This window comes from Actinomadura luzonensis, assembly GCF_022664455.2.
GTDB lineage: Bacteria > Actinomycetota > Actinomycetes > Streptosporangiales > Streptosporangiaceae > Nonomuraea > Nonomuraea luzonensis.
Window position 1 is genome coordinate 3,395,683 of sequence record NZ_JAKRKC020000001.1, and the last position, 55,349, is coordinate 3,451,031.

The window sequence follows — 55,349 nt, forward strand, 5'->3', positions numbered from 1 at the left end:
CGTCCTCGCTCCCGCCGGCCGCCCCGCCGCAGGCGGCGCCTCTCCCGCGGTCTCTCCCGGGGACGGCCCCGCTCGCCGAGGCGCCGTTCGTCGGCCGCGAGCCGCAACTGTCCGCGCTGGTCACGGCCGCCGGCGAGGCCGCCGCCGACGGGGCCCGCGTCGCCCTCGTCACCGGCGAGGCCGGGCTCGGCAAGTCGACGCTGCTGGACCACCTCGGCCGGCGGCTCGGACGTGACGGGTGGCTGGTCGCCGCCGGCCGCTGCCCCGAGATCGACAGCGCGCCGCCCGCGTGGGCCTGGACCGAGGCGCTGGGCGCCGTCGCCGCGTCCACGCCGCCGGGCGCGTTCGCGGGCGACCTCGCGCCGCTGCTCACCGACGCCGGGCCGGTGGACGCCGACGCCACCGCCGGACGGTTCCGGCTGCGCCGGGCCGTGTGGCAGTGGCTCGCGGCGGTCGCCGCGGACCGCCCGGTCGCCGTCGTGCTGGACGACCTGCACTGGGCCGACGCCACCACGCTGGAGCTGCTCGGCGGCGTCGTCGGCGTGCGGGCCCCGATCCTGGTCGTCGCCGCCTACCGCGCGGACGAGAGCGGGCACCTCACCGAGACGCTGGCCGCGCTCGCCCGCGCCACGCCGCTCCGCCTGGCGCTGCCGGGGCTGGACGCCGAGGCCGTCGCGCAGCTCGTCCGGGCCGAGTGCGAGACCGACGAGGAGACCATCGCGGGGATCGCCGAGCGCACCGGCGGCAACCCGTTCTACGTGCGCGAGAGCGCCCGGCTGCTGAACGGCGAAGGCGCGCTGGTCGCCCTGTCGGAGGTTCCCGAAGGCGTACGGGACGTGCTGCGCCGCAGGCTCGCCCGGCTGCCCGAGGGCGGCGTGCCCGTGCTGCGGCTGGCCGCGGTCGCGGGCCGGGAGAGCTCGGTGGACGTCCTGGTCAGGGCCGCCGGCACCGACGAGGACCGGGTGCTGGACGCCCTGGACGCGGGCGTCGTCGCCGGGCTGCTCGACGAGCCCGGCCCGGGCCGCGTGCGTTTCGTCCACGCCCTCGTCAGGGACACGCTGCTCGCCGACGTCAGCAGGGTGCGCGCGACCCGGATGCACGCCAGGATCGCCGCCGCGCTCGAAGGCTCCGGCGACGTCGCGGCGCTGGCCTACCACTACACGCGCGCCGGCTCGCCGAAGGCCGTGGGCTACTGCGTCCAGGCCGCCGACCTGGCCGAGGCCCGCTACGCCCACGACGTGGCGGCCTGCCTCCTCGCCGACGCCGTGACCAACGCGACCGGGCCGGACGAGCGCGTCGACCTGCTCGGCCGGCTGCTGCGCGCGCAGATCCGCTCGGGGGCCGTCGCGGCCGCCCGGGAGACCCGCCGCGAAGCCGTGGAGTACGCCGAGTCCCTGGGCCGCGACGACCTGATGATCGCCGCCTTCACCGCGTGGACGGAGCCGACCCCCTGGCAGGCCCGTACGTACGGCACGGTGGACCGGCCCGTCGTCGAGCGCCTGAGCCGGCTGCTGAAGCGCGAGCTGCCCGCTCCGGTGCGGTCCCGGCTGCTGACGGCGTACGCGTACGAACTGGTCGGCGAGGACGACCCGACCGTCGTCGAGGCGGCGCAGGAGGCGCTGGACCTCGCCACCGAGCCCCGGCTGCGGGCCGCGGCGCTCGGCATCCTGGCGGAGGTGCACGGCGACGCCGAGCTGTGCCGGGAGCTGGTGCGGATCGGCATCGAGCACGACCTGCCGGTGTACCGGGTGACCGGGCTGCTCGACCATGCCGCCGTCGCCGCCGCCGCCAACGACCCGGTGACCATGCGGGAGATGGTCACCGAGGCCCTGGAGCTCGCCCGCGCCTACCGGATGCGCGAGGCGATCGCGGTCTGCGAGATCACGCTGGCGGGCCTGGCGGTCGTCGAGGGCCGGTACGCCGACGCCGAGCTTCTCTACGCCAGGGCGGGCGAGGGCATGCGGCGCATCGGGTCGGTGCACGCGACGGGCTTCCTGCAGCTCGCCCTGGCCACGATCTGGCTGAACGAGGGCACGCTCGGCGCGCACCTGGACGACGTGCGCGCCCTCCACGCCGTGCTCGGCCCCCTGACCGCCGACCTGTTCGCGCTCGCCCTCCACGCCAACGGCCTGGACGCCGAGGCCCGGGAGGTCCGCGCGTCAGCCGGCCCGATCCGTTCCGACTTCTTCTTCACCTTCCTGACGACGGTGCGCGCGATGGCCGTCGTCGCCCTGGACGACCGCGAGGCCGCCGAGGAGGTCTACGCGGCGCTGCTGCCGCACCGCGACGGCCCTCCGGCGGGCGCCGAGAGCCTGTCGGTGGCGTTGCGCCCGGTCGCTCACACTCTCGGCGAGCTGGCCGTCTTCCTGGGCCGCCCCGAGGCGGCCGCCGGCCATTTCGCCCGGGCCGCCGCCGTCGCCGACCGGTGGAACGCTCCTCACTGGGCCGCCGGGGCGCGGGCGCGGACCGCTTCCTAGCTCAGGGGTGGCCGAGGAGGCCGAGGATCCGGTCGGCGACCAGCCGGGGCTGCTCGGCCTGGATGAAGTGGCCGGTGTCCGCCTCCTCGAACCGCCCGTCGGGCAGGCCGGCCGCGAGGCGGCGCTGGTGCTCGGCGAGCCCGGTCTCCTGCCGCCGGCGGGCCACCGCGGGCCCGGCCGCCGCCAGCACGACGACCGGGCATTTCGGGTCCTGGGGCGGCCGCCGCCGGAAGTCGGTGATCGCGGCGGCGACGGCCCGCATCTCCTTGCGGGTCTGGGCGATGCCGGCGGGCGTGAAGTCCTCGGCGAGCATCGTCTCGTAGGTGTCGCGGGGGTAGAGGCGCCGCATGCCGCCGCTGAGCAGCCGCGCCAGCGGGCGGAGCGCCGCCAGCGCCTGGGTGAGGGCCATCGTGCGGTCGATCCTGCCGGTCGTGCGGTCCCAGGTGTCGTAGACCGGTGCGGTCTCGGCCAGGGGGTCCACCAGCAGCAGCCCCCGCAGCCGGGGGGCCAGGCTCTCGGCGGCGCGCCGCGCGACCAGGCCGCCCATGCTGTGCGCGACGAGCACGAACCGGCCGGGGACCACGGCCTCGGTCATCGCGACGAGGTCGGCGGCCAGGTCGTCGATGCCGGGCGTCCCGGTGGTCCGGCCGCTGCGGCCGAACCCGGCGCGGTCGTAGGCGACCAGCCGCGCCCGGCCGGCCAGCAGGGGCAGCACCGGGTCCCAGCAGGTGCGCCCGCAGCCCGCGCCCGCCTCGAACACCACCTGGTCCGGCCCGTCGCCGGACTCCTCGACGTAGACGTGCCGGCCGTTCACCGGCACCTTCCGCCCCGGTCTGTCGCGCATGCGCCCGCTCCCGCCACCGTTATCACTATGGATAACGGTATCGTATATGGAAACGGTCGGTCGTGCGCGAGGGTCACGCGGGCTTGACGTTGTGGTTGCCGGTGAAGAGGTTGGCGGGGTCGTAGCGGCGCTTCACCGCCGCCAGCCGCTCGTACGTGCCCGCCGGGTAGACCGCCGCGACGTCCTCGTCCGTGGCCGAGGCCAGGAAGTTCGCATAGGCGCCCGCGACGTGCGGCGCGAGCCGCGCCCAGACCGCCTCCAGCCCGGGACGGGCGGCCTCGACGACCGGCGCGGGGCCGCCGATCGTGGTCGCGACCATCAGCTCGGCCTGCCGGTGGGCGTACGCGGTGGCGTCGCCCGGCACCCGCGAGACCGCGCCGCCGACGCTGCGGATCGCGATGATCGGCGTCCCCGCCGACGTCCCGATCTCGGCCAGGACGCGCAGCAGCTCTGACGCCGACTCCCGTCCGGCGAACGCGCTGCGGGTCACCAGCGCGAAGCCGGGCGGCGGGCTCATGCCCTCCACCAGCGTCTCCGCGTACGGCTTGAGCGCCACGGTGTCGCTCACCACCGTGCCGAGCCAGCGGATCGGGTCGATCGCCTCGGCCGCGAGCCGCGGGTCGTCGCCGTCGAAGACGACCTGGATCTCGACCGGCGCCTCGGGCCCGCCGGCCAGCGGGCTGGCCAGCCCGGCGATGGAGGTCAGCTCCTCGGGCGCGGTGCGCAGGTGCTCGGCCCAGCCCTGGAGCACGGCCGCCGCCTCCGCGGCCGGGAAGGCGATCACGCCGTGGAAGACGTCCGTCGTCGGGTGGGCCGTGAACTCGAAGGCGGTCACGATCCCGAGGTTGCCGCCGCCGCCGCGAAGCGCCCAGAACAGCTCCGGGTGCTCCGCCGCGCCGGCCCGCACGACCTGGCCGTCCGCGGTGACCACCTCGGCGGCGACCAGGCTGTCCAGGGCGAGGCCGTACTTCCTGACCTTCCAGCCGATGCCGCCGGACAGCGTCAGCCCGCCGACGCCGACGCTCCTGGTGTCGCCGGAGGAGATGGCCAGGCCGTGCGGGGCCAGGGCCGCCGCGACCTGGCCCCAGGTGGCGCCGCCGCCGATGCGCACGAGGTGCCGGTCGGGGTCCACGACCTCCACGTCCGCCAGGTTGGCGAGGTCGATCACGATGCCGCCGTCGTTGGTGCCGAAGCCCGCGAAGGCGTGGCCGCCGCCGCGCACGGACAGCGCCAGCCCGGTCCCGGCGGCGAAGCGCACGGCGGCCCGCACGTCCTCGACGCTCTTGGGCCGCAGGACGAGCGCCGGTTCGCCGGACACGAGCATGGTGCGGGCGGCCGCGGCGTAGTCGGCGTCGCCCGGGGTCACGAGGTCGCCGCCGAAGTCGCGGCGCAGGTCGTCAAGCGTGGCCGCGTCGAAGGCGGCCGTCGAGTCGGAGGTCATGTTCGTCCTTATGGGTCGTATCGTCATTCGCGCTGGACGAACACAAGATGCCGACCGGCCGCCCCCTGTGACAGGCCGCCGGAGTGACGTGCGTCACAGGGACCCCTGGTGGAAGGTCACCTCCGGCTCGCGCGGCGACGGGCCGTCCAGGAGGGGCCGCTCGAGCCCCTTCAGGTGCCGGTCGAGGAAGGCGGCCACGTACGCGCGGGTCAGCTCGGCCGCGCGCGCCGCCGGCAGCGTGCCCGGGACCGGCTTGATGCCGAGGGCGCCGGCCAGCAGCGGCGCGTCGGTGAAGGACTGGTGCTCGGCGCCCTTCAGCACGATCCAGCGTCTCCACCCGGTGAGCAGCTTCCAGTCGCGCTCCCACGAGGCGTCCCGGCCCCCGGGGACGTGCTCAGGCGACCCCACGAACAGGACCGGCCGGGACAGACCGCCCTTGGGGAAGCGGGCGTAGGTGGTGCCGTCGAGGTCGATCCCGGCCCGGACGCGGCGGTCGTGCGCCAGCGCCGCCAGGGCGCTCGCCCCGCCGATCGACTGGCCCGCCATCGCGACCCTGGAGAAGTCGACCACCCGGCTGCCGTCCCACGCGGACGGCAGCCGGTCCAGCACGAACGACACGTCCGCCGCCCGGCCCCGCACGAGGCCGGCGCCGAAGCCGGGGTCGCTGTCGCTGTCGCAGGCCAGGCACGCGGCGACGCGGCCGCCGGGCAGGGTGGTGGCGTAGCTCTCGTAGGGGTGGTCGAGGCCGGCCACCACGTACCCGTGGCTGGCCAGGTCCTCGGCGAGGGAGGTGAGGGTGCTGACCGGCTTGGTGAAGCCGGGGGAGAGCAGCACCAGCGGCAGCTTCCGGCCCGCCGGCTCGGCGTCCTCGACGGCGTTCGTGCGGGTCCTGCTCAGGGTGTCGTAGGGCGCGCTCGCGATCCGCGCGCCCTTCAGCAGCAGCTCCGACTCCTTGGCCGTCATGTACGGGGCGCGCTCGCCGTCGCGCCGCCCGGCCGGGTACCACAGGGTGACCTTGAGCTCCCGCGCGGCGGCGTCCAGGTTCCAGGGGTCGGGCCGGGAGGTGTCCTTCAGGTACAGCACCGTCGTGCCGACGGGCCGGTCCCCGGTGGGCGCGGGCAGCACCGCGGGCCCGGCCGGCGTGGGTGACGGCGCGGCCTCGGAGCGGGGCGGCGCGGGCGCCGCGCAGGCGGACACGGCGAGCAGGACCGCGGCGACGGCCGCGAGCTGTCTCATGGGCGCTTCCTTCACTCGTGCAGCGAGGCCAGGGCCTCGGCCAGGACGGGGTCGCGCCCGGCCGCGGCGTCGCGCGGCGTGGTGGGCACGTAGCGGTCGGGCGGCACGCCGATGCCGTCGATCACCTCGCGGCCGGGCCCGAGGTGGTGGCGGGCGGGGAAGCTCAGGACCGTGTTGTCGGCCAGCAGGTACGGCTGCGCCGGCCCCGACACGACGCCGGCCGTCCTGGTGCCGACCAGCCGGCCGAGGCGCAGGTCCTTGACCGCCGAGCTGAAGTGCTCGCACGCCGAGGCGCAGCTCCGGTCGGTGAGCACCGCCAGCGGCAGGCCGACCAGCGGCACGGTGTCGTCGGTGCGCGAGTCCTGGCAGGTGCCGTCCGCGGCGCACTGGTAGGCGGTGACCTTGCCGTGCGCGAACGCGCTCAGCAGCCGGATCGCCTCCGTGGGGCTGCCGCCGCCGTTGCCGCGCAGGTCCAGCACGACGCCGGTGAGGGTCGCGGCGGCGCGCCGCCGGGCGATCGCCTTCAGCACCCGGTCCGCCGAGTCGGGGGCGAAGCCGGTCATCCGGACGTAGGCGACGCTCCGGTCCAGCAGCTTCGACGTCACGACCTGCAACGAGGCGAGGTCGCGCGGGTAGAGGCCGGGTTCGAGCGTGACGTCCCAGCGGCGGCCGGTGCTCTGCCGCAGCAGCCGCAGCCGGACCGGGCGCGCCTCCGGGTAACGCGGGTAGAGCGCGGCGATCGCCCGGGTGGGCTCGCCGTCGATGAACGGGGCGGAGCCGTTGACCGCCTCGATGACGTCGCCGGGGCGCAGCCCGGCCGCCCGGGCCGCGCCGCCCTGCACGGCCGTGACGAACAGCGGCGGCACGGCGGCGTCCGGGTTGCCGTCCACCTGGGCGCCGTTGACGTTCGCCTGGAGGCCCAGGCCGTAGCCGTCGCCGTCGTAGTAGCCGGGAGGCCGCTCCGTGCCGCGCCCCCACGAGGCGTGATCGTCGCCGAGCGCCGCCACGACCGCCTCCAGGGTGCTCGCGGCGAGCTGGTCGCGCAGGTCGGGCACCTGGCCGGCGGTCCTGCGCCAGACGGTCTCGAAGGCGGCCCAGTCGGCCTTCCTGTCGCCGGTCAGCGCGGGCATGACCGCGTCGGGCACGTCCCGCCCGCGCCGGTTCAGCTCGCGGGTGAGCGCGGCGAACCCGGCGGTCAGCAACGCGCGGGCGTCCAGGGTGCGGCCCGCGTAGTAGTTGCCGAGGATGCAGAAGTACGCCTGCTCGACGACGTCGATCGTGGTGGGCCGCACCGGTCCCGGCGGGCTCTGCGGCGGCGCGCAGACCGTGTCGTCGGCGGTGCTCGCCTGGCCGCGCGGCGGCGACGGGGCGGTGCAGGCCGCCGCGAGGAGCAGGGCGAGCCCGGCGGCGGCGGCCCTGAGCGCGCTCATGACAGGCGCCGCCGGATCCACCAGAAGCAGAACCCGGTCAGGCCGAGCGTGAGCAGGGCGTAGAGGCCGGTCTCCAGCCACTGGAACGGCCAGAAGCGGCCGAGCGGGTGGTATTCGGCCTGCTGCCGGTAGCCGAGCCGGTTGATCTCGGCCAGGCAGGCGCCGCCGCCGGCCGCGCTCTGCGGCGCGCAGGGCCCCGAGGTGGTGGACACCGGGATGAGGCCGTGGCCGTCCTCGCCGCCGCCCGGCATCACGCGCCCGGACGGGTCGAGCAGGCGGCTGGCCAGGACCCAGGCGCCCGCCTGGCCGGGCACGGCCGACTCCAGCCGCACCTCGGGAGGGCCGCCGCCGTCCCCGCGGATGCCGAGGTGGTCCACGTTGCCCTGGCCGAGCTGGGACGTCGCGGTGACCGGGGTCATCAGGTGCGGCCGCACCAGCAGCGGCACGGCGAGCTGCAACGCGGTGAAGACGGCCAGGGTCAGCGCCATGGCGGGCAGCGTGCGGCGTACCAGCATGCCGACGCTCACGCCCAGGACGAAGGCGAAGGCCGCGTACCCCATGGGGGCGATGCCGCGCGCGCTGAAGATGAGCGGGTCCATCACCGCGAAGCCGGCCGGCGCGGACCTGTCCAGCGGGCCGGACCACCAGGTCACCGCGAGGCCGCACACTCCGGCGGCGGCGACGGCCGCCAGGCCGGTGAGCCCCAGCTTGACCGCCAGCCAGCGGCCCCGGGTGACGCTCTGGTTCCACACCAGCAGGTGGGTGCCCGCCTCCAGCTCGCGGGTGATCAGTGGCGCCCCCCAGAAGAGCCCGACCAGCGCGGGCAGCAGCAGCACGAGGAGGGTGACGGCCAGGAAGGGAAGCTGGTAGGTGTCGAAGAAGGCGTCGAAGAAGCGGTCGCAGGCGCCCTCGCGGGTGCAGGCGGCCAGCCCGGCCGAGTAGCCGGCGGCCAGGCGGGGCCCGGTCAGGACGAGCACGGCGGCGAGGACGCCGAGCACGGCGGCGGTCAGCGCGGCCGAGCCGCGGAACTGCCGCCAGGTCAGCCAGATCATCGCGGCACCTCCAGCAGGACGCGCCGCTCGCCGGCGACGTCGCGGTCCAGGTAGGCGAGGACCAGGTCCTCCAGGCCGAGCCGGCTGACGTTCCAGGCGGGGTCGAGGACGGGCTCGCCGGTGCGCACGATGAACGTGCTCTGCCGTTCGGTGTGCCGCGCGGAGACCACCTGCTGGCCGGCGGGCAGCCGGCCGGGGTCGCGGCGCGGGCCGGTGAGCCGGTGGTGGGTGGCCAGCAACTCCTCCACCTCCCCGGCGACCTGGACGCGGGAGCCGACGAGCACGATCAGGAAGTCGCAGACCCGTTCCAGGTCGGACACCAGATGGGAGGAGAGCACGACGCTGAGCTGGTGCTCGGCCGTGGCCTCCATCAGCCCTTGCAGGAACTCGCGGCGGGCCAGGGGGTCGAGCGAGGCCACCGGCTCGTCCAGCAGCAGCAGCTCGGGCCGCTTGGCCAGGCCGAGGGTGAGGGCGAGCTGGGCGCGCTGCCCGCCGGACAGCCGGCCCGCCTTGTGCGAGGGGTCGAGGCCGAGCCGTTCGGCGCGCTCGCGGGCCAGGGCGTCGTCCCAGCGGCGGTTCAGCCGGGCGCCCAGCCGCAGGTGGTCGGCGACGGTCAGCCCCGCGTAGACGGGGGTGTCCTGGGCGACGAAGCCGACCCTCGCCAGCTGCGCGGGCCCGGCCGCGGGCCGGCCGCCGAGCACGGTGATCTCGCCCGCGCTCGGTTCGAGCTGGCCCGCGGCCAGCTTCAGCAGCGTCGTCTTGCCGGCGCCGTTGGGGCCGACCAGGCCGACGACGTGGCCGGCCGGGATGTCGACGGTGCACTCGCGAAGCGCCCAGCGTCTGCCGTATCTCTTGCCCAGTGCCTGGGCGCGCAGGACCGAGGTCACGCTATGTCCTCCTGAGCAGTGCTGCGGAAGGTGGTCGTGAACAGGGCCTCGATGCTCTCGTCGTCGAGGCCGGCCCGGCGGGCCTTGGCCAGCCAGCGCCGCAGTTCGAGCCGCAGGGGGCCGTGCGCGGCCAGCGAGGCGCCGGTGAGCGTCGCCGTCACGAACGTGCCCACGCCTGGGCGGGCGGCGACCAGGCCCTCGTGTTCGAGCTCCCGGTAGGCCTTGAGGACGGTGTTGGGGTTGATCGCGAGCTGCGCCACGACCTCCTTGACCGTCGGGAGCTGGTCGCCCTCGCGCAGCAGGCCGAGGCGCAGCGCGTGGCGTACCTGCTGGACGAGCTGCTGGTACGGCGAGAGGCCGGACTTCGCCTCGAGGTGGAACTCGATCACCGTTGCTCCAAATATCTAGTGTGCTAGCACATTAGATATTTGCATGTATGGAGACGGTAAGGAACGCCCCGGGACGGGCTCAGTCGAGCCTGATGTGCCGCAGGCTGACCCCGGTCCGCCGCAGCCAGCCGCGCAGCCGGCCGTCCGCGCCGGGCGTCAGCCGCAGCCCGGCGGCGTCGGCGATCCGCTCGGCGACCTGCGGCACCGTCAGCCCGTCGGTGTCGACCTGCTCGGCGAACTCGGGACGGCGCAGCCGCTCCAGGCACTCCTCCAGCCGCGCCACCGCGAACGCCTCCCGCTTCAGCGACCGGCTCAGGCTGCGGCCGCGCAGCCGCCTCAGCACCGTCTCCCGGCCGGCGAGCAGCGCGAAGTGCCGCACCTCGTGGCCGGCCTGGCGCAGGCGGGTCAGGATCTCGTCGTAGTAGGCGGGCTCGACCAGCGTCATCGGCGCGATGACCACGCCGTCGTGCCGGGTCAGCGCGAGGTCGAGCACCTCGCGGACGCCCTGGCGCCAGGCGGGCAGGCGCTGGAAGTCGGTGCGCAGCGCGGGCGGCGTCATCCGGTGCAGGCCGAAGCCCACGTGCTCGGGGTCGCAGACGACGCTGCCGGGCAGCCGCCTGTTGAGCTCGTACGCCGTCTGCGTCTTGCCGCCGCCGAAGGGGCCGTTGATCCACACCAGCATGCCGGCCACCCTGCCGCATGCCGCCGCCCGGCTCAAGTCACAGCAGGCGGCTCACAGGAGACGGCGCTGCACCACGTCGGCGATGACCGCGTCGACCACCCCGGCCAGCGTCCCGGGGGCCGGCGGGCCGGCCTCGCGGTCGGCGAACAGCAGGTGGGCGGCGCCGATGAGGGCGAGCGCGAGCGCGTCCACGTCGGCGTCGGCGGCGAGGCGCCCCATCGCGCGCTCGTCGCGCAGGTAGGCGCTGAGCACGCTGGCCGCCTGGGTCAGCAGCGGGATGCCGGGGGCGGGGTGGGCCCGGCGCAGGCGGGCGCGCAGCTCGTCGCGGAAGACGACGAGGCCGACGATCGACACGGTGACCGGGTCGAACAGGTGGATGAGCGCCGCGGTGAGGCGGTCGGCGACGGCGCCGGTGCCCGCCCCGGCGCGCAGGTCCGCGGCGGGGCCGTCGAGCGCGGCGATGCGCTCGCTCACCAGCTCGGCGAGGAAGTCGTCGAAGTCGTCGAAGTGCCGGTGCAGCACGCCCTTGGCGACGCCCGCCTCCTCGGTGACGGCGCGGCTGGTCAGGCCGCTCGCCCCGTCGCGGAACAGCACCCGGCCGGCGGCCTCGAACAACTGCCGGCGCACGTCGCGCAGGGCCACTCCCGTCGGCATCGCCCGTTCTCCCCTTGCCTCGGTTCTTCGCTCGACGCGAAACGCTATCGGGTTGTTGAGTGGGCGCGTGCCCACTATGGTGGGCGCATGCCCACTCTACCTCGGGACGACTCCCGTCCCTCCCCGGAAGCCCCCCATCAGGCCAGGCAGATCGCCGAGTCGTTCGGCGTCGACGCCGCCCGCTACGACCGGGCCCGGCCCGCCTACCCCGACGCGCTGATCCGGCGGATCGCCGACGCCGCGCGCGACCTCGCCGACGTCGGCTGCGGCACCGGCATCGAGGCCCGCCAGTTCCTCGCGGCCGGCTGCACGGTGCTGGGGATCGAGCCGGACGCGCGCATGGCCGAGTTCGCCCGCGGCACCGGCGTCGAGGTGGAGGTCGCCACGTTCGAGGACTGGGACCCCGCCGGCCGCACCTTCGACGCGGTCGTCGCCGGGCAGTCGTGGCACTGGGTTGACCCGGTCGCCGGCGCGGCCAAGGCCGCCCAGGTGCTGCGCCCCGGCGGCCTGCTGGCGGTGTTCGCGCACGTCTACGACCCGCCCGCGCCGATCGCCGAGGCGCTGAACGCCGCGCTGCGGCGCGTGGCGCCCGACTCGCCCTTCGCCGCCGGCTCGCCGCCGCCGGCCCAGGAGATCTACCGGCGGATGTTCGACACGTTCGCCGACGGCATCCGCGACTCGGGCGCGTTCGGCGAGCCGGAGCAGTGGCGCTTCGACACCGAGCGGCACTACACCCGCGAGGAATGGCTCGACCTGCTGCCCACGACGGGCAGCCTCACCCGGCTCCCGGCCGGGGATCTGGCCGAGGTGCTGGGCTCCGTCGGGGCCGCCATCGACGCGGCCGGGGGCGCCTTCACCACGACCTGGACGACCACGGCGGTGGTCGCCCACCGCGGGTGAACACCGTCCGCCACCGGTCCCGCGACGTGGTGAGTCGCGGGACCGGCCCAGGTGAGCGCGCCGTCAGTCGGGCAGGCGGTCGAGGAGCCAGGTGGCGGCCTCTTCGGTGATCTCGGTGTGGCCGTGGTTGGTGCCGGCGCACAGGAAGTCGTCGAAGTCGCTCTCGTCCGGGTCGAGCGCGTCGATGTCGAGGTGCAGGTCGGCCTCGGTGAGGTCGCGTACCGAGACGGCACTGATCGACGGCACGAAGCAGTGCGCGGGATCAGGGTTGTCGACGTCCAGGCCGAGCCCGGTCGCCTCGGCGATGGCGTTGAGCGCGTCGGCGAGGATCGCGAAGCCCGGCAGGGTGCCGCCGGGGGCGCCGTCCACGGGCGGCACGCCCGGCGCCTGCACCTCGGCGACGTCGGGGGTCAGGACGCGGAGCTTGGCGACGAGGGTGTCGGGCGCGATGGGCTGGGTGCGCAGCTCGGTGCCGGCGATGAGGTCGCCGGTGCCGAGCAGCGCGGCCTCGCCGGCCTCGACGCCGTTGCCCGAGCCGTCGCCGGTCCCGTCGGCAACGGCGAGCAGCCGCGGCAGGCGCGGCCAGCCGCCGACGGACTCCAGCGCCTGCAGGAACCGGGTGCGCAGCGGGTCCACGCCGGGCACGCCGGTCCAGTCGGACAGGTGCCAGGACAGCAGCTCGCGGGCGGCCGGGCTGTTGAACTGGTCGGAGAACCGGGCGTCGTAGGCCCGCAGGTAGTGCGCGAACGCCTGCAGCGAGATCGGCACGTAGGCGCCGCGGTGCGGGCTGTCCCAGGAGAAGTACACGCCGACCTGGTGGTCGACGCGCTGCTGCTCCATCCGGGCGAGGGCGTAACGGGTGACCAGGCCGCCCATGCTGAACCCGCCGGCCAGCAGGCGCGCGCCGCCCAGCCGCTCGGCCGCCGCGCGGTGGATCGCGGCGGTGGCGGTGTGGGCGTTGTCGAGGATGGAGGCGCCGCGGTCGTCGTAGCCGATGACGACGACGTCGCGGCCGCGCCGGCGCAGCGCGCTGACCAGCGGGAACGCGTGCCGCTCCAGCCCGTCGTACAGCTCGTCGATGTCGCTGGCGCCGGCCCCGAAGCCGTCGGCCAGGAGCACCGGCCGGGTCAGGCCCTGGTTGCCCTGGCCGTAGTACACCCAGGCGGTGCCGCCGGGCAGCGGCCAGCAGTCGCTCCACGGGTCGGCGGGCGGGACGGCGGCGGTGGCCTCGGTCCTGCCGCCGGCGCTGGCGCTGGAGGACAGGAGGATCGGTGACACGGCGCTCAGGGCGCTCGTGAGCTGCTGTTCGTTGATCACATCCGGTAGTTACCTTGCCGGGCTTCACGGCTACCTCAAGCGACGCTGCTGTCTTGGTGCTGATCACAGCCCGTCCTCCAGCGGTCGCGCGGCTCACCCGCTCGCGGCGGGGGCGGGCAGCAGGCCGCGTTCGGCGAAGACCTGCTTGGCGATCGAGGTGGCGACCAGCGCCCGCGGCATCCCGCAGTAGACGGCCGCCTGCAGCAGCGCCTCGGTGATCTGCTCCGGGGTCAGCCCCGTGTTGAGCGCGATCCGCAGGTGCATCTTGAGCTGCGGCTCGCAGCTCCCCAGCGTGGTGAGGATGCCCAGGATGACGAGCTGCCGGTCGCGCGGCGGCAGCGCGGGCCGGTCGTAGATCTCGCCGAACGCCCAGGAGATCACCTGGTCGGCCAGGTCGGGGGAGACGTCGTCGAGGGCGGCGGTGACGTGGGCGCGGGCGGTGCCGTCCAGGCGGTCCAGGACGTTCTCGCCGTGTTTGCGGCGGTTCTGATCGGTCGTCATGTCATCCTCACCAGCGGACGTGGAGGCTGTCGGGGTGCCGGTAACGCCAGCCGTGGTAGGCGGGCGGCCGGTCGGGGTCGGGGCGCAGGCCGGGCAGGCGCTCCAGCAGCACCTCCAGGCTGATGCGGACGATCTCCGGCACGAAGTCGATGGCCAGGCACCGGTGCCGGGCGTAGCCGAGCGAGACGTGCGGGTGCGGCGTCCGGTACAGGTCGAAGCGGTCAGGGTCGTCGAACACGGTCTCGTCCCGGTTGGCGGAGGCGACGATGGCGGCGACCGGCGCGCCCTCCGGGATCGTCACGCCGGCCAGCGTGACCTGGTGGGGCGCCGAGCGCATGAGCGCGCCCACGGGCGAGATCCACCGCAGCGCCTCGTGCACGGCGGCCGGCAGCAGCGACAGGTCCGCCTTGACCGCCGCGTACTGCTCGGGACGACCGAACAGGCCGAGCAGCGCGTAGCAGGCCGCGACCGACGGCTCCTCGATGGCGCTCATGACCAGCCGCAGCGTCGGCAGCACCTCCTCCAGCGTGCGCGGGTTCCCGGGGGGCCGGCCGGCGTGGATGAGGTTGGACAGCGTGGACTGGTTGGGGTTCTTGGTGTAGCGCTCGACGGTGGGGGTCAGGGCGCGGTTGATCTCGGCGGCGGTGTCCTCGCCGAGCCGCTGCTTGGCGGGGTCGTGCTCGAAGTTGGTGATGCCGGTGTTGAGGCCGCGTGACCAGCGCAGGAAGATCTCCGGGTCCACCTGGTCCAGCCCGAGCACCTTGGCCTCGGACAGGACGGCGATGGGGCCGAGGTAGTCGCGCTTCAGCTCGGCCTCGCCGCGGCCGGCGATGGTCTCGGCGTACTTCTCCGACAGCCGGCGGACGTCGTCGGCGAAGAAGCGGTGCACGGTCTCGGTCGAGTAGTCCACGTCCACGCAGGCGCGCAGCTCGGCGTGGGCGTCGCCCTCGGTGCCGAGCATGTTGCCCGGCCCGCACACCTGGGCCACCAGGGACTGCGGGAAGTGAGTGGTGAACGACTGCGGGCGGCTGACCACGGCCACGACGTCGTCCCAGCGGGTCACCATCCACTGGTCGATCGCGGGCAGGAAGGCGACCGGCTCCTCCTTGCGCAGCCGGGCGTAGATCGGGTACGGATCCTCGTTGAGCTGGTCGAGCGTGATGCTCTCGGCGAAAGTGCTCATGGCGGCAGGTCCTCTCCGTGTGGGCGGGGTCAACGCGTCAGCGCGGTGAGCGGCTGCCGGGACGCGGGGCGGCCCGGGCCGCGCACCTCGCGCAGCGTGTCGCGCAGGTCGGCGAGCAGCCGGTCGGCGATGTCGAAGCTGAACCCGTTGCGGACGACGAAGCGCAGCACCGGGATCTCCTCCAGCGCGGGCGGCAGGTGGTAGGCGGGCACCTGCCAGCCCCGCCGGCGCAGCCGGTCGGACAGCTCGTGCGCGGTGCAGCCGAGGTCGGCGGCCGTCCTGACGGCGAACGCCGGCAGCTCGCCGCCGTCGGTCAGAGGTTCCAGGCCGCCGAGCCCGGCGATGCCGGCCGCCAGGTGGCGGGCGACGTCCTGGCAGGTCCGCTGGACGGCGCGGTAGCCGTCGAAGCCGAGCCGCAGGAAGTTGTAGTACTGCGCCGCGATGGGCGCGCCGGACCGGGAGAAGTTGAGGGTGAACGTCTCCTGCGGGCCGCCCAGCACGTCGGTGTGCAGCACCAGGTCGCCGGGCAGGTCGGCGGCGTCCTGCCAGACCACCCAGCCGACCGCCGGGTAGACCAGGCCGAACTTGTGGCCGGAGGCGTTGATCGAGCGCACCCGGGGCAGCCGGAAGTCCCAGGCCAGGCCGGGCTGGAGGAAGGGCGCGACGAAGCCGCCGCCGGCCGCGTCCACGTGCAGCGGCACGTCGAGGCCGCGCTCGGCCTCCAGCCGGTCCAGCGCGGCCGCGATGTCCGCGACCGGGTCGTACGCGCCGGTCTGGGTGGAGCCGAGCACGGCGACGACGCCGATGGTGTCGGCGTCGCAGCGGCTCACCACGTCCTCGGGGTCGAGCCGCAGGTCGGACGGGCCGCCGCGGCGGCGGATCGGCGCCCAGCGCGGCTCGACGTCCCAGTAGCGGCAGAACTTCGGCCAGCACACGTGCGTGTTGGTGCCGATGACGAGGTTGGGCCGCCCGCCCGCGCCGCCGCGCCGCCGCCGCCAGGCGAACTTCATCGCCAGGCCGCCGAGCATGGCCGCCTCGCTGGAGCCCGCCGTGGAGCAGCCGATGCCCTGGCCGGGGTCGTGCCAGAGCTCGCTCAGCATGTTGACGCAGCGCCCCTCCAGCTCGGCGACCTGCGGGTATTCCTCGCGGTCGACCATGTTCCTGTCGAGGCACTCGCCGATCAGCTCCTTGGCCTGCGGCTCCATCCAGGTGGTGCTGAAGGTGGCGAGGTTGAGGCGGGCGTTGCCGTCCAGCATGAGCTCGTCGCGGATGATCGCCAGGGCCGCGTCGGGATGCATGGGGCCGTCGGGGAGCCGGTAGCGCGGCACCCCGCCCTCGGAGATCAGTCCGCTGTAGAGCGGGTTGACGTGCAGGGCGGCGGCGTGACGGTCGGCGCCCGCCCTTCTGTGCAGGTTCGACATGGTCGGTCTCCCGTTCTGCGTACGGTTCGAGCCGCGGCCTGTCGTGCTGAGATCGCCACCGACAAGCCACCACCATTCGCGCAGGGAGAGGGCAAGGCAATCAGGACGGGGGTACTTCGTGAGGTCCCGCGAAAGGGGACGATGACCGTCCGTCAGAGAGAAATGCCTGGTGATCGGGTATGCCGATCAAGAAACGCGCGGTGACCAGTCCGGCCGGCGTCCCAGGTGGGCGAGGATGTCGTCGAGCGCCGAGCGGCCGGTCCGGTCGAGCGCGGGCGCGAACGCCGCGCCCGGCCTGAGGCGCGCCGGCCCGTCGGGCACGGCCTCCGCGACCGGCAGCGCGGCCGCCGTCAGCTCGTCCGGGAACCCGACCGGGACGCCGAGCGCTCTGGCCAGGTCCCAGGAGTGCACGATGATGCAGGCCCTCCTCCAGTCCCTCATCGCCGCCGAACTGCCGGTGCTGGCCGCGCACGACGTCACCATGTGGGGCTACGTCGTGCTCGGCGCGCTGGAGGACCAGGCGGTACGCACCCAGAACGCGCTCGCCGAGGCGATCGGGGCCGACAAGACCCGCATCATCGGCACGCTCGACCGGTTGCAGGCGGCCGGGCTCATCACCCGCGAGCCCGACCCGCGCGACCGCCGCGCCCGCGTCCTCGCGATCACCGAGCGGGGCCGCGCGGTGCGCGAGGCGGTGCGGGCCCGCATCCAGTCCAACGAGAACCGGCTGCTGGCCCGCCTGTCCCCGGCCGACCGCGCGGGTCTCCTGAACGCGTTGCGGACGCTGTCCGAGCTGCCGCGCGAGGAGATCACCGGGGCCGGTCGCCCGTGACCGCGCGCCGATCCCGGCGCCGCGCGCTCAGGCGCCCGCCGGGCCCGCGAACACCACCGGCCGCACCTCGATCCCGAGCCCCTCGACCCCGGCGTCCGGGATCAGCGCGGCCAGCTCCAGGGCCCGCTCGCGGCTGTCGCACTCCACCAGGTAGTAGCCGCCGAGGTGCTCCTTGGCCTCCAGGTAGGGGCCGTCCGTCACCGCCGGCACGCCGCCCCGCACCCTGACGACGGCGCTCTGCGACGGGTCGGCCAGCGCCACGGTGCCGACCAGCTCCCCGGACGCGCGGACGGTCTCCATGAACGCGCCGTGGGCGCTCATCACCTCCTCGCGTTCCGCCTCGGTCAGCGCGTCCCAGATCCGGGGGTTGTTGTGCATGATCAGCAGGTACTTCATCGCTTCTCCTCATGTCCGTCGGTCACCGGGTGGTCGGAGCCGTGCGCGGATTCTTGCGCCCCGGGCGGCAAGAATCCGCCCGGCGGCCGAACGGCTCGGATTCCACGCCGTGTCCGCCAGCGACCGGCTGCCCGTCCCCGCCGGGCCGCACTGGGGCAACGACGCGGGCCTGCCCGACGGGCACGTCTGGGACTCGCTGGAGCTGCTGACCTGGGCGGCGGCGCACACGCGGCGCCTGCGGGTGGCCACCGGCATCCTCAACACCATCTTCCACCAGCCCGTCGCGCTGGCCCGCAGGCTGGCCACGCTCGACCGGCTGTGCCAGGGACGGCTGGACGTCGGCTCGGCGCGATCACCCGCCCGACGATCGAGCGGGCCGCCCGCGTCGGGGACGGCTTCATCGCCGTGGCCGTGAACTGGGACGACACCCGGCGGCAGGTCCGCTGGTACCGGGAGGCGGGCGGCGCCGGCACCGTCGTGGTGAACGTCATCCCGGTGCGCCCGGGGCAGCGGGTCGCGGCCGCGACGTTCGCCGGCGCCGCGCTGCGCGAGCTGGAGCGGGCGGCGGAGGCGGGCGCGGACGAGTCGCACGTCGCGCTGCACCTGCTGCCCCACGGGCACGAGCGGCAGGTGGAGCTGATGGAGGCGCTGGCGGCCAAGCTCGGACTGCCCGGGTCCGGCTGAGCGGGAATGCCGTTCACCCGGCCGCGCCACCGCCGCGGGCCGTTCGCCCGGCCGCGGGGGCCGTTCGGCTCTGCCGCCCGGCGGCGTGTCGCGGTTAACGTCCAGTCCGTGGCCGCGCACCGGACCGCGCACCGGACCGCGCACCGGGCCGCGGCCGGGAGGGAGGCCGCCATGCCGGTCGAGGAACGCACGACACCACCACGACTTCCGCCCCGCCGGATCATCCGCCTGGCCTGGTCGGCGCACAGGGGCCTGTACCGGGTCTTCGGCGGGCACGCCGGCCTGTGGCGGCCGCGTGCCGGCCGCTGGGGCGCCCTGCACCTGACCACCACCGGCCGCCGCACCGGACGCCGGCGCGGCGTCATCATCGCCTACCTGGAGGACGGCCCCGACCTGGTCGCCCTGGCCATGAACGGCTGGGGACCGGGCGAGCCGTCCTGGTGGCTCAACCTCCAGGCGAACCCCGACGCGACGGTCCACCTCCGCGGCGGCCGGCGCCGGGTGCGCGCCCATGCCGCGACGGGCGGCGAGCGCGCCCGGTTGTGGGCCCGCTGGCGCGAGATCGACCCGCACCTGGACGCCTTCGCGGCGCTGCGGCCGACGGAGACGGCGGTGGTCGTCCTGAAGCCGTCACCCTGAGCCCCCGGTCAGCCCCGGAGCCCGTCACCCCGAGCCCCCGCGCCGTTCCGGAGACGCCGCCCCGGAGCCGTCACTCCGGGTGGCCCTCGGCCGGTTCCTGGGCGGTCGCGCGGGTGTAGCGGACGGCCAGGCGGCGCAGGTGCGCGATCAGCTCCGGCGGCCCGGTGACGTCGAAGTCCGCGTCGAGCAGCCCCAGGTGCACGGCGAGGGCCTCGATCGTGTCGGCGCCGGTGTGCAGCACGCAGGTGCGCTCGTCGAGGTGTTCGAGGGTGCCGGCCGCCGGGCTGATGCGGCCGGCGACGACCTCGGCCGGCGCGTGCACGGTGACCCGCGCCCGGTGCCGCCAGGCGGCGGCGGACACCCGGTGGGAGACGTAGCCGGCGACGTCGTCGTCGGGCAGGTCGCGGGGCGGGAAGCGGGGGCCGGTCGGGATGCGGGGCCGCAGCCGGTCCACGCGGAAGGTGCGCCAGTCCTCGCGCTCGACGTCCCACGCCAGCAGGTACCAGCGGCGGCCCCAGACGACCAGCCGGTACGGCTCCACGATCCGCAGGGTGGCCGCGCCGGTGTGGTCGTGGTAGTCGAAGCGCAGCCGTTCCCGGTCGCGGCACACCGCGGTCAGGGTGGTCAGGACCGACGGGTCGACGACGGGCCCGGGGTCGTCGCGCGGCACCGGCACCATGTACGTCTGCAGCGTGGCGACCCGGCGCCGCAGCCGCGACGGCAGCACCCGCTCCAGCTTCGCCAGCGCCCGCAACGACGCCTCCTCGATGCCGGCGACCGTGCCGCCGGTCGCGGCCCGCAGGCCGACGGTCACGGCGACCGCCTCCTCGTCGTCCAGCAGCAACGGCGGCAGCTGAGCGCCGGCGCCGAGCCGGTAGCCGCCGGCGGAGCCGCGCGTGGCCAGCACCGGGTAGCCGAGGCTGCGCAGGCGCTCCACGTCGGCGCGGACGGTCCGGCCGCTGACGCCGAGGCGTTCTGCGAGCTCGGCGCCGGTCCAGTCGCGCGGCGTCTGCAGGAGGGAGAGCAGCCGCAGGAGGCGGGCGGAGGTGTCCAGCATGAGGACCACCCTGCCGCACCCTCGTGGGGTGAGGCGCGGACCGGCGGTCAGGCCGGGCTCATGCCGCCTCGTCCCGCGGGTGGGCGTCGCCGATGAGCCCGAGGGCCAGGTCGTGCTCAAGGAGGGCCTTGAGGGCGCTGATCAGGAACGTGAAGCCGCCGGTGGCGTCGAGGGCGTGCCGCACGACCTCGTCGCCGCTGCCGGTGAAGCCGCTTTCGGTGATCTCGACGTACGTGCTGTCGCCGGGTGCGGGGGTGAATCGGAACTCCACTGTGGTGGGGTGGTCGGGGGTGTAGCCGCTCCAGGTGAACAGGACGCGGCTGTTCTCCTCCACCTCCTTCACGAGGACGTTCGTGGACGCGCCGTACATCTCCCATTCCCACAGCAGCTCCGCGCCCGGGGTCATCGTGCCGCGATCGCCTGGAACACCTCGGCCGGTCCGCGGCGGATGAGCATGCCGACCTTGGCCTCGGGCACGGCGGCATGTCAAAGGGCAGGCCGGTCAGCGCCCGGGGCGCGGGTTGAAAGTTTCATCGACACCGTGGTGCAGGTCGCAGGGCGTCATGTGGTCCGCGACCAGCCCTCTTCAGGCCGCCGCGCCTGCACGGGCTGCCGGCTCCGGCGAGCGGTGCTCCACTTGAATCTTTCCGGGGCCGAGCCGGCATGCGATTCTGCCGTCGAGAATCGCCCGAGCCCGGCACTCGAAGGAAGGGAACTCATGATCGCCGGTAACCTGGCTCGACGGGCGCTGGCGGTCGGCGCGACGCTGGCCACCACCGCCGCGATGGTCGTGGTCGCGCAGCAGCCCGCCGCCGCCTCGGCCCTGACGCTCAACGGCACGGTGGACTGCCTCAACGTCAACTACTCGGGCGACACCCGGGACTGGTACGCCTCGTACGTCGCGGTCGCCTCCTCACCGCCTTCGTACAGCGTGGCCGTGCCTGTCAGCTCGATGGTCGCGAACCCGGCGAACCACTCGTGGTCGTTCACCATCAGCCTCCCGGGCGGGAGCACGGCGGTGAGCGTGTCGGCCATCTGCAGCGGCGGTCACCAGTACGACCAGGTCGGCTGGACCAACGGGCCGGCGATCAGCATCCCCTCCTGGGCCACGACCCTCAACGCCACCTGGGGCTGCTCGACGCAGCAGGTCTACCCCGGGCCCTATATCACGGGCTGCAGCGCGCAGTCGTCCTCGTACAGCTGAACGCCCCTCTCCCGCGCGGCCGCCGGCCGCCGCTCGTGGCGAAGCCGCCCCTACATGAGCCAGGTGTACGGGCGGCTTCGGATGTGGTCACGCGCTGGTGCAGGTGTATCCGGAGGGCAGGGCGGTGTTGCCGTTGGGCCTGCTCGCCTGGAAGCCGAAGCTGGTGGTGCTGGCTCCCGGTGCGAGCGTGCCGTTGTGGCTGACGCTCCTGGCCGTGACGGTCTGCCCGCTGGTGGTGACGGTGGCGTTCCAGGAGCCGGTGAGCGTGTGCCCGGCCGGGAGCGTGAACGTGACCGTCCAGCTGGTGGTCGTCGCGGTGCTGGTGTTGGTGATGGTCAGCGGCTGGATCACGTAGCCGGTGCCCCATTGGCTCTGCACGGTCGGGGTGGCCGTGCAGGTTCCGGTGGTGCCGCCCTGCGTGGTGACCTGGACGGTGTTGGACACCGGCGAGAGGTTGCCGGCGGCGTCCCGCGCGCGGACCTGGTAGCGGTAGGTGGTGCCCGCGGTCAGGCCCGTGTCGCTGAACGAGGTCGTGGCCGAGGTGCCGACCTGGGCGAAGGTGCCGCCGGTGGCTCCGGGCGCGCGCAGGATGTCGTAGCCGGCCACCCCGACGTCGTCACTGGACGCGGTCCAGGACAGGTCGGTGCCGGAGGCGGTGGTGCCGGAGGCCGCCAGCCCGGACGGGGCGGTGGGCGGTGTGGTGTCGCCGCCGGTGGAGGCCGTGGTGAACGTGACGAACGCGGAGTTGGCCGACAGGTTGCCCGCGCCGTCGCGTGCCCGTACGTAGACCTGGTACTGGGTGTCGGCGGTCAGCCCGGTCAGGGTGATCGAGTTGGTGGTGGACTGGCCGAGCAGGGGGTCGGTGGTGCCCGTGACCCGGTAGACGTTGTACCCGGCCAGGCCGGAGCCGCCCTGGTCGGTGGAGGCCGTCCAGCTCAGGGTGGCGCTGGTGGCGGTCACGTTGGAGACGGCCGGAGTGCCCGGAGCGGTCGGCGGGGTGGTGTCGGTCGTGCTCTGGAACTGGTTGAAGAAGTTCCACACCACGCCCTTCGTCCAGGTACGGGCGCCGTCGTCGGCTGTGGACCCGTCCACGGGGCCGGGGGTGTGGCCGCCGTCGAACGCCGCCCACACGACCGGGTACCCGGACCGGCAGCCCGAATAGGCGGTGACGACGTGCGTCAGGCTGCCCTGCGCCGGTTCGGGCGGGTTCTGGGAGGTGCAGCCGTTGTTCCTGACGAACGTGTCGCGCAGCGACCGGCCCAGCGAGATGTTCAGGACGTTGTCCCTGAGGCCGTGCAGCCCGATGTAGGCGATGGGCTGGGTGCCGCCGCTGCACCCGCTGAGCTGCGCGCCGGAGTAGACCGCGACCGCGCGGAAGACCGTCGCCCGGGCGCAGGCCAGGGCGTAGCTCATGCCGCCGCCGTAGCTGAAGCCGCCGGCGAACAGCTGCGTGGTGTCGACGCACAGGTCCGCCTCGATCAGCCTGATCATGTCGTCGACGAAGGTCAGGTCCTCGCCGCCGGAATTGGCCCAGCCGTTGTTCAGGCCCTGCGGGGCGACGAAGATCGCGGTGTTGTTGGCCAGTTGCCTGAGCCCGTAGTAGGACCAGGTGAATCCGCTGGTCCCGCCCGAGTCGACGTCGTTGGCGGTGCCGCCGTTCCAGTGGAAGCCGAAGATCAACCGGTAGGGGTTGGCGTTGTTGTAGTTGTCGGGGATCCTCAGGATGAAGGAGCGGGTCCGGCCGCTGCTCTGGATCGACTGCGTGCCGCTCCTGAGCGTCGGGGTCTTGCCGCATCCTGCGGTCGCGGCGGCGGCGCTCGCCGTGCCGGACGTGGTCGCGCTGCTGCTCAGCGCCGTGCCGCCGGTGGCCATCACGAGAAGCACCGTCGCGGCGAGAGCGGCGAGGACGGATTTGCCCCGCGACATCACACACCTGCCTGTGGCGCCGCCGGGAGGGACGGCGCCAGGGCCTTGGTTAGCGTTAACATGAGCTGGATCAGTCCTCTCGTCCGTGCACGTCATTGGTGCGGCGGAAAGGGTGTGACGGAGATCGTGTTATCGCTCACATCCCCCTCTGCCGAAGGATGGTGCGACGGAGCAAATATGAGGCGTGCGGTCCCGTCAAGGCGCGGCCCGCTCCTCCGGGCCGGACGGACGGCGTCCATGCCCCTCTTGCTCGGAAGATGTCGCGAGGATCGAGGTGAAACTTTCAAGTCCATGGACGGGTTCGTTCCCTCCTATTAGGAGCGGTTTCTTCCTAATGGGGTGACAGGGTGGGATTCATGACGGAGATCCGCGAGTTTCGCATCGACATCCCGCAGGCCGACCTGGACGACCTGGCCGAGCGCCTGGACCGGGTCCGCTGGGCCGACGAGCTGCCCGACGCCGGCGACGACTACGGCGTCCCGCTGCACTACCTGCGCGGCCTCGTACGGCGGTGGCGCGAGGAGTACGACTGGCGCGCGTGGGAGGCCAGGCTCAACGCCCACCCGCAGTTCACCACGACCATCGACGGGCAGAGCGTGCACTTCCTGCACGTCCGCTCACCGGAGCCGGACGCCACGCCGCTGCTGCTCACGCACGGCTGGCCGACCACGGTCGTCGAGTACCTGGACGTGATCGGCCCGCTCAGCGACCCGCGCGCCCACGGCGGCGACCCGGCCGACGCCTTCCACCTGGTCATCCCCTCGGTGCCCGGCTTCGGCTTCTCCGGCCCCACCCGCGAGCGCGGCTGGAACCGCTACCGCATCGCCAGGGCGTGGGCCGAGCTGATGCGCCGCCTCGGCTACGGGCGCTACGGCGCGCACGGCAACGACGGCGGCTCGCTCATCTCGCCGGAGGTCGGCCGCTGCGACCCCGAGCACGTCGTCGGCGTGCACGTCACCCAGATCTTCTCCTTCCCCTCCGGCGACCCCGCCGAGCTGGCCGGGCTGTCCGAGGAGGACGGCAAGAAGGTGGAGTTCCTGCGCTGGTGGACGGAGAACGGCGGCGCCTACGACAAGCTGCAGTCCACCGCGCCGCAGACGCTGGCCCACGCGCTGGCCGACTCGCCGGTGGGTCAGCTCGGCTGGAACGCCCAGCTGCTCGGCCCGAACCTCGACCCCGACTACGTGCTGACCAACACCATGATCTACTGGCTCACCAACACGGCGGCGTCGTCCGCCCGCCTCTACTACGAGGACTTCCACGCCGCCGACAAGCCCGCCGAGCCCACCACCGTGCCGCTCGGCCTGGCGAACTTCGCCTGGGACTTCCAGTCGATCCGGCCGTTCGCCGAACGCGACCACAGCAACATCGTGTCCTGGCACGTCTACGACAAGGGCAGCCACTTCGCCGCGCACGACGCGCCCGACCTGCTGATCGAGGACATCCGCGGCTTCTTCCGCCGGTTCCGCTGACCCGCCGCCCCGGCGGGGCCGTCAGCCGACGACGAAAGGCAGCCTCGCGCCCAGCTCGCCCAGCGCGGCGCGCTCCTGGCCGGTCGGCGGCCGGCGTCCGGTGCCGACCAGCAGGGCGTCCCGGTCGGAGAAGGACGCGGGGAACGGGGCGCCGGCGATCTGCTCCAGCATCCAGCGGGAGCGGGCGAGCCCCTCCGCGGGCGGCCCGGCCACGTCCGGGAGATGCGCGACCAGGTCGAGGTGGTGCAGCGTCCACTCCAGGACGTACGCGGACAGGTAGTCGCCCGCGGTGAGGACCACGTCGCGGGTGGCGACCCGCAGCGCCGGATCGGCCAGCGCGGCGGCGCGGCCGGCGGCGGAGCCCACGTCGTCCAGGTGGAACTTCAGCAGCCGGGGCTCCTCGTACGCGGCGGCGAGCCGCACGATCAGCGCGTCGAGCGGGTCCTCACCGGTGGGCGAGGTCGAGGTGACCTCCCAGTAGGTGACCGCGTCGCGGGTGGGCTCGGAGCCGGCGGGGGTGACGAGGGTGATCAGGACGTCCTGGGCGTCGATGACCAGATGGCACACCAGGTCCCTGACCAGCCACCCGGCGCAGCCGGAGGGCTCGGCGAAGGCGTCGTCCGGCAGGCCGGCGACCGCCGCGCGCAGCGCCGCCCACGACCGTGCGAAAAGATCCATCCCGGCACGGTAGTGCGGCGGCCCGGCGCCGGACAACCGGGGGCGGACGTCACAGGTAGCCGGCCGTGCTGGTAGCCGGCCGGGAACGGCTCGCCAGGGCTGCGGCGGTCGCGGCGGCGAGCGCCGGTCCGGTCGCCAGGGCCACGAACGACCACGCCACGAAGGCCAGCCGCTCAGCTCGCCCATGGCGAACCCGAGCGGCCGCCACCGCCGTCGCCACCGCCGTCGCCACCGCCGTCGCCACCGCCGTCGCCACCGCCGTCGCCACCGCAGCCGTCGCACCACCGTGCGGTCCCTGAAGCGGCACAGGCCCGCCACGACGGGCCGCTCCTCGGGAGCGACCTCGGCCAAGACGTCGCGCACCACGTCGCGCACCACGTCGCGGACCCTGCTCCCGCCCGCCGCGGGACGGCGTTCCGTTCCGGCTTCCGTTGTCCCTCCCCGTACGCACGGCCACCACCGTGAGTATCGACTCAGTGACGCGATGACGCCAGCAGGGGACGGGGAGGGGCTGGGGGAGAATGGCGGCGTGATCGAGTCAGGGGCGCTCGCCGCCGAAGCCGGGTACGGCCCCGGCGAGCCGATCGTGGCCGGGGTGCGGCGCGGCGAGGCCGAGCCCGTGCTGCTGGCCCAGGGGGTCGCGCCGGACGGCCGGCCGCTGACCGCGACGACGCTCGTCTACGCCGCGTCGCTGGCGAAGCAGATGACCGCGGCCTGCGCGGCGCTGCTGGTCAGGGGCGGCACCCTGGACCCGGAGGAGCCCCTGGCCGACCGCCTCCCGGAGCTGCCGGCGTGGGCCGCAACGGTCCGGCTCCGGCATCTGGTCCACCACACGTCGGGCCTGCCCGCCGGCACCGCGCCCGGCGATCTCCTGCCCGCTGACGCGACCGCCGACCGGACCACCTCCGCCGTCATGGACGCGCTCGCCCGCCTCCCGGAGCTGCGCCGGCCGCCGGGCACGGCCTTCGTCTACTCCAACGCCGGCTATGTCTGCCTGGCGGCGGTGATGGAGCGGGCGGCGGGCCTGCCGCTGTCCGAGCTCGCCCAGCGCGACCTGTTCGGCCCGCTGGGCATGGCCGACACCCGCCACTGGTCCGGGCCGGGGCCCGCGCCGCCGGGCGCCGCGCCGCTCGCCCCTCCGCACCCCGCCCCGCTGTCCCTGGGCGACGGCGGGGTCTGGACGACGCTCCGCGACCTGCTGCGCTGGGGCCAGGCGCTCAACGCCGACGCGCTCGGCGTCGCGGAGCTCCTGCAGACCCCGGGACGCCTCGACGACGGGACGCCGCTCGACTACGCGTGGGGCATGGGCGTCCGCTCCTGGGCGGGGCGCCGCGTCTACCGGCACGGCGGCAGCTGGGCGGGGCTGCGCGCCCTGCACGCCCGCGTGCCCGAGCTGGACCTGACCGCCGTCGTCGTCGCGCTCGGCGACGACACCGAGCGCCGCGTGCCGCTCATGGACGCCCTGCTCACCGCCGCGGCGGAACGGCCGGGCGAGGGCGGTCACGAGCGGCGGCGGTGAGAGGGCGTCTCTGAGATCCAGTTCTTGATCTTGCCGGGATGGCCTGCCTTCCAGTGTCAGCCCGCTCCCGGGGCGCGGGCGAACTCGGGCAACGTGTCGGCTACGTCAATCGGTCGTGCCGGCGTGCACGGCGATGATGCGCCAGCCGTGCGTCTCGTCGTACAGCCACGTACGCGTGTAGCGCATCCTGGCCGCGAACGGCGCACCGGAGACGGTCCCTTCGAGGGTGCCGAGGAACCACGTCACCCCGGTGCGCCCATCGACGAGCACGGTCAGCTCCTCCTCGGCCACCTTCGTCAGCACCTGCGTCCGGGTGCGGTGCAGCTCCAGGTCGTCCGCCTTGGTGGCGACGTTCGCACCGAAGGTGAAAATCAGCCGATCATCCAGCAGCCGATCCAGCGCCTCGACATCTCCAGCGAGCTGCGCGGCCTGAAGCCGGCGCTCGGCGTCCCGCAAGTCTTCCATCATGAGGTCCACCCTCCCAGCCGGCGCCGTGTCCGCGCCAGGACGTTCACGCTCGGCTGATCTTTGCGGTCCGCTCCAGGGACTCCGATCGGCGGCGGCCGTCGATCAGAGCGTCGCGCGCGATTCGCGACGGTCGAGGATTCACCGCACCCTGTGCACGGCCTTCTTCGCCGACCTGCCGGGATACACCACGACCAGGTGCTCCTCCAGCGGCGCGTCCGGGTCGTCCGCGTCCCACGGCCGGGTGCGGGCGTGTACGCGCAGGCGGTAGTGCCCGGGACCGGCGACGGCCAGGTTCGGCAGCGGCCCGGCCGCCCCGCTGCCGCCGCCCTCGGGGTAGGGCGGGACCACCAGGCGGCCGCTGCGGCTGGTGATGCCCACCTCCACCACCCGGTCCCAGCCGGTGAGCCGCAGCGGCGGGGCGGCGTCGAACGCCTTGACGGTCAGGCACATCGCCGTGTTCTCGGAGCCGGTCAGGATGGCGGCGCTGCTGCCGGCGACGTCGATGAACCCGTCGTCGACGGCGGCGAAGGGGTCGGCGGCGAACTCCTCGCGGTCGTCGAAGACGGCGTAGCCGCCGCCTTCGAACAGCATGTACGCGGCCGTGCCCTGCCGCCTGGCCCGCGTCCTGGGCCAGGGGTCGGCGCAGCGGGCGTTGGCCGCCGCCTTCCACTCGGCCACTTCCCGGTCGCGCTCGGCCTGCCGGCGGGCCGCGTCCGCCTGCCGCCGGGCTTCGAGGCCGGGGCACAGGTGGTCCAGGGCCGCAGCCAGCTCGGCGGTGTCGCCGCTGCCGCCCGCCCGCCGGTGCCGCGCGTCGCGCTCCCGGTCGCCGGGCAGGGCGCACAGCTCCTCGCCGCGGGCCAGGACGCGCTGGTCCGGCAGGTCCTCGGGGAACAGCGGCGCCGTCGTGAAGGTCTCGCCCCTGGCCAGGCAGAGGAACGAGCGCCGCCGCTCCTCGACGCCGAGGCCGGCCGCGGGCCGCAGCCGGTCGCGGCAGCCGTCGTCCGGCGCGGTGTAGGTGAGCCGGACGCCCTCCTCCGCGCCGACCACGGCCAGCGGCAGCGCGAGCACGGCGGCGACGAGCCCGCGCGGCACCCGCCCGCCCCCGGCCACCGCGACGCCACCCCCACCCAGCCGCGCGGCCGACCCGTCCGCCCCGGCCCCGTCCGCCCCGGCCCCGTCCGCAGCGTGGCTTTGGGCCGCGAGCTCGTGCGCTGTGCGTGCCTGCCACACGACGCCCAGCCCGCCGAGCGCGTGCACCGCCACCTCCAGGCCGCCGGACCACGGCCGCCCGAGGTCGAGCAGGGGGCCGCCGGCCTGCGAGGCGAGCAGGGCGATCCAGCCGATGCTCGTCGTCGCCGGGCTGAAGCGCCCGTCGTGGTGCTGGCCGGCGAGGATCATCGCCCGGCAGCCGACGGCCGCCAGCCCCGCCCAGAACAGCGCCGTCAGCGTCGTGCCCGTGGCGAACAGCCGCAGCACCCCGGCGAGCAGGCCGGCCAGCCCGAGCGCGACGGCGACCACCCGGAACCGGGCCGTGACCCCGGACAGGACCCGCACCAGCAGGACCACCGTGGCGGCCGACACCGCCAGCCCGGCGGCGTACGCCACATGCTCGGACAGGTCGTCGAGAAGCTCCCACAGCACCAGCTCACCGGCGACGTCGGCGTAGAGCAGGCGGCGCAGCCACACCACCTCGCCCGGCCGCACCACCGCGCGCCCCGGCGCCCCGGCGCGCGGCAGCGCGGGGCCGCGCAGGATCTGCCACAGCGACCACCCGTCCAGCACGCAGACCGCGGCGTACAGCGGCCACAGCCCGGCGTCCCACCACACCACGGGCGTGATCGGCGCGAGCCCGACGAGCGCGCGCCCGCCGCCGAGCGCCATGGCGACGGCGACGGCGGTCAGGTAGAGCGCGACGGCGACGGCGGCCGCACGCCCGAAACGGTGGCGGGCGACGGCCCGGAGCAAGACGGCGATGCGGATGATCGTAATGGACCGCGCACTCCGGTCAGCCCGGGTCGAGGTAGGACAGGACGGCGGCCACCCGCCGGTGCACGTCCCCGCTGTTCTCCAGCCCCAGCTTGGTGAAGATGGAGTTGACGTTCTTCTCCACCGACGACACCGACAGGTGCAGGACCCGCGCGATGGCCGGGTTCGAGCGGCCCCGCGCCATCTCGCGCAGCACGTCGCGTTCCCTGGGGGTCAGCGCCTCGGGCCCGCCGCGGACGTCGCGCCTGGCCAGCAGGCCCTCCACCACCTTCGGGTCGATGACCGAGCCGCCCGAGGCGACCGCGCGGATCGCGCCCAGCAGCTCGTCCAGGTCCCCCACGCGGTCCTTCAGCAGGTACGCGAACCCCTCGGTGCCCTGCCTGAACAGCTCGACGGCGAACAACGCGTCCGCGTACTGCGACAGCACCACGACGCCGACGCGCGGGTGCAGGGCCCTGATGCGGTGCGCGGCGTCGATGCCCTCGAAGCCCTGCCGCCACGCGCCGCCCGGCATGCGGATGTCGGTGACCACCACGTCGGGCGCGAGCCGGCGTACGGCGTCGAGCAGGTCGTCGGCGTCGCCGACCGCGCCGACGACGCGCACCTCGCCCGAGGTCTCCAGCAGCTGCCGAGTGCCCTCCCTGACGAGGTAGTGGTCGTCGGCCACGACGGCGCGGATCCGGTCGTCAGTCATCGGCCGGCACCCAGGCGCGCACGCTGGTCCCCTTTCCCTGGCGGCTGTCGAGGGCGAGGCCGCCGCCCAGCGCGCCGAGCCGGTCGGCCAGCGTGGCCAGCCCCCGCCGGGCGGCGGAGTCCGGCAGGCCCCGGCCGTCGTCGGTGATCGCCGCCCGCAGGCGGCCGCCCGCCTGCGACAGGCGTACCTCTATTCTTCCGGCCGCGGCGTGCTTGAGCGCGTTGGCGACGGCCTCGCTGACGGTGAAGTAGAGCGCGCCCTCGATCTCGTCGGGGAAGCGGCGGGCGCGCAGCCCCGGGTCGGCGACGACGGTGGTGGGCACGGGCAGCCCGGCGCAGCGCTCCTCCACCGCCTCCACCAGGCCGCCTTGGCTGAGCGCCGAGGGGTGGATGCCGGCGGCCAGTTCCCGCAGGTCGGCGAGGGTCTGGCGGGCCTGGTCACGCAGGCGGGCGAGCTGCTGCGGGCCGGCGCCGGCGGCGCGGGCCAGTTCGAGCCCGGCGATGAGGGCGACGAGCTGCTGCTGCACGCCGTCGTGGATGTTGCGCTCGATGCGCCGGCGCTCGGCCTCCTGGGCGCCGACCAGGCGGGTGAGCAGGCCGGCGTTCTGGATGGCCAGCCCGGCGGGCACGGCGAGGGCGTGGAGCAGGCGGCGGTCCTCCGCGCCGAGCCGCCCGGCGTCCTTGGGGCCGCATTCCAGCAGGCCGAGCCCGCCCCGCACGGGGACGGCGAGCACGGCCGGGCCCTCCTCGCGGCCGGCGACCACGCGGGTGCCGTCGGCCAGCGTGACGGCCGCCCACCGGGTCTGCAGCCCAGCGCGGACCGCCGCCGCCAGCCGGCCGAGCTGCGCGGCGGGCTCGGGCGTGTCCTCCAGGGCGGTGCCGAGGTCGTGCAGCACCTCGTCCACGGTGGGCCGCAGGTCGAAGACCAGGCTCAGCCGGGAGCCGCGCAGCCCGAAGCGGATGTCCAGCAGGCGGTGCCGCATGACGGCGACGATGAGCGCGCCGGGCAGCGCCCCGAACCCGGCGACGAAGCCGAGCGCGCCGCTCACCCACGAGCCGCCCCCGTAGCCGTACAGGAGCACCAGCGCCATCCCGGCCATGGTCAGGACGGCGCCGGCGACCATGCAGGCGTACTGGCCGCGCTCGGCGGGCCCGGCGCGCCGCCACCGCACGACGAGCCCGCCCGCCACGACCAGCGCGGCGGCGGTCACGATGAGCTGCCCGGCCGCGCCGGCCAGCGCGCCGGTCAGCGCGACGGCGGTGTTCGGCTCGTACGGCCGGTGCACGGTGTACCCGGACGCGACGAGCCCGGCCGCATGGGCGGCGGTCCCGGCGGCGGCGATCCAGGCGAGCGCCCGCCAGCGGCGTCCGGGCAGCCGGCCCTCGGGGAACAGCAGCGGCACGAACACCCACGCCAGCGCGTAGAACACGGCGAGCAGCCCGAGCGGGAGCGAGGCGAGCGGCGGCCGCGCGTCCGTCCTGATCGTCAGGCCCATGCCGAGGAGGCTCAGCCCGAGGCAGAGCGCCGTGGCCTGCACGAGCCAGCCGTAGCGGACGTCGGGCCGGCGGCTGGTGAGCAGCCAGCCCAGGGCGGGCAGCAGCGCCCAGAACAGGACAGGCCACCACTGCCGCGGCGGGACCGACGGCCCGCTCTGCAGGATCACGCCCACGACCGCGCTGCCTGCCGCTGTCGTCGCCAGCAGCCCGGCCACCAGCCTGGAACTCATGGGTCACCATCGTCGCCGACGGCCGGGCCGGGCGTCCATGCGGTTGTCCGCACTCTCCGTGCGGCCGGCCGCACCTTCGACGACGGCGGCCGGCCGGGTGGCCGCGCCGGGCCGGGCTCGCTTGCCTGGGAAGCACATCGCCGTCCGAAGGAGCCCATCATGACCCTGCCGTCGAAGACCGCGCGGACCCTGGCAGCGGCCCTGCTGGCCACGGGCCTGGCAGCCTGCGCCGCCGGAACCCCCGCAGGCGCCGCCGTCACCCCTGCCGCCACGCCCACACAGTCCACCCCCACCGGAGCCCCCGACACCCCGGCGGGACGGCAACTGGGCTGGCTGCTCGACGCCGCCGCCCGCCTGCCGGTCCCGGACGCCGAGCTGGCCCGCCACTTCGCGGCCGGCTTCCTCCAGCAGATCCCGCCCGCCCGCGTCAACCAGGCGCTGGCCGCGTACGCCGGGATGCGGCTGGACCGGCTGGCAAGTTCCCAGGACCGCTCGGTGCAGGCGCTCGTGGTCGCGGGCGGCAAGGCCGCCACGCTCGCGCTCACCGTGGACGGCGCGGGCCTGATCGACTACCTGCTGTTCGGCGCGCCCGCCCCGACGAGCTGGGCCGAGCTGGAGCGGCGGCTGCGCGCGGCGGCGCCGCAGGCGGGGTTCCTCGCCGCCGAGCTGACCGGCGGCGGCCGCTGCCGCCCGGTCCACGCGCTCGCGCCGGCCACCACCAGGCCGCTCGGCTCGATGTTCAAGCTGTACGTGCTGGGCGCCGTGGCCGAGCGGATCCGGCAGGGCGCGTTCGGCTGGGACACCCCGATCACGATCCGCCCGGAGCTGAAGAGCCTGCCCGCGGGCCGGCTCCAGGATCGCCCGGACGGCAGCACGGTGACGGTGCTGGAGGCCGCCCGGCTGATGATCTCCATCAGCGACAACACGGCCGCCGACCTGCTCATCCACCAGGCCGGCCGCGCGGCCGTCGAGCGGACCGTGCGCGCGTGGGGCGGTGACGCCGCGCGCGACGTGCCGTTCCTGACGACGCGGGAGCTGTTCGTGCTCAAGGGCGCGGACTACCCGCACCACGCCCGGCGCTACCTGTCGCTCGGGACGGCGGAGCGCCGCCGCTACCTGGCGCGGGTGGTGGACCGGGTGCCGCTGTCGGCCGTCACGCCGTGGAACGAGCCGCGCGAGCTGGACCGGCTCGAATGGTTCGCCACCCCGGCCGGGCTCTGCCGCGCCTACGCGGGCCTGGCGGAGCTGCGGGACCCGCGCATCGGCGAGATCATGTCGGTCAACGACGCCGGGCTCGGGCTGGACCCGGCGCGGTGGCCGCGGGTGTGGTTCAAGGGCGGCTCGGAGCCGGGCGTGCTCGGCCTGAGCTTCCTGGCCCGCACGGCCGAGGGCCGGACGTACGTGGTGGCCCTGATGGGCGTCAGCCCGGAGGCGCCCTTCGACGAGCGGACGACCGGCTTGGAGCTGGTCGCCCTCGCCCGCGGCGCGTTCACCCTGGCCGCCGGCTGACCGGCGCGGCGGTCAGGCGGCGGCGAGCATGGCGTGCAGCCATCCGGTGAAGCGGTCCAGGCCCCGCTCCAGGTGTTCCAGGGCGGCGCTGCCGACGATCGCCCCGTCGCAGCCGGGCGGGAGGCGTTCGAGGTCGGCGGGGCTCGACAGGCCGAACGCGCAGCACACGGGCAGGTCCGGCCGTTCGGCCGCGACGGCGGCCAGCTTGGCGGCCACCTGTCCGGGCCCGGCGTCCCACTGGCCGGTGCGCGCGCCCATCGCCAGGTAGACGAAGCCCGCGCCGTGGCCGAGCACGTCCCGCTCGCCCGGGGTGAGGCCGGGCGCGCCGGCCCGCAGTGCGGGGACGAGGAACGCGCCGTGCCCGGCCGCCGCCGCGGCCCACGCTTCCGGGGCGGGGGCGGAGTGCTCCAGCAGGAGCCCGGCCGCGCCCTCCGCCGGGATCCGCCACTGGTCCGGCGCGGGCCAGGCCGACTCGTAGACGACGGCCACCCGGGGGCCGGCCGCCGCCAGCCAGTCGCGGCGGCCGGCCGCGTCGGGGTGGGCGAGCAGGTGGCCGAGCGCGCGGGCGATCACCGGCCCGGTGCGCGGCGACCAGGTGGGCGCCGCGATGACCGGGAACTCCACGAAGGCGACCCCGGCGGCGACGGCGGCGCGCACGGCCGCGACGCTGGTGGGCCAGTCGGGGTAGCCGGGCACCAGGTAGAGGCCGAGCGCGCGGCGCGGCCCCGACCTGATCGCGCGGCCCAGCTCCAGCGCCGCCGCGACGCCGGCGGGGGCGCTCACGCCGCCGCCTCGCCCTCGTCCAGCAGGGCCGACACGCGCAGCGCGCAGTAGCTCTCCCACAGCGTGGACCCGCGGCCCGGCCCGCCGCCGCGGACGCCGTAGCCGCCGTCGTCGTTGCGCAGCCCGGCCACGTACGCCCGCAGCGCCTCACCCGCGACCGGCACCCCGGCCAGGCGGGCGGCGCGCAGCCCCCAGTACTGGGCGGCGAGCGACGGCCCCGCCGGGTCGCCGGGCCGGAACAGGAACAGGCCGTCGCGCAGGCAGGCGGCGACGAACGCGCGGTGCTCGGCCGGCGCGCTCCAGCCGGTCAGCAGGCCGAGCATCAGCACGCAGCAGTAGGTGCGCTCGATGTCCGGCGCGGCGCCGGGCAGCAGCCCGAAGCCGCCGCCCGGGTCGGCGCAGGCCCGCACGAACGTGGCGACCCGGTGCGCCTGCCCGGCGTCCAGGCTCTGCCCGGCGAACTCCATCGCCCGCACCGCGTAGAACAGCTCGTCCACGTCGAGCCGGACGTTGCCGCTCGGCCCGAACACGACGCCGCTCAGCCAGGTCGCGAGCTGCGGCGTCAGCCGGCGCGGGTCGCCGGCCAGGGCGAGCACCTTGGTCGCGTAGTAGGTGGCGTCGAGCGCCGGCTCGGGCCGGTCGGGGGAGCCGGCGTAGGCTCCCGAGCTGCGCAGGCAGGCCGCGACGAGGGCCAGGCCCTCCTCCTTGACCCGCGGCGCGAGGTCCAGCATCGCGCGGAGCTCGGTGGCCCAGCGCAGCGCCTCCATCGTGGGCTGCGTCCCGCCGCGCTCCACGTACAGGCCGGGCGCGGGGGAGCGGCCGCGCAGGAACGTCTCAATCGTGCCGGTCATGGATCATCCGTTCTGGTCGCTTCATGGACAGCTCGATCCGGCGCGCGAAGGGCCGCGCCGCGTACAGGAAGGCGGCCATGGCGGCGGCGACGCCGGCCAGCAGGCCGTACGCGCCGCCGCCCAGCCGCTCGAACAGCAGCGCCCCGGCCAGCGGCCCCACGATGAACCCGAGGTCCGACAGCAGGCCGAACACGCCGAACACCCGGCCGAGCGCGGCCTCGGGGACCACGCCGACGCCGCGGCGGGCCACCACGTACAGGACCGGCTGGGTGAGCATGAACAGCAGGAACGCGCCGCCGAGCGGCCCGGCCGAGGGGGCGGCCGCCAGCCCGGCGAGCCCGCGGCGGCCACGGCGAAGGCCGCCGCGCCCAGGGCGGCCGGCGGCACCCGCTCGGCCAGCCGCCCGCCGGCCACGGCGCGGCCACGGCGAAGACGACCAGGCCGAGCCCGAACAGCGCGGCCGTGAGCCGCAGGCCGTCGCCCCCCAGCCGGTCGAGGTGGAGGGGCAGGGTGGGCTCCAGCGCGGCGTAGACGGCGTTGCTGACCAGGTCCGTCAGGCCGAAGACGACGACGAGCGCGACGAGCGGGCCGCGCGCCGGCGCGGCGGGAGCCGGCTCCGCCGGGCGCGGCGCGTCCGCCGGGCCTTCGGCCGCGCGCCCGGCGGCGGCCACGAGCAGCGCCCCGGCCAGCGTGAACGACGCCAGCCGCCCCGCCAGGAACACGCCGGAGAACCCGAGCACCGGCCGCAGCAGCCCGACGAGGACCGGGCCGAGCGCCATGCCGGAGACGGCCGCCCCGCCGAACCAGCCGAACGCCCGCCCCGCGCCGAGCCCGGCCCGCCGGCTGAGCGCGGTGACCAGCCGGTACAGCGGCGGCATGGCGAAGCCCTCGGCGGCGCCCCAGAGCAGCCGCAGCGCCACCAGGGCCGGGCCGGTCGAGGCGTGCCCGGTGGCGGCCACCGCGGCGGCGGCCGCCACCAGCCAGCCCGCCGCCGCCCAGGCCGGCCGCCTCGGCAGGGCGTCGGCCAGCAGCCCGCCGAGCGGCTGGGTCAGCGCCTTGGCCAGGGCGAACCCGGCGAAGGCCAGGCCGACGGAGGCCGCGTCCATGCCGAGCCGGCCGGTCAGCTCGGGCACCAGCGGGATGAGCATCGTGTAGGCGATGTTCATGATCCCGGCGGCGACGAGGACGGCCGCGAGGCGCCGCCGCGCGTTCACCGCAGCCCCATGAACGCCGCCAGGCGCTCGTGCATGACGGCCAGCCGGGGCGCGTGCGCGGCCGCGGCCTCCGGGCCCGGCGCGTAGTAGAGCGACCACAGCTCGGTGCCGGTGAAGCCGTAGCGGCGTTTGAAGGCGTAGCTGCCCCTGCCGAACTCGACCCGGCGCACACCCCTGGCGGGCGCGCCGGCCAGGATCTCGTACAGCAGGAACAGGTAGGGGCTGTACGCGCGCAGCGCCGCGTAGTCGATGCCGCCCGCCCACAGGTGCAGCACGCCGTCGTGCTCGACGGTCAGGAAGGCGGCGAGCGTGGCTCCGCCGAGGTCGGCGCAGACGACGGCGGCGCCGGGCAGCGCGGCCACGGCGGCGAACGTGGCCGCGTCGTACAGCGGCTCGATGCCGTGCCTGACGGCGGAGTCGTTGGCCAGCCGCAGGGCCTCGGGCAGCCGTCCGGCGTCCCGCGTCATGGTGAGGCCGCGTTCGCGGGCGCGCCGCCACCGGCGCCGCCATTCGACGCGCTCGTCGCGCGGCAGGGCCGCCAGCACGCCGTCGACGCCGTCGCGCACGTCGCAGGAGTAGGCGACGTCGAGCCGGATCACCGCGTCGGGCTCGCGGACCGCGCGCCAGCGCCGGGCGCAGGAGCGCGGCAGGTTCGCGACGAGCAGCCCGGCGGTGGCGTGGGCGCGGGCCCGCCCGGCGGCCTCCTCCAGCGTCCTGGCGATCTCGGCGGGCGCGGTGAGGTGGGTGGGGCCGTACACCGAGTACAGCGACGGCAGGTAGGCCATGGGCCCGTCCCACACGGCGGGCGTGCCGGCGTCGCGCTGGTAGCCGTTCCAGAAGGGGGAGTCCAGGACCAGCGCCGGGCCGCCCGCCGGGCCGCCGGGCAGGCGGCGCTCGGGGGTGACGTCCGGCCACCGGCCGCTGTGGTAGAGGCTGACCCGCCCGTCCCAGTAGTCGGCGCTCATCCGCCGGCCAGCCCGAAGATGTCGCTCTGCGGCGGCAGCCCGGCGACGCCCAGCTCGGCGAGGACGGGGGCGGGCGGCGGGTTCTTGGGGGCGCAGGCGTCCAGCAGCAGCGCCGTGGAGCCGCCCTGGAACATCCGGTACAGCTCCGTGGCCGCCACCGCGGCCGCCGCCATCGGGTCGGCGGCGCACTGCCGGGTGTGGCGGGCCAGCTCGACGCAGAGCCGCATCGCCAGCGTGAACGACGTCACGTCGGCCGGCTCGCGGCGCACCCGCCCGTCGCCGGCGGCCACCGTGTACGGCTTGGGCAGCGACTCCACCAGGTCGCAGGCGTAGACGCCGAAGTCCGCCGGCCCGGCGGCGGGCCCGTCGCGCAGCAGGTGCCAGCTCATCAGGTAGTTGAGGTAGCCGAAGATGCGCGGATTGCGGCTGGTCAGGAAGAACGTGGCGGCCCGGCCGGCCTGGCGGCGGGCGAGCGGGGTGACGACGGTGCCGTAGCAGCCGGTGTCGACGAACGCGGCGGGCCGCGCCGGGTCGAGCCGCCCGGCCAGGTACGCCTCGAGCTGCGGCGACCCGAGCAGCCGGCGCGGCACGTCGAGCAGCGACAGTTCGAGGCCGGCGGCCTGCGGCATGTGGCGGGCCGCGGCGTAGAACGGCAGGCCGTCCCTGCCGAGGAAGACCACCTGCCGGTACCCGGACTGGCGGCACCACTCCAGCGCCCACCAGGTGAAGCCCACCCACACCGGCAGCCACGGCCGGGCCCGCAGGACCAGCCGCTCGGCGGCGGCGGCGAGCCAGCCGGGCAGGTCGCCGCCCGGCTCGGGGCACAGCAGCCGCGCCAGGCGCTCGACCTGCGCGGGGCCGAGGTCGCCAGGCGCGGCCAGCGCGGCGCGGAACTCCCGCTCGGCCTGTTCGCCGGTGGGCGGCTCGCGGCCGGTCAGGGCGGTCCAGGCGGTGAGCAGGACGCGGTTGGTCAGGCGGCTGCTGCTGACGTAGTCGGGCTCGGTCACGGCCGGGCCGGCCAGCTCCTCGATCAGCTCGACGACGTCCGGCCCGGCGGCGACGCTCATGGCCGCGCCACCTGGGCGGCCAGGTCGAAGTACGTCTCCAGCGGGAGGGCCAGGAACGACTCCGTGCGCATGGCGCCCGACTGGGCGATGATCGACATGGCCGCGAACGCCTCCGGTGGGCCGCCCTCGACGTCCAGGACGAGCAGGTAGTCGTGGCGGCCGAGCAGGTTCCAGGCGTGCCGGACCGTGACCGCGCGGGCGCGCAGCCGTTCGGTCAGCGCCGCGAACCGTTCGCCTTCTTCGGCCTCGGTCAGGCACGCCTCGTCCGTGGCGGTGCCGAGAACGACGAGCTGCATGGTGCCGGTCCCCCCTTTGTGTTCGTGTCGGGTGCTAGGTCGTGCGGCGGCGTCGCGGCAGGCAGAGCTGGGCGGACCACAGGCCGCCCACGGCGCACACGGCCCACAGCGCCCAGTCGCGGTAGGCGTAGACGGCGCCGCCGAGCAGCGGGCCGACGCCGGTGCCGAGCGTGATCGCCGCGCCGTACAGGCCCTGGTAGCGGCCGCCCATGGCGGGCGGGGCCAGGCCGCCGAGGTAGGCGCCGGCCATCGCGGCGTACAACATCTCGCCGAGCGTCCACAGCAGGACGGTGGCGGCGAGCCACCCCATGTCGCCGGCCCAGCCGGTCAGCGCCAGCCCGGCGCCGGTGAGCAGGTTGCCGAGCGCCAGCACCCGTTCGGGCCGCCGCCGCGACACGGCGCTGGTGATCGGCAGCTCCAGCAGCACGACCAGGACGCCGTTGAGCCCCATGAGCAGCCCGAAGTCGGCCGGGGTCAGGCCGGCGGCCTCGACGTGCAGCGGCAGGCCGACCGTGGACTGGATGTAGATGAACTCGGCCAGCAGCGTCATCAGCAGGAAGCGGCGCAGCCGCCGGTCGGCCAGCGCCTCCCGGTACCCGGCCCGCGTCCCGGCCGGGTCGTGGCCCTCGGGCGCGCCGGTCACGGGGACGTCGCGCAGCAGCACCAGCGCGATCAGGCCGAACAGCAGGCAGGCGGCGGCGTTGCCGAGGAACAGCCCGACGTAGGAGACGGTCGCGAGCACCCCGCCGAGCACGCCGCCGAGCGCGGCCCCGATGTTCATGGCGAAGCGGTGCACGGCGAAGGCGGCCAGCCGCTGCTGGTCGCTGCCGGTGGCGTCCACCAGCAGCGCGGCGGCGGCCGGGCGGTAGAGCTGCGCGGCGGCCCCCGCCAGCCCGGCCAGCGCCACCAGCGCGGGCAGCGAGGCGAGGAACGGCACGGCGGCGGTCAGGCCCGCGGCGGCGGCCATCGAGGCCACGATCGTCCAGCGGCGGCCGATCCGGTCGGCGAGGTAGCCGCCGACCGTGTTGCCCGCCACGTTGCCCAGCCCGGCCGCGCCCAGCACGAGCCCGGCCGCCGCCGGGGAGAAGCCGCGGCCGGTCAGGTACAGGACCATGAACACCGGCAGGAAGTTGCCGATCCGGTTGACCAGCACGCCGAGGCTGACGATCCAGACCGTGGCCGGGAGCCGCCGCAGGGTGTCGCGGAAGCGCGGCTCGCCGTCCGTCGGCCGGGCGGGGGCGCTCACGTCACGGCCTCGGTGCGGATGCCGATCAGGTCGTGCAGCCGGGCGCAGTGCGCGAGCGCCTCCTCGGCGCTCGCGCCGCGCGCCATGACGTGGCCGGCGCGGTCCTCGCTCCAGGTCAGGGGCCGCACGACGGCGCCGGGCGCGACCGTCAGCTCCAGCTCCACGAGGGCGGGGTCGGCCCGGACGCGGTCCGCGCCGGTCACCTCGACGACCCGGCCCGGGGGCGGGGTGAGGAAGCGGATCGCGGCGGCGGCGCGCGGCGGCGGCGCGGCCGGCAGCGGCTCGACCAGCCCGAGGCGGGCGCCGAGCGCGTAGCGGTCCATGTCGACGCCGTAGGCGACCTCGGTCAGCTCGTTGATGCGGTCGCCGCCGACGCGGTTGTGCGACTCGACGACGAGCGGGCCCCGGCCGGTCAGCTTGACCTCGGTGTGCGCGGGGCCGTGCCGCAGCCCGACCGCGTCGAGGAAGGCGGCCACCAGGTCCTCGACGCGGCGCAGCAGCGGGGCGGGGTGCCGGCTCGGCGTGGAGTGGCCCAGCTCCACGAAGCCGGGCCCGCCGACGAGCTTGTCGGTGACCGCGACGACGACGTGCCGGCCGTCGAAGCTCAGCGTCTCCACGCTGACCTCCGGCCCGTCCAGGAACTCCTCCATGAGGAAGCGGTCGAGGCCGGCGGCCAGCTCCCCGGCGTGCCGGCGGGCCAGCTCGCGGAAGCGGGCGGGGACGGCCGCGAGCCCGGCCGCGTCGCGCACGGCGGTCACGCCGAGGCTGCCCGCCTCGCTCGTCGGCTTCACCACGATCGGCAGGCCGTGGGCGGCGGCGAACGCCCGCAGGTCGGCCTCGGTGCGGCCGAGCGCCGCGGCGACCGGGCTGAGGCCGAGCGCGGCGAGGCGCCGCCGCATCCGCCACTTGTCCAGCAGCAGGTCCACGGTGTCGAGGGTGGTGCCGCCGAGCCCGAGCAGGTCGTCGATCTGCGCGGCGGGCCGCAGGCCGAGCTCGGTCAGCGACACGACGGCGTCGAACGGGTAGGCCCGGTGCAGCGCGGCGGCCAGCGGCAGCAGCCGGGCGGTGTCGGTGTAGTCGACCAGCAGGGCCTGGTCCACGTACGGCCAGTGGGCGCGGTCGTAGCGGTCGGGGTGCTGGATGTGCACGACGCGGGCCCCCAGCTCGCGGGCCTTGCGCACGACCTTCAGCTTGCCGCCGACCACGGCGACGGCCGGGCGGCCGGGCGCCGCCTCGCCGGGCCGCGCGCGCGTGGCTTCTCGTGACATCGGAGCTCCTTCGTCGGGGCGCGGGTCACCCGTGGCCGTCGCGGCGGGCCGCGCCGGTGAGCGGGATCGCGCGCAGGGCGGTCCGGTCGACCTTGCCCGGGCGGTTGAGCGGCAGGGCGTCGAGCCAGACGTGCAGGCGCGGGATCATGTGGCCGGGCAGCCGGTCGCGCAGCCGGTCGGTGATCTCCTCGCCGGGCGCGGGCGTCCCGGCCAGGAACGCGACCACGGCGGCGCCGCCCGGGGCGTCCTCGCGCAGCAGCACGGCGGCGTCCACGACGCCGGGGCACTCGCGCAGCGCGTGCTCCACCTCGCCGATCTCGACCCGGAAGCCGCTGATCTTGACCTGGTCGTCCACCCTGCCGAGGAACGACAGCTCGCCGTCCGGCCCCTTGCGGACCCGGTCGCCGGTGGCGTACATGCGCTGCCCGGGCAGCTCGGCGTACGGGTCGGGCAGGAACACCGCGGCCGTGCGGCCCGGCAGCCCGAGGTAGCCGCGCGCCACCCCGGCGCCGCCGATGTAGAGCTGGCCCTCCTGCCCGTCGGGGACGGGCGACAGGTCCTCGTCGAGCACGTACGCCCGCACCCCGCGGATCGGCCGCCCGATGGGCACCCACCGGGGCGTGGACGGGACGCACCTGTACCAGGTGGGGGCGACCGAGGTCTCCGTCGGGCCGTAGCCGTTCCAGACCACCGGCCCGCCCGCGTCGGCCAGGCCGGGGCCGTCGAGCTGGGACCCGCCGGTGATCACCAGCCGCACCCCCGAGGCGGCCAGGCGCGGCAGCAGCGAGCGCCCGTACGGGCCCAGGACCGCCGCGGGGATCTCCAGCACGGTCGCCCCCAGGCTGCGGGCGGTGCGCACCATCCGGCTCGCGGGCAGGTCGGCGTCGCCGGGCACGGCCAGGCAGGCGCCGCAGCACAGCGGCATGAGACAGTCGTGCATGGTGCTGTCGACGGTGACGGCGGTGGTCCAGAGCATGACGTCGCCCGGCTCGATCAGGCCGAGGTCCTCGATGGAGGCCACCATCAGGTTGAACAGGCCCTGGTGCGGGACGCCGACCACCTTGGGCCGCCCGGTCGAGCCGGACGTGGTGATCGCGTAGGCGAGGTCGAGCGGGCTCGCCGCGTGCGGCGGGGGAGCGGCGTCGTCCTCGCCCCGCAGGGTGGGGTCGTCGATGAGCTGCGCCGCCGGCAGCCACGGGGTGGGCGCGGCGGTCAGCACCTGGTCGCAGCCGGCGTCCGCGAGCACCTCCTGGTTGCGGCGCGGCGGGTCGGCGGGGTCCAGCGGCAGGCAGGCCGCGCCGCTGCGCAGGATCGCGACGACGCCGGTGATGGCGGCCACGCCGCGCGGGGCCAGCAGGCCGACGACGCTGCCGGGGCCGGCTCCGCGCCGGCGCAGCCGCCGGGCCAGCCGGGCGGTGACGCGGCCGAGCTCGGCGTACGTCCACGACCGGCGGGCGGTGCGCAGGGCCGTCGCACCGGGCCGGGTGCGCACCTGGTGCTCGAACAGGTCGCACACGGTGCGGGCCTGCGACGGGACGCGTTCGAGCGGTCGCAGGTCCGGCATCACGCCTCCTCCCGGCGCGCGGCGGCCTGGCGGCGCAGGCTGAGGGGCCGCAGGTCGGTCCAGGTCCGGTCGATGAAGGCCAGGCGGTCGGCCTTGGGGCCGGGCGGGCCGACGGGACGCCAGCCCGCCGGGACGTCGCGGCCGGCCGGCCAGATCGAGTACTGCTCCTCGTCGTTGACCACGACGTGGAAGTCGCCGTGCTCGTCGTCGAACATCTCGTCCTCGTTCCTGGATGTCGGATGGGCGGTGTCGATTGGGCGGTGCCGGATGGGCGGGTCAGGCGGGGAGGTCGCTCAGCGCCCAGGTGATCGCGGCCGGGAGCGCGGCCTCCCAGGCGGCGTAGGTGTGGCCGCCGTCGCCGTACGAGCAGCGCACCACGTGGCCCTGGGCGGTCAGGTCCTCGCCGGTGCGTTTGGTGGCGTCCACCAGGCTGAGGCCGTCGTCGAGCAGGAGGTCGGCCTCCTCGCGCCCGGCCGCCAGCAGGAACCGGCCCGGCCGGCGGGCGGGGGCGGCGGGGCCGAGGCGGTGCTCGGTGAGCGGCCCGGACAGGGCGACCGCGCCCGCGAACCGGTCGGGGCGGCGCAGGGCCGCGCGGATCGCGGTGACCGCGCCGAGGCTCGCGCCGACGACGGTGGCGCGGCCGGGCGCGGCCCGCTCGCCGAGCCATTCCCGCAGGTACGGCAGCAGCTCGTCGGCGAGCACGTCCACGTAGGCGTCGGCCAGCAGCTCGCCGCGCCGCCCCGCCCAGTCGCGCGGGCTGAGGAACGCCGCGGCGACCGGGGGCGCGTCGCCGTCGAGCGCGAGCCGGTCGAGCAGCGCGGGCAGCCGCATGACGTCCACGAACTCGGAGCCGTCGAGCACCACCAGCGTCCGGGCGGGGGCCGCGCCAGCCGAGACGAACAGGTCCACCCGCCGCCCGCCGGCCGGCCCCGGGCCGTGCCACTCGCGCCGCTCCAGGCGGTGCTCGCGGGTGGCCGCCCCGAGGTCGGCGCTGCTCTCGTCGAGCAGGACCCGCGCGTACCCGGTGGGCGTGCGGTGCCGCAGCATGAGCCCGAGCGGCACCTCCCGGCCGAGCAGGCGGCGGACGGCGGCGGTGGCGCGGGGCACCAGCAGCGAGTGGCCGCCGTGGTCGAAGAAGTCGCCGTCCACCGGCACGTCCCGGCCGAGCACCGCCGACCACGCCTCGGCGACGCGCGCCTCCAGCCCGCTCACCGCGGCGGGACCGCTCCCGGGCCCGTTCCTGGGGGCGTTCACCGGGACGGGCGGCAGCGCGGCCCGGTCCACCTTGTTGTTGGCGGTCAGCGGCAGCCGCGGGATCGGCACGACGTGGTCGGGCACCAGGTAGGCGGGCAGCCGCCCGGCCAGCGAGCGGCGCAGCGCGGCCGGCTCCGCCGGGTGGCCGGCCACGACGTAGGCGACGAGCGCCGGTCCCGTCGGCAGCTCGGCGCGCACCACGACGGCGGCGCTGACGCCGGGCTCGGCCAGCAGCGCGTGCTCGACCTCGCTCGCCTCGACGCGGTAGCCGCGGATCTTGAGCTGCCGGTCGGCCCGGCCGAGGAAGTCGATCGCGCCGCTCGCCAGGCGGCGGCCGACGTCGCCGGTGCGGTACATCCGCGCGCCGGGCGGGCCGGCCGGGTCGGGCACGAACGCCGCGGCCGTCAGCCCCGGCCGGCCGTGGTAGCCGCGCGCCAGGCCGTCGCCGGCCAGGTAGATCTCGCCGCGCATGCCGACGGAGGCCGGGTTGAGGTCGCGGTCCAGCACGTACGCCCGCGTGTACGGGATCGCGTGCCCGATCGGCACCCGTCCGCTCCAGTACCAGTCCTGGAAGACGGTGGCCAGCACCGTGCACTCGGTGGGGCCGTAGGAGGCGATGACCCGGCAGCCGGGCAGCAGCCGGCGGGCGGTCTCGAAGCTCTTGGGGTTGACCACGTCGCCGCCGACGACGAGCGTCCGCAGCCCGGCAAGGTCGGCCGCCAAGTCGTCCGGCGGCTGTCCGGGTGACTGTTCCGGTGACTGTTCCGGTGACTGGGCCGGTGACTGGGCCGGCAGGTCGAGCAGCAGGTCGAGCTGGGGCGAGACGAGCTTGAGGGTGCTCACCCGGTGCTCGCGCAGCACCTCGCGCAGGCGGCCGAGCAGCGGCCCGAGGTCGTCGACGACGACGCGCCCGCCGTGCGCGAGCGGCGTCCACTCCAGCACGGCCACGTCGAACGTCAGCGGCCCCGCCTGCAGGAACGTGGTGCCGGGGCCGACGTCGAGGTAGCCGGGCGCGCCCGCGACGAGCCTGCTCAGCGCGCGGTGTGGGATCGCGACGGCCTTGGGCGTGCCGGTGGAGCCCGAGGTGGAGATGAGGTAGGCCAGGTCCTCGGGCCCGGCGGCGAGGGGCGGGTCGGTGTCCGGCTCGCCGCTGAGGTCGGGCTCGCCGACGCTGAGCACGGGCGTCGCGCCCGAGGGGAGCCGGTCGCGCAGGGCCGGGCTCGCGATCGTGAGGACGGCGTCCGCGTCGGCCAGCAGGAAGCGCAGCCGCTCCTCGGGGAAGGCCGGGTCCAGCGGGAGGTAGGCGGCCCCGGTCTTGAGGACGGCGAGCAGCACGACGTAGGTCTCGACGGTGCGTTCCAGGCAGACGGCCACCACCCGGCCGGGCCCCGCGCCGCGGCGCTCGAGGTGGCGGGCGAGCCGGTTGGCGCGCGCGTTGAGCCGGCCGTAGGTGAGCGGGCCGCCCGCGCCGGCCACGGCCTCGGCGTCGGGCGGCGGGCCGCCTGGGCCTGGACGAGCTCGACGACGGTGGCGCGCGGGGCCGGCGTCTCCCGCGCGGCCGGGCCCGGTGCGGCCGGTGCGCCCAGCTCGCGCAGCGGGCGGCCGGGCGTCTCGGCGGCCTGCTCCAGCAGGGTGACGTAGCGGTCGGCCAGAGCGGCGATCGGCTCCTCGTCGAACAGCGCGGAGCGGTAGACGAACGTGGCCCGCAGCCGCCCGCCGGTCACCTGGGTGGTGAGCGAGAGGTCGAAGCGGGCGGTCACCGGCAGCTCGGGGTACCACCACTCGGGCGCGCCCGGGGCGTCGGCCAGCGCGCCGTGGTCGCCCGCGTGGTTGACCGCGATGTCGAAGATCGGGTTGCGGCCGTCCTCGGAGCCGGCGTTGAGCGCGCCGACGACGCGTTCGAAGGGCACGTCCTGGTGGGCGTCGGCGGCCATCCAGGCGTCCCTGGTGCGGGCGACCAGCTCGCGGAACGTCGTCCGGGCGCCGCCGGCGTCCACCCGGAGCACGACGGTGTTGACGAAGAAGCCGATGAGGTCGCGCAGCTCGGGCCGCGGCCGGTCGGACAGGACGGCGCCGATGACGATGTCGTCCTGGCCGGTGTAGGCGGCCAGGGTGGCGGCGAAGGCGGCCGTCACCACCACGCCGGTGCTGGCCCTGGCCCGCCAGGCCAGCGCCGTCACGGCGGCGGTGGCCTGCTCGGACAGCTCGACGACGACGGCCCGCCCGGCGGCGTGCGCGGCTGCCCGGTCGACCGCGCGGCCCGGTCCCTGGCCGGCCGGGCCTTCGCCCGCGCCGGGTGAGCGGGGCCGGTCCGTGGGCAGTTCCAGCCGCTCGTGCCCGGCCAGCGCCCGCCTCCAGTGGGCGAGCTGCGGCTCCAGCGTCTCCTCGGTCAGGAAGCGGCGCTGCCAGCGGGCGTAGTCGCCGTACTGGACGGGCAGGTCGGGCAGGTCGGGCGGCCGCCGCTCCAGGGCGGCGGCGTACAGCTCGAACAGGTCCCTGGCCAGCACGTCCATCGACCACCGGTCGGTGACGATGTGGTGCAGCGCCATGAACAGCGCGGGCCCGTCCTCCAGCGCGGCGACGACCACCCGGAACAGCGGGGGCCGCGCCAGGTCGAACGGGGCGGACGCGGCGTGCTCGACGGCGGCCCGCCACCGGGCGCCCGCCCACCCGACCGGGAGCGGGCCGCCCTGCTCGGGGAGGTCGTCGAGGACCTGTTGCGCGGTGGTGCCGTCGGGCCGCAGCACGAACCGGGTGCGCAGGATCTCGTGGCGGCGCACCAGGCCGGTCAGCGCCTCCGACAGTGCCGTCCGGTCCAGCCCCGCCCGGAAGCGCCAGCCTCCGGTGATGTGGTACTGGCCGGACGACGCGTCGAGCTGGCGCAGCCACCACAGGCGTTCCTGGCCCGCGGACAGCGGCGGGTCGCCCGCGCCGGGCTCGCGGGTCAGCGGGGCGGGATTCGTCGGGCGGGGCTCGAACCTGGGCATGGCTGCCTGTTACCTCCTCCGGTCGGCGGGTGGCGGGGCGGCGCTCAGGCCGCCCCCTCGGCGGTGAGCGCGTCCTGCTCGGCGCGGCGGGCCTCCGCCACGACCGCGGTGATCGAGGTGAGGCTGCGGAAGGTGGACTCCTTGAGCGCGTCCTCCGGCAGCTCGACGCCGAAGGCGTCCTCGATGCTCAGCATGAGGCCCATGCAGGTGAGCGAGGTCATGCCGAGGGCCCACAGGTCGTCGTCCGGGCCGAGGTCGTAGCCGTGGACGGTGACGTTGAGCTGCTCGTCCACGATGCGGCGGACGGTGTCCGCCAGCGGCTCCTGGGAGATCGTCATCGGTTCGCCCTTCCTGCCGCGGCCGGCACCGGCCGGGAGCCGTTGCGGCCCTGGGAACTGTGGAGGTAGCGGGCGACGCGGCGCGCGCCCAGCAGGCTGCCCTGGGCGTACCAGAGCACGTCGGGGCCGAGCGCGTAGTCGATCCCGATGGTGTCGTAGAACTGGTGGGCCATGACCCGGTAGTAGTCGGCGATCTGCGCGGTGGTCATCTGCGGCGCCGCCTCGGCGCCGGTCTCGAACCAGGCGGCGAGGTTGTGCTGGACGTACTCGTCGATCGACCACTCGATCGTCCTGGTCTCGATGGGCCGCCGCATCGGCCCGAACATCGGGTCGATGAGGCCGGCTTCGCCCTGCAGTTCGTTGGCCACGTGCACGGCCAGCAGCGGGGCGCAGTGGAAGCCGTCGCGGTAGGTGCCGGTCATGAGGTAGAGGCCCGAGCTGGGCAGCCACCCGATGAGCGGGAAGCCGTCGAGCGTCACCGGCCGGTTGCCGGCCAGCCAGCGCTCCACCTCGTGCCGGGCGACCTGCTCGTCGAGCTGCTGCATGGCGTACTGGGCGAGGAAGCGCACGTCCGCCATCCAGGTGACGCCGGAGACGTGGTCGACCAGGCGGTTGGTGGCGCCGTAGTACTCGCGGCCGTGCGGGGCGGGCACGACGTGCAGGCCGCAGGCGAAGCCGCGGTTGGGGGTGCGGACCACGCTGCGGAACGGCTCGCCGCCGGTGCGCTTGGCGATCATCGCGAAGCCCAGCCCGGGGATGGTGGGGACCATCGAGAAGTCCTCCAGCATCGTGCGCACCAGCGCCTCGCTGCGGGCCCCGGCGGCGACGACGACCTTGCCCGCCTCGATGACGTGCCCGTCGGCCAGCTCGACGCCGGTGACGGTGCCGTTGTCGCCGCGCAGCCGCTGGACGAGCGCGTCCACCAGGACGCCGCCCGCCGCCTCGATGCGGCGTTCGAGCGCGCCCAGCACGCCGCGCGCGTCGACGGCGCCCTCCTCGGGCAGGTGGACGGCGCGCAGCGCCCGCGACTCGGTGCGCGGCCGGTAGCCGGGGATGTCGCGCGGGTCCAGCTCGGCCCACGGCTTGCCGTACTCGTCGAGGGCGCCGAGCATGGCCTCGAAGTTCACGGTGTCGAGGTCGGCGCCGACGCTGTTCAGCACCACGTGCGAGGCGGTGGCGACCTGGAGGGGAGCGCCCGTGGTGGAGAACTCCTCCAGCCGCCGCAGCACCGCGGGCCAGCGGTCGTGGGCGGCCACGCCGAGCTCGAACCGCTTGCGCGAGGCCTCGGTACGCAGGGACTCGGTGGTGGTCTCGCCGAAGCAGCCGAGCATGGCGCCGGCCGCCTGGCTCGCGCCCGTCTCCCGGCCGCCGGGGCCGACCACCACCACGGAGCCGGCCCGGCGTTCGATCAGCTCGTCGGCCAGGAACAGGCCGAGAGCTCCGTTGCCGACGATGACCACGTCGGCCTGGTCTGGGCGTGCGTCACTCGCAGTACCACGCTGTTCCACAGGGATGACCCCTTCGTGTGACTCGGACATGAATCGATGGCGCCGGGCCGCTGAATACGCGCAGGGCGGCGCCCGGCTTTCTTTCGTGAATGATTAACGTGCCGGCGGGCGGGATGGATGTCATCCGCCGGTGAAAATGGGCGCGGGCCTGCGGACGGCACGCCGCGGCAGCCGGTCTGACGTCGTCCAATGACGGCCGCGGTCAGCCTGGATCAGGCCGGCGACGCCGTCAGAACGCGTCGATCCCGTATCCCCCTGTTTGGACCCTCGGCAGGCCGATGTAATACCTCCCCCGATTGACGAAGCGATGCCCCTCGTTCGCTGCCCGACCATAACCCGCCCTTCGCGCGTCTCGCAACAGCCGGAGAAACGGTTGTGCTTTTGTGCGCAGCACAAAAGACATCCGCCGGGTAGCCGCTGGTCAGGGGGTGTACGGAAGGCGCCGGGCCAAAGTGGTCCAGTGTTCCCGGCAAAGTGGCACCAGCCGCCGGAAAAACGTTCGGAAAGGCGTTCCGCGGGCCGCTCCGGGCCGCTCGCCAGCGATTATCCGGGCTCAATTCACAGTCCCGGCCGCCGCGTGGTGATAGGCCGCGCTGATCGGGACGCGGCCTGCGTCCCGCCATACCGAGTGGCCTATTGGCACGCGTTATGGAAGGGCCGCGCGCGGCCCCGGTGTGCCATTCACCGGGCCGGCCGGACGCGACTTCCGTAATTTTGGTCATTGCTGCGCGCGGAAGCGCCGGGCCGTTGGGTACCGTGCGAAAGGTGAGCCTTCATGCTGCGCGCGTGCACGACATCTGCGATTCCTACGTCGATGAATATGCCCGGCTCGATCCCATCGCCGCGACCGAGGCCGGCGTCGCCGGGCACGACGACCGGCTGCCCGACCTGTCGCCCGCCGGCCACGAGGCGCGCGCCGACCTCGCCGCCCGGTCACTGGCGCGGATGGCGGCCGCCCGCCCGGCCGACGACGGCGAGCGCGTGGCCCGGGCCGTCTTCGCCGAGCGGGTCGGCCTCGCCGCCGAGACGCAGGCGGCGGGCCTGCCGGCCGCCTCGCTCAACGTCGTGGCCAGCCCCGTGCAGGGCGTGCGGCAGGTCTTCGATCTGATGCCGACGGCGACGGCCGCCGACTGGGCGGCGATCGCCCGGCGGCTGGCCGCGGTGCCGGCCGCGCTCTCCGGCTACCGGACGGCGCTGCTGGCCTCGGCGGGCAAGGGCGTCGTGTCGGCCCTCCGGCAGGTGCTGCGGGCGGCCGAGCAGTGCGAGAGCTGGTCGGGCGGCCGCGAGCCGTTCTTCGCCGCCCTCGTCCGGCAGGCCGGCGGCGTGCCCGGCGTCGGCGACGCGCTGCGGGCCGACCTCGACGCCGGCGCGCGGGCCGCCTCGGCCGCCTACGCCGAGCTGGCCGTCTTCCTGCGGCGGGAGCTGGCGCCGTACGCGCCCGCCGAGGACGCCGTCGGCCCCGACGTCTACGCCCTGCACGCGCGGGCCTTCCTCGGCGCGGAGCTCGACCTGCGCGAGGCGTACGCGTGGGGGTGGGAGGAGTTCGCCCGCGTCGAGGCGGAAAGGGGCCGCCTGGCGCGGCGGATCAGCGGCGGCGCGGGCCTGGCGGAGGCCGCCGCCGTCCTCGACGCCGATCCGCGCCACCGGGTGCGCGGCGCCGAGGCGTTCCGCGACTGGATGCGGGAGCTGTCGGAGCGCGCGCTGACCGGCCTGCGCGGCACCCACTTCGACATCCCGGAGGAGCTGATGCGGCTGGAGTGCCGCATCGCGCCGCCCGGCGGCGGGGCGGGCGCCTACTACGTCGGCCCCTCGGAGGACTTCAGCCGGCCGGGCCAGATGTGGTGGTCTTTGCCGCCCGGCGCCGAGGAGCACCCCACCTGGCGGGAGGCCAGCACCGTCTACCACGAGGGCGTGCCCGGCCACCACCTGCAGATCGGCACCGCGGTCGCGACGCCGGGGCTCAACCGGTTCCAGCGGCTGCTCTGCTTCGTCGACGGCCACGGCGAGGGCTGGGCGCTGTACGCCGAGGGCCTGATGCGCGAGTTCGGCTACCTCGACGACGCTCACCTGCTCGGCATGCTGGGCAAGAGCCTGTTCCGGGCCGCGCGCGTCGTCCTCGACCTGGGCCTGCACCTGAAGCTGGAGATCCCGGCGGGCGCCGGCTTCCACGAGGGCGAGCGGTGGACGCCGGAGCTGGGCCTTGAGTTCCTGCGCGACCGGGTGCTGCTGGAGCCCGGCCGGGCCCGCGACGAGCTGGAGCGGTACCTGGGGTGGCCGGGGCAGGCGCCGGCGTACAAGCTGGGTGAGCGGTTGTGGCTGTCCCTGCGCGAGGAGGCGCGGGCCCGGCGGGGCGCGGCGTTCGACCTCAAGGAGTTCCACATGGGCGCGCTGCGCAGCGGTCCGGCCGGGCTCGGCACCCTGCGGGAGGTCCTGGCGGCCCTGGAGTAACGGGCGGCGGGCCCGCAGCGGTCCTGGAGTGACACGACGCACGGCTTCCGGCGCACGCACCCGCGTGCTCTCCCGAAGGGATCTGGTGGACCAATGGCGCGTTACGGAGCACAGCTCGGCCCCGACATCACCTTTCTCGGCGTCCCGCCCTGCGACCTGGGCGACCCCGCCTCGTACGCCGACGCCGACGTGGTGATCATCGGCGCGCCGTTCGACGGCGGCACCTCCTACCGGCCGGGCGCCCGCTTCGGCCCGCAGGCCATCCGCTCGACCGACTACGTCGGCCACTACGGCTCGCGTCCCAGCCTGGCGCTGCGCGTGGACGGCCTGAAGGACCTCGGCGTGCGCGACGCGGGCGACGTCGAGATGTTCTCCGGCGACGTCGTCAAGTCGCTCGCCGACCTGCGGGCCGAGGTGGCCAAGGTGACGGCGGCCGGGAAGGTGCCGGTGGTGCTCGGCGGCGACCACGCCATCGCCTACGCCGACGTCTCGGGCGTGGCCGACGTGCTCGGCCCCGGCCGGGTCTCCCTCGTGCACTTCGACGCCCACGCCGACACCGGCGACGTCGACTTCGGCTCGTTGTGGGGGCACGGCCAGCCCATGCGCCGGCTGATCGAGGCGGGCGCGGTGCGCGGCGACCGGTTCCTGCAGCTCGGGCTGCGCGGCTACTGGCCGGGCCCGGACATCCTGCGGTGGATGGCCGGGCAGCGGATGCGTTCGTACGAGATGAGCGAGATCGGCGAGCGGGGCCTGCGGGAGTGCCTGACCGAGGCGTTCGCGACGGCGACCGACGGCTGCGACGGGGTGTTCCTGTCGGTCGACATCGACGTGTGCGACCCGGGCCACGCGCCCGGCACCGGCACGCCCGAGCCGGGCGGGCTGACCGCCCGCGAGCTGCTCGACGCGGTCCGCCGCACCTGCCTGGAGCTGCCCGTGGTGGGGATGGACGTGGTCGAGGTCAGCCCGCCGTACGACCACGCCGGCATCACCGCGGCGCTGGCGAACCGGGTGGTGCTGGAGGCGTTGTCGGCGATCGCCCGCCGGCGCAAGGACGAGCGGGACGGGACGAGGTGGGACCCCCGCCTGCCGCTGCTGGCGGACCGCGGCTGACCGGCCGTCCGGGGGAGAGGTCAGGAATCGAGAAGCAGGGCTCTTCCGGCGGCCGCTAGCGTGGACGTCACCGGCCCCGGCCGCCGGGCCGCACCGCCCCCCACCTGCTGCGGGACGCGGCGCGCCCCCGCCGTCGGCCGCTTCCCGAACCCGACGATCGACACCTCTTCAGGAGCCGTCATGACCGACTCGACCAACCTCGGCGTCCAGACCGTGCTGCACCCCGTCACCGACCTGGAGAAGGCCAAGGCGGTCTACACCGCGCTGCTCGGCGTCGAGCCGCAGGCCGACTCGCCTTACTACGTCGGCTACGAGGTCGCCGGCCAGCAGATCGGGCTGGTGCCGAACGGCGGCCCGCAGGGCATGACGTCGCCGGTCGCGCACTGGCACGTGAGCGACATCGAGGCCAAGCTCGCCGAGGTGACCGCGGCGGGCGCCGTCGTCAAGGACGCCCCGCGCGAGGTCGGCGGCGGCCGCGTGGTGGCCACCTTCACCGACCCCGACGGCAACGTCCTCGGGCTGATCCAGGACCAGTGAGCGCCGGGCGCCGCCGCGGAGCCGGGTAGGCTCCGCGGCACGCCCATGGCCGGGACGACCATCGACGGAGACACGGAGAGCCACGAAGAGCATGGACACGACCACGGACGCGCAGCCGTCCGCCCCGCACCGCGCCGACACCCACGACCTGATCCGCGTGCACGGCGCCCGCGAGAACAACCTCAAGGACATCGACGTCACGATCCCGAAGCGGCGGCTGACGGTGTTCACGGGCGTGTCGGGCTCGGGCAAGAGCTCCCTGGTGTTCGACACGATCGCGGCGGAGTCGCAGCGGCTGATCAACGAGACCTACAGCGCGTTCGTGCAGGGCTTCATGCCGACGCTGGCCCGGCCCGAGGTGGACGTGCTCGACGGCCTGACCACCGCGATCATCGTCGACCAGCAGCGCATGGGCAGCGACCCCCGTTCCACGGTGGGCACCGCCACCGACGCCAACGCGATGCTGCGCATCCTGTTCAGCCGGCTCGGGCAGCCGCACATCGGCTCGCCGCAGGCGTTCTCCTTCAACGTCCCGACGGTCCGGGCCAGCGGCGCGATCACCGTCGAGCGCGGCAACAGCAAGACCGTCAGGCAGAGCTTCACGCAGCTCGGCGGCATGTGCGGGCGCTGCGAGGGGCGGGGCTCGGTCTCCGACATCGACCTCACGCAGCTCTACGACGACTCCAAGTCGATCGCGGGCGGCGCGTTCACCATCCCGGGCTGGAAGTCCGACAGCTTCTGGACGGTGCGCGTCTACGCCGAGTCGGGCCTGCTCGACCCGGACAAGCCGATCCGCGAGTTCACCGACAAGGAGATGCGCGACTTCCTCTACCACGAGCCGGTCAAGGTCAAGGTCGAGGGCGTCAACCTCACCTACGAGGGCCTGATCCCGAAGATCCAGAAGTCGTTCCTGTCCAAGGACCGCGAGGCGATGCAGCCGCACATCCGCGCGTTCGTGGAGCGGGCGGTCACCTTCACCACCTGCCCCGACTGTGACGGCACCCGGCTCAGCGAGGCGGCCAGGTCCTCGAAGATCCGCGGGATCAACATCGCCGACGCCTGCGCGATGCAGATCAGCGACCTGGCCGAGTGGGTGGCGGGGCTGGCCGAGCCGTCCGTCGCGCCGCTGCTGGCCGCGCTGCGGCACACGCTGGACTCGTTCGTGGAGATCGGGCTCGGCTACCTCAGCCTCGACCGGCCCGCCGGCACGCTGTCCGGCGGCGAGGCGCAGCGCACGAAGATGATCAGGCACCTCGGCTCGTCGCTCACCGACGTCACCTACGTCTTCGACGAGCCGACGATCGGGCTGCACCCGCACGACATCCAGCGCATGAACGACCTGCTGCGGCGGCTGCGTGACAAGGGCAACACGGTGCTGGTCGTCGAGCACAAGCCCGAGGTGATCGCGATCGCCGACCATGTCGTGGACCTCGGGCCCGGCGCGGGCGCGGCCGGCGGCCGGGTGGTGTTCGAGGGCAGCGTGGACGGGCTGCGCTCGTCCGGCACGCTCACCGGCCGCCACCTGGACGACCGGGCCACGCTGAAGGAGTCGGTGCGCCGGCCGTCGGGGGCGCTGGAGGTGCGCGGCGCGAACACGCACAACCTCAAGGACGTCGACGTGGACATCCCGCTCGGCGTGCTGGTCGTGCTGACCGGCGTGGCCGGGTCCGGCAAGAGCTCGCTCATCCACGGCTCGGTCGCGGGCAGGGACGGCGTCGTCGCGGTGGACCAGAGCCCGATCCGCGGCTCGCGGCGCAGCAACCCGGCGACCTACACCGGGCTGCTGGAGCCGATCCGCAAGGCGTTCGCCAAGGCCAACGGGGTCAAGCCGGCGTTGTTCAGCGCCAACTCCGAGGGCGCCTGCCCGGCCTGCAACGGCGCCGGCGTCATCTACACCGACCTCGGCATGATGGCGGGCGTCACCACCACGTGCGAGGAGTGCGAGGGCAAGCGTTTTCAGGCCGCGGTGCTGGAGCACCGGCTCGGCGGCCGGGACATCAGCGAGGTGCTGGCGATGCCGGTGACCGAGGCGGCGGAGTTCTTCGGCGCGGGCGAGGCGCGCACCCCGGCCGCGCACGCGATCCTCACCCGGCTCGCCGACGTGGGGCTCGGCTACCTGAGCCTCGGCCAGCCGCTCACCACGCTGTCGGGCGGCGAGCGGCAGCGGCTGAAGCTGGCCACGCACATGGGCGACAAGGGCGGCGTGTACGTCCTGGACGAGCCGACCACCGGCCTGCACCTGGCCGACGTGGAGCACCTGCTCGGCCTGCTGGACCGGCTCGTGGACGCCGGCAAGTCGGTCATCGTGATCGAGCACCACCAGGCGGTCATGGCGCACGCCGACTGGATCATCGACCTGGGGCCGGGGGCGGGCCACGACGGCGGCCGGGTGGTGTTCGAGGGTACGCCGGCCGACCTGGTGGCGGCCCGCGCCACCCTGACCGGCGAGCACCTGGCCGCCTACGTCGGCGCCCCGAGTGGACGATAACGGTACGGACTGGGAAAGATGGGGGCGTGCAACCGAACCGTTCCACGCCCGAGGACGCCGCCCACCAGCAGCGCCTGCGCCACCTGGCGCTGCTGCGGCGCGTCCGCGACCGCATCGACCGGGAGTACGACCAGCCGCTCGACGTCGAGGCGCTGGCCCGCGGGGTGAACATGTCGTCGGGGCACCTCAGCCGCGAGTTCCGGCGCGCCTACGGCGAGTCC

52 protein-coding genes and 1 pseudogene (2 of these 53 only partly in view) are annotated in these 55,349 nt (G+C 75.3%); 15 read left to right on the forward strand and 38 right to left on the reverse strand.

What is annotated here, in order from left to right; genetic code table 11:
- A protein-coding gene (locus MF672_RS16600; protein WP_242378313.1) for an ATP-binding protein crosses the window boundary here: on the forward strand, positions 1-2,477 show its 3' portion. 850 nt of this gene lie to the left of the window's left edge; 2,477 of the gene's 3,327 nt are visible here — the last part of the coding sequence; the start codon falls outside the window, past its left edge; it ends in the stop codon at positions 2,475-2,477.
- A 1-nt stretch (position 2,478) separates the two neighbouring features.
- Here MF672_RS16600 and MF672_RS16605 read toward each other — a convergent pair whose 3' ends face one another.
- From MF672_RS16605 to MF672_RS16645, 9 genes are all read right to left on the reverse strand, one after another.
- Positions 2,479-3,321, reverse strand: a complete 843-nt coding sequence (locus MF672_RS16605; RefSeq protein ID WP_242378311.1) for an alpha/beta fold hydrolase — start codon at positions 3,319-3,321, stop codon at positions 2,479-2,481.
- A 73-nt stretch (positions 3,322-3,394) separates the two neighbouring features.
- On the reverse strand, positions 3,395-4,762 hold the full coding sequence (locus MF672_RS16610; RefSeq protein WP_242378309.1) for an FAD-binding oxidoreductase: 1,368 nt from the start codon (positions 4,760-4,762) through the stop codon (positions 3,395-3,397).
- A 93-nt stretch (positions 4,763-4,855) separates the two neighbouring features.
- Positions 4,856-5,998 (reverse strand): alpha/beta hydrolase family protein, encoded by a 1,143-nt coding sequence (locus MF672_RS16615; RefSeq protein WP_242378307.1) that lies wholly within the window; start codon positions 5,996-5,998, stop codon positions 4,856-4,858.
- Between the two features lie 11 nt (positions 5,999-6,009).
- A complete protein-coding gene (locus tag MF672_RS16620; RefSeq protein WP_242378305.1) occupies positions 6,010-7,428 on the reverse strand; it encodes a S41 family peptidase in 1,419 nt (472 codons plus the stop codon).
- Positions 7,425-8,480, reverse strand: coding sequence for an ABC-2 membrane transporter-related protein (locus tag MF672_RS16625; RefSeq protein WP_242378303.1), 1,056 nt, complete (start codon positions 8,478-8,480; stop codon positions 7,425-7,427). Before MF672_RS16625 ends, MF672_RS16620 begins: the two co-directional genes overlap by 4 nt.
- A complete protein-coding gene (locus tag MF672_RS16630; RefSeq protein ID WP_242378301.1) occupies positions 8,477-9,367 on the reverse strand; it encodes an ABC transporter ATP-binding protein in 891 nt (296 codons plus the stop codon). The genes MF672_RS16625 and MF672_RS16630 overlap by 4 nt, the downstream gene beginning before the upstream one ends.
- Positions 9,364-9,756: a GntR family transcriptional regulator gene (locus MF672_RS16635; RefSeq protein ID WP_242378300.1), complete on the reverse strand. Its 393-nt coding sequence runs from the start codon at positions 9,754-9,756 to the stop codon at positions 9,364-9,366. Before MF672_RS16635 ends, MF672_RS16630 begins: the two co-directional genes overlap by 4 nt.
- Before the next feature lie 79 nt (positions 9,757-9,835).
- Complete coding sequence (locus MF672_RS16640; protein ID WP_242378288.1) at positions 9,836-10,438, reverse strand: AAA family ATPase; 603 nt, start codon at positions 10,436-10,438, stop codon at positions 9,836-9,838.
- A gap of 51 nt (positions 10,439-10,489) precedes the next feature.
- A complete protein-coding gene (locus tag MF672_RS16645) occupies positions 10,490-11,092 on the reverse strand; it encodes a TetR/AcrR family transcriptional regulator (RefSeq protein ID WP_242378286.1) in 603 nt (200 codons plus the stop codon).
- Between the two features lie 87 nt (positions 11,093-11,179).
- Here MF672_RS16645 and MF672_RS16650 point away from each other — a divergent pair, with 87 nt between their 5' ends.
- A complete protein-coding gene (locus MF672_RS16650) occupies positions 11,180-11,992 on the forward strand; it encodes a class I SAM-dependent methyltransferase (RefSeq protein ID WP_242378285.1) in 813 nt (270 codons plus the stop codon).
- 63 nt (positions 11,993-12,055) lie between these two features.
- On the opposite strand, the gene MF672_RS16655 is transcribed toward MF672_RS16650, so the two are convergent.
- The 5 genes from MF672_RS16655 to MF672_RS16675 all read right to left on the reverse strand — a co-directional run bounded on the left by MF672_RS16655 (position 12,056) and on the right by MF672_RS16675 (position 16,825).
- Positions 12,056-13,309, reverse strand: coding sequence for an esterase/lipase family protein (locus MF672_RS16655; protein ID WP_242378284.1), 1,254 nt, complete (start codon positions 13,307-13,309; stop codon positions 12,056-12,058).
- Positions 13,310-13,402: 93 nt separating this feature from the next.
- Positions 13,403-13,810: a carboxymuconolactone decarboxylase family protein gene (locus MF672_RS16660; RefSeq protein ID WP_242378283.1), complete on the reverse strand. Its 408-nt coding sequence runs from the start codon at positions 13,808-13,810 to the stop codon at positions 13,403-13,405.
- Positions 13,811-13,817: 7 nt separating this feature from the next.
- Entirely contained in the window at positions 13,818-14,993 is a 1,176-nt protein-coding gene (locus tag MF672_RS16665; RefSeq protein ID WP_242378282.1) for a cytochrome P450, read from the reverse strand.
- 29 nt (positions 14,994-15,022) lie between these two features.
- Positions 15,023-16,414 (reverse strand): glutamate decarboxylase, encoded by a 1,392-nt coding sequence (gene gad, locus MF672_RS16670; RefSeq protein WP_242378280.1) that lies wholly within the window; start codon positions 16,412-16,414, stop codon positions 15,023-15,025.
- Positions 16,415-16,600: 186 nt separating this feature from the next.
- The gene (locus MF672_RS16675) at positions 16,601-16,825 is read right to left on the reverse strand and encodes a DinB family protein (protein ID WP_242378278.1); all 225 of its coding nucleotides are present in this window, start codon (positions 16,823-16,825) and stop codon (positions 16,601-16,603) included.
- A gap of 1 nt (position 16,826) precedes the next feature.
- Here MF672_RS16675 and MF672_RS16680 point away from each other — a divergent pair, with 1 nt between their 5' ends.
- Positions 16,827-17,246, forward strand: a complete 420-nt coding sequence (locus MF672_RS16680; RefSeq protein WP_242378276.1) for a MarR family winged helix-turn-helix transcriptional regulator — start codon at positions 16,827-16,829, stop codon at positions 17,244-17,246.
- A gap of 27 nt (positions 17,247-17,273) precedes the next feature.
- Here the strand turns inward: MF672_RS16680 and MF672_RS16685 are convergent, their stop codons facing one another.
- On the reverse strand, positions 17,274-17,642 hold the full coding sequence (locus MF672_RS16685; protein WP_242378273.1) for a YciI family protein: 369 nt from the start codon (positions 17,640-17,642) through the stop codon (positions 17,274-17,276).
- A 109-nt stretch (positions 17,643-17,751) separates the two neighbouring features.
- Here MF672_RS16685 and MF672_RS16690 point away from each other — a divergent pair, with 109 nt between their 5' ends.
- The 3 genes from MF672_RS16690 (at position 17,752) to MF672_RS16700 (ending at position 18,965) form a co-directional block, all read left to right on the forward strand.
- A complete protein-coding gene (locus MF672_RS16690) occupies positions 17,752-18,057 on the forward strand; it encodes an LLM class flavin-dependent oxidoreductase (protein ID WP_242378270.1) in 306 nt (101 codons plus the stop codon).
- The gene (locus MF672_RS16695) at positions 18,054-18,326 is read left to right on the forward strand and encodes a hypothetical protein (RefSeq protein WP_242378267.1); all 273 of its coding nucleotides are present in this window, start codon (positions 18,054-18,056) and stop codon (positions 18,324-18,326) included. The genes MF672_RS16690 and MF672_RS16695 overlap by 4 nt, the downstream gene beginning before the upstream one ends.
- A gap of 108 nt (positions 18,327-18,434) precedes the next feature.
- On the forward strand, positions 18,435-18,965 hold the full coding sequence (locus MF672_RS16700; protein WP_242378265.1) for a nitroreductase/quinone reductase family protein: 531 nt from the start codon (positions 18,435-18,437) through the stop codon (positions 18,963-18,965).
- 70 nt (positions 18,966-19,035) lie between these two features.
- Here MF672_RS16700 and MF672_RS16705 read toward each other — a convergent pair whose 3' ends face one another.
- Both MF672_RS16705 and MF672_RS16710 read right to left on the reverse strand, forming a co-directional pair.
- The gene (locus MF672_RS16705) at positions 19,036-20,022 is read right to left on the reverse strand and encodes a helix-turn-helix transcriptional regulator (RefSeq protein WP_242378264.1); all 987 of its coding nucleotides are present in this window, start codon (positions 20,020-20,022) and stop codon (positions 19,036-19,038) included.
- Positions 20,023-20,080: 58 nt separating this feature from the next.
- Positions 20,081-20,428: an SRPBCC domain-containing protein gene (locus MF672_RS16710; protein WP_242378263.1), complete on the reverse strand. Its 348-nt coding sequence runs from the start codon at positions 20,426-20,428 to the stop codon at positions 20,081-20,083.
- Between the two features lie 312 nt (positions 20,429-20,740).
- On the opposite strand from MF672_RS16710, the gene MF672_RS16715 reads away from it, so the two are divergent.
- On the forward strand, positions 20,741-21,226 hold the full coding sequence (locus MF672_RS16715) for a hypothetical protein (RefSeq protein ID WP_242378262.1): 486 nt from the start codon (positions 20,741-20,743) through the stop codon (positions 21,224-21,226).
- Between the two features lie 87 nt (positions 21,227-21,313).
- Here the strand turns inward: MF672_RS16715 and MF672_RS16720 are convergent, their stop codons facing one another.
- On the reverse strand, positions 21,314-23,152 hold the full coding sequence (locus tag MF672_RS16720) for a fibronectin type III domain-containing protein (RefSeq protein ID WP_242378261.1): 1,839 nt from the start codon (positions 23,150-23,152) through the stop codon (positions 21,314-21,316).
- A gap of 356 nt (positions 23,153-23,508) precedes the next feature.
- Between MF672_RS16720 and MF672_RS16725 the strand changes: the two genes are divergently transcribed.
- Entirely contained in the window at positions 23,509-24,624 is a 1,116-nt protein-coding gene (locus tag MF672_RS16725; protein ID WP_242378260.1) for an epoxide hydrolase family protein, read from the forward strand.
- A gap of 21 nt (positions 24,625-24,645) precedes the next feature.
- On the opposite strand, the gene MF672_RS16730 is transcribed toward MF672_RS16725, so the two are convergent.
- Together MF672_RS16730 and MF672_RS16735 are read right to left on the reverse strand one after the other, a co-directional pair.
- Entirely contained in the window at positions 24,646-25,302 is a 657-nt protein-coding gene (locus MF672_RS16730; protein WP_242378258.1) for a maleylpyruvate isomerase N-terminal domain-containing protein, read from the reverse strand.
- Positions 25,303-25,351: 49 nt separating this feature from the next.
- On the reverse strand, positions 25,352-25,570 hold the full coding sequence (locus MF672_RS16735; protein WP_242378256.1) for a hypothetical protein: 219 nt from the start codon (positions 25,568-25,570) through the stop codon (positions 25,352-25,354).
- Positions 25,571-25,831: 261 nt separating this feature from the next.
- On the opposite strand from MF672_RS16735, the gene MF672_RS16740 reads away from it, so the two are divergent.
- Entirely contained in the window at positions 25,832-26,821 is a 990-nt protein-coding gene (locus MF672_RS16740; RefSeq protein ID WP_242378254.1) for a serine hydrolase domain-containing protein, read from the forward strand.
- A 105-nt stretch (positions 26,822-26,926) separates the two neighbouring features.
- Here the strand turns inward: MF672_RS16740 and MF672_RS16745 are convergent, their stop codons facing one another.
- The 4 genes from MF672_RS16745 to MF672_RS16760 form a co-directional block, all read right to left on the reverse strand.
- Complete coding sequence (locus MF672_RS16745) at positions 26,927-27,289, reverse strand: nuclear transport factor 2 family protein (RefSeq protein WP_242378338.1); 363 nt, start codon at positions 27,287-27,289, stop codon at positions 26,927-26,929.
- Positions 27,290-27,427: 138 nt separating this feature from the next.
- The gene (locus MF672_RS16750; protein ID WP_247815260.1) at positions 27,428-29,254 is read right to left on the reverse strand and encodes a hypothetical protein; all 1,827 of its coding nucleotides are present in this window, start codon (positions 29,252-29,254) and stop codon (positions 27,428-27,430) included.
- A 40-nt stretch (positions 29,255-29,294) separates the two neighbouring features.
- A complete protein-coding gene (locus MF672_RS16755; RefSeq protein WP_247815261.1) occupies positions 29,295-29,969 on the reverse strand; it encodes a response regulator transcription factor in 675 nt (224 codons plus the stop codon).
- Entirely contained in the window at positions 29,962-31,695 is a 1,734-nt protein-coding gene (locus MF672_RS16760) for a histidine kinase (RefSeq protein WP_242383790.1), read from the reverse strand. The genes MF672_RS16755 and MF672_RS16760 overlap by 8 nt, the downstream gene beginning before the upstream one ends.
- Before the next feature lie 159 nt (positions 31,696-31,854).
- Here MF672_RS16760 and MF672_RS16765 point away from each other — a divergent pair, with 159 nt between their 5' ends.
- The gene (locus MF672_RS16765) at positions 31,855-33,204 is read left to right on the forward strand and encodes a serine hydrolase (RefSeq protein ID WP_242383791.1); all 1,350 of its coding nucleotides are present in this window, start codon (positions 31,855-31,857) and stop codon (positions 33,202-33,204) included.
- Between the two features lie 12 nt (positions 33,205-33,216).
- Here the strand turns inward: MF672_RS16765 and MF672_RS16770 are convergent, their stop codons facing one another.
- From MF672_RS16770 to MF672_RS16835, 14 genes and pseudogenes are all read right to left on the reverse strand, one after another.
- The gene (locus MF672_RS16770) at positions 33,217-33,987 is read right to left on the reverse strand and encodes a tryptophan synthase subunit alpha (RefSeq protein ID WP_242383792.1); all 771 of its coding nucleotides are present in this window, start codon (positions 33,985-33,987) and stop codon (positions 33,217-33,219) included.
- Positions 33,984-34,838 (reverse strand): prenyltransferase/squalene oxidase repeat-containing protein, encoded by an 855-nt coding sequence (locus tag MF672_RS16775; RefSeq protein WP_242383793.1) that lies wholly within the window; start codon positions 34,836-34,838, stop codon positions 33,984-33,986. The genes MF672_RS16770 and MF672_RS16775 overlap by 4 nt, the downstream gene beginning before the upstream one ends.
- On the reverse strand, positions 34,835-36,052 hold the full coding sequence (locus MF672_RS16780; RefSeq protein ID WP_247815262.1) for an MFS transporter: 1,218 nt from the start codon (positions 36,050-36,052) through the stop codon (positions 34,835-34,837). Before MF672_RS16780 ends, MF672_RS16775 begins: the two co-directional genes overlap by 4 nt.
- Complete coding sequence (locus tag MF672_RS16785; RefSeq protein WP_242379839.1) at positions 36,049-37,017, reverse strand: GNAT family N-acetyltransferase; 969 nt, start codon at positions 37,015-37,017, stop codon at positions 36,049-36,051. The genes MF672_RS16780 and MF672_RS16785 overlap by 4 nt, the downstream gene beginning before the upstream one ends.
- A complete protein-coding gene (locus tag MF672_RS16790; RefSeq protein ID WP_242379842.1) occupies positions 37,014-38,084 on the reverse strand; it encodes a hypothetical protein in 1,071 nt (356 codons plus the stop codon). The genes MF672_RS16785 and MF672_RS16790 overlap by 4 nt, the downstream gene beginning before the upstream one ends.
- On the reverse strand, positions 38,081-38,380 hold the full coding sequence (locus tag MF672_RS16795) for a GYD domain-containing protein (RefSeq protein ID WP_242379844.1): 300 nt from the start codon (positions 38,378-38,380) through the stop codon (positions 38,081-38,083). Before MF672_RS16795 ends, MF672_RS16790 begins: the two co-directional genes overlap by 4 nt.
- Positions 38,381-38,414: 34 nt before the next feature.
- Complete coding sequence (locus MF672_RS16800) at positions 38,415-39,626, reverse strand: MFS transporter (RefSeq protein WP_242379846.1); 1,212 nt, start codon at positions 39,624-39,626, stop codon at positions 38,415-38,417.
- Complete coding sequence (locus MF672_RS16805; RefSeq protein WP_242379849.1) at positions 39,623-40,894, reverse strand: ATP-grasp domain-containing protein; 1,272 nt, start codon at positions 40,892-40,894, stop codon at positions 39,623-39,625. Before MF672_RS16805 ends, MF672_RS16800 begins: the two co-directional genes overlap by 4 nt.
- A 25-nt stretch (positions 40,895-40,919) precedes the next feature.
- Positions 40,920-42,458 (reverse strand): amino acid adenylation domain-containing protein, encoded by a 1,539-nt coding sequence (locus tag MF672_RS16810; protein ID WP_242379851.1) that lies wholly within the window; start codon positions 42,456-42,458, stop codon positions 40,920-40,922.
- Positions 42,458-42,673 carry an MbtH family protein gene (locus tag MF672_RS16815; RefSeq protein WP_242379853.1) on the reverse strand — a complete coding sequence of 72 codons (216 nt, stop codon included), beginning with the start codon at positions 42,671-42,673 and terminating at the stop codon, positions 42,458-42,460. Before MF672_RS16815 ends, MF672_RS16810 begins: the two co-directional genes overlap by 1 nt.
- Before the next feature lie 61 nt (positions 42,674-42,734).
- Positions 42,735-45,188: an amino acid adenylation domain-containing protein gene (locus tag MF672_RS16820; RefSeq protein WP_247815263.1), complete on the reverse strand. Its 2,454-nt coding sequence runs from the start codon at positions 45,186-45,188 to the stop codon at positions 42,735-42,737.
- A gap of 119 nt (positions 45,189-45,307) precedes the next feature.
- Positions 45,308-46,699, reverse strand: a pseudogene (locus MF672_RS16825) (condensation domain-containing protein); the annotation flags it as partial.
- A 44-nt stretch (positions 46,700-46,743) separates the two neighbouring features.
- Positions 46,744-47,037, reverse strand: coding sequence for a phosphopantetheine-binding protein (locus tag MF672_RS16830; protein WP_242379857.1), 294 nt, complete (start codon positions 47,035-47,037; stop codon positions 46,744-46,746).
- Positions 47,034-48,497 carry an NAD(P)/FAD-dependent oxidoreductase gene (locus tag MF672_RS16835; protein WP_242379859.1) on the reverse strand — a complete coding sequence of 488 codons (1,464 nt, stop codon included), beginning with the start codon at positions 48,495-48,497 and terminating at the stop codon, positions 47,034-47,036. The genes MF672_RS16830 and MF672_RS16835 overlap by 4 nt, the downstream gene beginning before the upstream one ends.
- Positions 48,498-49,310: 813 nt before the next feature.
- On the opposite strand from MF672_RS16835, the gene MF672_RS16840 reads away from it, so the two are divergent.
- The 5 genes from MF672_RS16840 to MF672_RS16860 form a co-directional block, all read left to right on the forward strand.
- Entirely contained in the window at positions 49,311-50,993 is a 1,683-nt protein-coding gene (locus tag MF672_RS16840; protein WP_242379861.1) for a DUF885 domain-containing protein, read from the forward strand.
- A gap of 93 nt (positions 50,994-51,086) precedes the next feature.
- Entirely contained in the window at positions 51,087-52,103 is a 1,017-nt protein-coding gene (gene speB / locus MF672_RS16845; RefSeq protein ID WP_242379863.1) for an agmatinase, read from the forward strand.
- 180 nt (positions 52,104-52,283) lie between these two features.
- Positions 52,284-52,640 carry a VOC family protein gene (locus tag MF672_RS16850; RefSeq protein ID WP_242379865.1) on the forward strand — a complete coding sequence of 119 codons (357 nt, stop codon included), beginning with the start codon at positions 52,284-52,286 and terminating at the stop codon, positions 52,638-52,640.
- Between the two features lie 91 nt (positions 52,641-52,731).
- Positions 52,732-55,128 (forward strand): ATP-binding cassette domain-containing protein, encoded by a 2,397-nt coding sequence (locus MF672_RS16855; RefSeq protein ID WP_247815264.1) that lies wholly within the window; start codon positions 52,732-52,734, stop codon positions 55,126-55,128.
- 26 nt (positions 55,129-55,154) lie between these two features.
- On the forward strand, positions 55,155-55,349 hold the 5' portion of the coding sequence (locus tag MF672_RS16860) for a helix-turn-helix transcriptional regulator (RefSeq protein ID WP_242379869.1). It continues 303 nt past the right edge of the window; 195 of the gene's 498 nt are visible here — the first part of the coding sequence; it begins with the start codon at positions 55,155-55,157; its stop codon lies beyond the right edge, outside the window.

Coding starts and splice junctions, on each gene's coding strand:
- MF672_RS16605 (WP_242378311.1), bottom strand. CDS start 3,321: ATGCGCGACAGACCGGGGCGGAAGGTGCCGGTGAACGGCCGGCACGTC.
- MF672_RS16610 (WP_242378309.1), bottom strand. CDS start 4,762: ATGACCTCCGACTCGACGGCCGCCTTCGACGCGGCCACGCTTGACGAC.
- MF672_RS16615 (WP_242378307.1), bottom strand. CDS start 5,998: ATGAGACAGCTCGCGGCCGTCGCCGCGGTCCTGCTCGCCGTGTCCGCC.
- MF672_RS16620 (WP_242378305.1), bottom strand. CDS start 7,428: ATGAGCGCGCTCAGGGCCGCCGCCGCCGGGCTCGCCCTGCTCCTCGCG.
- MF672_RS16625 (WP_242378303.1), bottom strand. CDS start 8,480: ATGATCTGGCTGACCTGGCGGCAGTTCCGCGGCTCGGCCGCGCTGACC.
- MF672_RS16640 (WP_242378288.1), bottom strand. CDS start 10,438: ATGCTGGTGTGGATCAACGGCCCCTTCGGCGGCGGCAAGACGCAGACG.
- MF672_RS16645 (WP_242378286.1), bottom strand. CDS start 11,092: ATGCCGACGGGAGTGGCCCTGCGCGACGTGCGCCGGCAGTTGTTCGAG.
- MF672_RS16650 (WP_242378285.1), top strand. CDS start 11,180: ATGCCCACTCTACCTCGGGACGACTCCCGTCCCTCCCCGGAAGCCCCC.
- MF672_RS16660 (WP_242378283.1), bottom strand. CDS start 13,810: ATGACGACCGATCAGAACCGCCGCAAACACGGCGAGAACGTCCTGGAC.
- MF672_RS16665 (WP_242378282.1), bottom strand. CDS start 14,993: ATGAGCACTTTCGCCGAGAGCATCACGCTCGACCAGCTCAACGAGGAT.
- gad (WP_242378280.1), bottom strand. CDS start 16,414: ATGTCGAACCTGCACAGAAGGGCGGGCGCCGACCGTCACGCCGCCGCC.
- MF672_RS16680 (WP_242378276.1), top strand. CDS start 16,827: ATGATGCAGGCCCTCCTCCAGTCCCTCATCGCCGCCGAACTGCCGGTG.
- MF672_RS16685 (WP_242378273.1), bottom strand. CDS start 17,642: ATGAAGTACCTGCTGATCATGCACAACAACCCCCGGATCTGGGACGCG.
- MF672_RS16705 (WP_242378264.1), bottom strand. CDS start 20,022: ATGCTGGACACCTCCGCCCGCCTCCTGCGGCTGCTCTCCCTCCTGCAG.
- MF672_RS16710 (WP_242378263.1), bottom strand. CDS start 20,428: ATGACCCCGGGCGCGGAGCTGCTGTGGGAATGGGAGATGTACGGCGCG.
- MF672_RS16715 (WP_242378262.1), top strand. CDS start 20,741: ATGATCGCCGGTAACCTGGCTCGACGGGCGCTGGCGGTCGGCGCGACG.
- MF672_RS16720 (WP_242378261.1), bottom strand. CDS start 23,152: ATGTCGCGGGGCAAATCCGTCCTCGCCGCTCTCGCCGCGACGGTGCTT.
- MF672_RS16725 (WP_242378260.1), top strand. CDS start 23,509: ATGACGGAGATCCGCGAGTTTCGCATCGACATCCCGCAGGCCGACCTG.
- MF672_RS16730 (WP_242378258.1), bottom strand. CDS start 25,302: ATGGATCTTTTCGCACGGTCGTGGGCGGCGCTGCGCGCGGCGGTCGCC.
- MF672_RS16745 (WP_242378338.1), bottom strand. CDS start 27,289: ATGATGGAAGACTTGCGGGACGCCGAGCGCCGGCTTCAGGCCGCGCAG.
- MF672_RS16755 (WP_247815261.1), bottom strand. CDS start 29,969: ATGACTGACGACCGGATCCGCGCCGTCGTGGCCGACGACCACTACCTC.
- MF672_RS16760 (WP_242383790.1), bottom strand. CDS start 31,695: ATGAGTTCCAGGCTGGTGGCCGGGCTGCTGGCGACGACAGCGGCAGGC.
- MF672_RS16765 (WP_242383791.1), top strand. CDS start 31,855: ATGACCCTGCCGTCGAAGACCGCGCGGACCCTGGCAGCGGCCCTGCTG.
- MF672_RS16775 (WP_242383793.1), bottom strand. CDS start 34,838: ATGACCGGCACGATTGAGACGTTCCTGCGCGGCCGCTCCCCCGCGCCC.
- MF672_RS16785 (WP_242379839.1), bottom strand. CDS start 37,017: ATGAGCGCCGACTACTGGGACGGGCGGGTCAGCCTCTACCACAGCGGC.
- MF672_RS16790 (WP_242379842.1), bottom strand. CDS start 38,084: ATGAGCGTCGCCGCCGGGCCGGACGTCGTCGAGCTGATCGAGGAGCTG.
- MF672_RS16795 (WP_242379844.1), bottom strand. CDS start 38,380: ATGCAGCTCGTCGTTCTCGGCACCGCCACGGACGAGGCGTGCCTGACC.
- MF672_RS16805 (WP_242379849.1), bottom strand. CDS start 40,894: ATGTCACGAGAAGCCACGCGCGCGCGGCCCGGCGAGGCGGCGCCCGGC.
- MF672_RS16810 (WP_242379851.1), bottom strand. CDS start 42,458: ATGCCGGACCTGCGACCGCTCGAACGCGTCCCGTCGCAGGCCCGCACC.
- MF672_RS16815 (WP_242379853.1), bottom strand. CDS start 42,673: ATGTTCGACGACGAGCACGGCGACTTCCACGTCGTGGTCAACGACGAG.
- MF672_RS16830 (WP_242379857.1), bottom strand. CDS start 47,037: ATGACGATCTCCCAGGAGCCGCTGGCGGACACCGTCCGCCGCATCGTG.
- speB (WP_242379863.1), top strand. CDS start 51,087: ATGGCGCGTTACGGAGCACAGCTCGGCCCCGACATCACCTTTCTCGGC.
- MF672_RS16850 (WP_242379865.1), top strand. CDS start 52,284: ATGACCGACTCGACCAACCTCGGCGTCCAGACCGTGCTGCACCCCGTC.
- MF672_RS16855 (WP_247815264.1), top strand. CDS start 52,732: ATGGACACGACCACGGACGCGCAGCCGTCCGCCCCGCACCGCGCCGAC.